This is a genomic window from Chelativorans composti, from assembly GCF_039541695.1.
GTDB lineage: Bacteria > Pseudomonadota > Alphaproteobacteria > Rhizobiales > Rhizobiaceae > Chelativorans > Chelativorans composti.
Window position 1 is genome coordinate 1 of the sequence record NZ_BAABGS010000010.1, and the last position, 57671, is coordinate 57671.

Annotated in this window: 49 protein-coding genes, 1 tRNA gene and 1 pseudogene (1 of these 51 running past the window's edge); 20 read left to right on the plus strand and 31 right to left on the minus strand. The window is 63.9% G+C overall.

What is annotated here, in order from left to right:
- Positions 1-101: 101 nt before the first annotated feature.
- The 4 genes and pseudogenes from ABD906_RS01785 to ABD906_RS01800 all read right to left on the minus strand — a co-directional run.
- Positions 102-382, minus strand: a pseudogene (locus tag ABD906_RS01785) (transposase); the annotation flags it as partial.
- Positions 383-402: 20 nt separating this feature from the next.
- Entirely contained in the window at positions 403-3231 is a 2829-nt protein-coding gene (locus ABD906_RS01790) for an autotransporter family protein (RefSeq protein ID WP_345097893.1), read from the minus strand.
- Between the two features lie 89 nt (positions 3232-3320).
- Positions 3321-3809, minus strand: a complete 489-nt coding sequence (locus tag ABD906_RS01795; RefSeq protein WP_345097895.1) for a hypothetical protein — start codon at positions 3807-3809, stop codon at positions 3321-3323.
- Positions 3810-4066: 257 nt separating this feature from the next.
- Positions 4067-4285: a helix-turn-helix domain-containing protein gene (locus tag ABD906_RS01800; protein ID WP_345097897.1), complete on the minus strand. Its 219-nt coding sequence runs from the start codon at positions 4283-4285 to the stop codon at positions 4067-4069.
- Between the two features lie 19 nt (positions 4286-4304).
- On the opposite strand from ABD906_RS01800, the gene ABD906_RS01805 reads away from it, so the two are divergent.
- Positions 4305-4742: a hypothetical protein gene (locus ABD906_RS01805; RefSeq protein ID WP_345097899.1), complete on the plus strand. Its 438-nt coding sequence runs from the start codon at positions 4305-4307 to the stop codon at positions 4740-4742.
- Between the two features lie 438 nt (positions 4743-5180).
- A complete protein-coding gene (locus ABD906_RS01810; RefSeq protein ID WP_345097900.1) occupies positions 5181-6104 on the plus strand; it encodes a carbohydrate kinase family protein in 924 nt (307 codons plus the stop codon).
- On the opposite strand, the gene cysQ is transcribed toward ABD906_RS01810, so the two are convergent.
- From cysQ to ABD906_RS01830, 4 genes are all read right to left on the minus strand, one after another.
- Positions 6094-6909: a 3'(2'),5'-bisphosphate nucleotidase CysQ gene (gene cysQ / locus ABD906_RS01815; RefSeq protein WP_345097901.1), complete on the minus strand. Its 816-nt coding sequence runs from the start codon at positions 6907-6909 to the stop codon at positions 6094-6096. The two genes, ABD906_RS01810 and cysQ, sit on opposite strands and share 11 nt — an antisense overlap.
- A gap of 40 nt (positions 6910-6949) precedes the next feature.
- Complete coding sequence (cysN, locus tag ABD906_RS01820) at positions 6950-8863, minus strand: sulfate adenylyltransferase subunit CysN (RefSeq protein WP_378188195.1); 1914 nt, start codon at positions 8861-8863, stop codon at positions 6950-6952.
- Positions 8860-9765, minus strand: a complete 906-nt coding sequence (cysD, locus tag ABD906_RS01825; protein WP_345097903.1) for a sulfate adenylyltransferase subunit CysD — start codon at positions 9763-9765, stop codon at positions 8860-8862. Before cysD ends, cysN begins: the two co-directional genes overlap by 4 nt.
- 175 nt (positions 9766-9940) lie before the next feature.
- Complete coding sequence (locus ABD906_RS01830) at positions 9941-11059, minus strand: DegT/DnrJ/EryC1/StrS family aminotransferase (protein WP_345097904.1); 1119 nt, start codon at positions 11057-11059, stop codon at positions 9941-9943.
- Positions 11060-11263: 204 nt separating this feature from the next.
- Between ABD906_RS01830 and ABD906_RS01835 the strand changes: the two genes are divergently transcribed.
- A complete protein-coding gene (locus ABD906_RS01835) occupies positions 11264-12619 on the plus strand; it encodes a phosphomannomutase/phosphoglucomutase (RefSeq protein ID WP_345097905.1) in 1356 nt (451 codons plus the stop codon).
- A 158-nt stretch (positions 12620-12777) separates the two neighbouring features.
- Here the strand turns inward: ABD906_RS01835 and ABD906_RS01840 are convergent, their stop codons facing one another.
- Positions 12778-13923 (minus strand): acyl-CoA dehydrogenase family protein, encoded by a 1146-nt coding sequence (locus ABD906_RS01840; protein WP_345097906.1) that lies wholly within the window; start codon positions 13921-13923, stop codon positions 12778-12780.
- A gap of 163 nt (positions 13924-14086) precedes the next feature.
- On the opposite strand from ABD906_RS01840, the gene ABD906_RS01845 reads away from it, so the two are divergent.
- The 4 genes from ABD906_RS01845 to ABD906_RS01860 all read left to right on the plus strand — a co-directional run bounded on the left by ABD906_RS01845 (position 14087) and on the right by ABD906_RS01860 (position 18982).
- Positions 14087-14695, plus strand: a complete 609-nt coding sequence (locus ABD906_RS01845; RefSeq protein WP_345097907.1) for a TetR/AcrR family transcriptional regulator — start codon at positions 14087-14089, stop codon at positions 14693-14695.
- Positions 14673-15635: an NAD(P)H-dependent flavin oxidoreductase gene (locus ABD906_RS01850; RefSeq protein ID WP_345097908.1), complete on the plus strand. Its 963-nt coding sequence runs from the start codon at positions 14673-14675 to the stop codon at positions 15633-15635. Before ABD906_RS01845 ends, ABD906_RS01850 begins: the two co-directional genes overlap by 23 nt.
- A gap of 126 nt (positions 15636-15761) precedes the next feature.
- Entirely contained in the window at positions 15762-18095 is a 2334-nt protein-coding gene (locus ABD906_RS01855) for a 3-hydroxyacyl-CoA dehydrogenase/enoyl-CoA hydratase family protein (protein ID WP_345097909.1), read from the plus strand.
- A 509-nt stretch (positions 18096-18604) separates the two neighbouring features.
- Positions 18605-18982, plus strand: a complete 378-nt coding sequence (locus ABD906_RS01860) for a RidA family protein (RefSeq protein WP_345097911.1) — start codon at positions 18605-18607, stop codon at positions 18980-18982.
- 219 nt (positions 18983-19201) lie between these two features.
- Here ABD906_RS01860 and ABD906_RS01865 read toward each other — a convergent pair.
- Positions 19202-19276: transfer RNA gene (locus ABD906_RS01865), tRNA-Gln, on the minus strand.
- A gap of 194 nt (positions 19277-19470) precedes the next feature.
- Here ABD906_RS01865 and ABD906_RS01870 point away from each other — a divergent pair.
- Both ABD906_RS01870 and ABD906_RS01875 read left to right on the plus strand, forming a co-directional pair.
- Positions 19471-21396 carry a polysaccharide biosynthesis protein gene (locus ABD906_RS01870; protein WP_345097912.1) on the plus strand — a complete coding sequence of 642 codons (1926 nt, stop codon included), beginning with the start codon at positions 19471-19473 and terminating at the stop codon, positions 21394-21396.
- Positions 21393-22013: a sugar transferase gene (locus ABD906_RS01875; RefSeq protein WP_345097913.1), complete on the plus strand. Its 621-nt coding sequence runs from the start codon at positions 21393-21395 to the stop codon at positions 22011-22013. The genes ABD906_RS01870 and ABD906_RS01875 overlap by 4 nt, the downstream gene beginning before the upstream one ends.
- 96 nt (positions 22014-22109) lie before the next feature.
- Here the strand turns inward: ABD906_RS01875 and galE are convergent, their stop codons facing one another.
- Positions 22110-23099, minus strand: coding sequence for a UDP-glucose 4-epimerase GalE (gene galE, locus ABD906_RS01880; protein ID WP_345097914.1), 990 nt, complete (start codon positions 23097-23099; stop codon positions 22110-22112).
- Between the two features lie 125 nt (positions 23100-23224).
- Complete coding sequence (locus ABD906_RS01885; protein WP_345097915.1) at positions 23225-23830, minus strand: biotin transporter BioY; 606 nt, start codon at positions 23828-23830, stop codon at positions 23225-23227.
- A 249-nt stretch (positions 23831-24079) separates the two neighbouring features.
- Here ABD906_RS01885 and ABD906_RS01890 point away from each other — a divergent pair, with 249 nt between their 5' ends.
- Entirely contained in the window at positions 24080-24943 is an 864-nt protein-coding gene (locus ABD906_RS01890) for an MBL fold metallo-hydrolase (RefSeq protein WP_345098023.1), read from the plus strand.
- 3 nt (positions 24944-24946) lie between these two features.
- On the opposite strand, the gene ABD906_RS01895 is transcribed toward ABD906_RS01890, so the two are convergent.
- Positions 24947-25771 carry a DUF1499 domain-containing protein gene (locus tag ABD906_RS01895; RefSeq protein ID WP_345097917.1) on the minus strand — a complete coding sequence of 275 codons (825 nt, stop codon included), beginning with the start codon at positions 25769-25771 and terminating at the stop codon, positions 24947-24949.
- 247 nt (positions 25772-26018) lie between these two features.
- On the minus strand, positions 26019-28685 hold the full coding sequence (gene ppdK, locus ABD906_RS01900; RefSeq protein WP_345097918.1) for a pyruvate, phosphate dikinase: 2667 nt from the start codon (positions 28683-28685) through the stop codon (positions 26019-26021).
- Positions 28686-28915: 230 nt separating this feature from the next.
- On the opposite strand from ppdK, the gene ABD906_RS01905 reads away from it, so the two are divergent.
- On the plus strand, positions 28916-29257 hold the full coding sequence (locus ABD906_RS01905) for a VOC family protein (protein WP_345097919.1): 342 nt from the start codon (positions 28916-28918) through the stop codon (positions 29255-29257).
- A 410-nt stretch (positions 29258-29667) separates the two neighbouring features.
- Here the strand turns inward: ABD906_RS01905 and ABD906_RS01910 are convergent, their stop codons facing one another.
- The gene (locus tag ABD906_RS01910; protein WP_345097920.1) at positions 29668-30081 is read right to left on the minus strand and encodes a hypothetical protein; all 414 of its coding nucleotides are present in this window, start codon (positions 30079-30081) and stop codon (positions 29668-29670) included.
- A 293-nt stretch (positions 30082-30374) separates the two neighbouring features.
- Between ABD906_RS01910 and ABD906_RS01915 the strand changes: the two genes are divergently transcribed.
- On the plus strand, positions 30375-31610 hold the full coding sequence (locus tag ABD906_RS01915; protein WP_345097921.1) for a mechanosensitive ion channel family protein: 1236 nt from the start codon (positions 30375-30377) through the stop codon (positions 31608-31610).
- Between the two features lie 52 nt (positions 31611-31662).
- Here ABD906_RS01915 and ABD906_RS01920 read toward each other — a convergent pair whose 3' ends face one another.
- From ABD906_RS01920 to ABD906_RS01930, 3 genes are all read right to left on the minus strand, one after another.
- Positions 31663-35121 carry a chromosome segregation SMC family protein gene (locus tag ABD906_RS01920; RefSeq protein WP_345097923.1) on the minus strand — a complete coding sequence of 1153 codons (3459 nt, stop codon included), beginning with the start codon at positions 35119-35121 and terminating at the stop codon, positions 31663-31665.
- Positions 35122-35175: 54 nt separating this feature from the next.
- Positions 35176-35814 carry a DsbA family protein gene (locus tag ABD906_RS01925; RefSeq protein ID WP_345098024.1) on the minus strand — a complete coding sequence of 213 codons (639 nt, stop codon included), beginning with the start codon at positions 35812-35814 and terminating at the stop codon, positions 35176-35178.
- Positions 35815-35960: 146 nt separating this feature from the next.
- Positions 35961-36470, minus strand: a complete 510-nt coding sequence (locus ABD906_RS01930; protein ID WP_345097925.1) for a DUF721 domain-containing protein — start codon at positions 36468-36470, stop codon at positions 35961-35963.
- Between the two features lie 44 nt (positions 36471-36514).
- On the opposite strand from ABD906_RS01930, the gene mutY reads away from it, so the two are divergent.
- On the plus strand, positions 36515-37618 hold the full coding sequence (gene mutY / locus ABD906_RS01935; protein WP_345097926.1) for an A/G-specific adenine glycosylase: 1104 nt from the start codon (positions 36515-36517) through the stop codon (positions 37616-37618).
- A 195-nt stretch (positions 37619-37813) separates the two neighbouring features.
- Here the strand turns inward: mutY and ABD906_RS01940 are convergent, their stop codons facing one another.
- Positions 37814-38947 (minus strand): site-specific DNA-methyltransferase, encoded by a 1134-nt coding sequence (locus ABD906_RS01940; RefSeq protein ID WP_345097927.1) that lies wholly within the window; start codon positions 38945-38947, stop codon positions 37814-37816.
- Positions 38948-39136: 189 nt separating this feature from the next.
- On the opposite strand from ABD906_RS01940, the gene ABD906_RS01945 reads away from it, so the two are divergent.
- On the plus strand, positions 39137-39829 hold the full coding sequence (locus tag ABD906_RS01945; protein ID WP_345097928.1) for an HAD family hydrolase: 693 nt from the start codon (positions 39137-39139) through the stop codon (positions 39827-39829).
- A 165-nt stretch (positions 39830-39994) separates the two neighbouring features.
- On the opposite strand, the gene ABD906_RS01950 is transcribed toward ABD906_RS01945, so the two are convergent.
- A complete protein-coding gene (locus ABD906_RS01950) occupies positions 39995-40531 on the minus strand; it encodes a hypothetical protein (protein WP_345097929.1) in 537 nt (178 codons plus the stop codon).
- Positions 40532-40656: 125 nt separating this feature from the next.
- On the opposite strand from ABD906_RS01950, the gene thrC reads away from it, so the two are divergent.
- The 4 genes from thrC (at position 40657) to ABD906_RS01970 (ending at position 46942) form a co-directional block, all read left to right on the plus strand.
- Positions 40657-42060, plus strand: coding sequence for a threonine synthase (gene thrC / locus ABD906_RS01955; RefSeq protein WP_345097930.1), 1404 nt, complete (start codon positions 40657-40659; stop codon positions 42058-42060).
- Between the two features lie 4 nt (positions 42061-42064).
- Entirely contained in the window at positions 42065-43354 is a 1290-nt protein-coding gene (locus ABD906_RS01960; protein WP_345097931.1) for a M16 family metallopeptidase, read from the plus strand.
- A 92-nt stretch (positions 43355-43446) separates the two neighbouring features.
- On the plus strand, positions 43447-44034 hold the full coding sequence (locus ABD906_RS01965; RefSeq protein ID WP_345097932.1) for a GNAT family N-acetyltransferase: 588 nt from the start codon (positions 43447-43449) through the stop codon (positions 44032-44034).
- A gap of 55 nt (positions 44035-44089) precedes the next feature.
- Positions 44090-46942, plus strand: a complete 2853-nt coding sequence (locus ABD906_RS01970; protein ID WP_345098025.1) for an EAL domain-containing protein — start codon at positions 44090-44092, stop codon at positions 46940-46942.
- 166 nt (positions 46943-47108) lie between these two features.
- Here the strand turns inward: ABD906_RS01970 and ABD906_RS01975 are convergent, their stop codons facing one another.
- Positions 47109-47705 (minus strand): YqgE/AlgH family protein, encoded by a 597-nt coding sequence (locus ABD906_RS01975; protein ID WP_345097933.1) that lies wholly within the window; start codon positions 47703-47705, stop codon positions 47109-47111.
- A 141-nt stretch (positions 47706-47846) separates the two neighbouring features.
- On the opposite strand from ABD906_RS01975, the gene ABD906_RS01980 reads away from it, so the two are divergent.
- Positions 47847-48659: a protein-disulfide reductase DsbD domain-containing protein gene (locus ABD906_RS01980; protein ID WP_345097934.1), complete on the plus strand. Its 813-nt coding sequence runs from the start codon at positions 47847-47849 to the stop codon at positions 48657-48659.
- Between the two features lie 119 nt (positions 48660-48778).
- On the plus strand, positions 48779-49267 hold the full coding sequence (locus ABD906_RS01985; RefSeq protein WP_345097935.1) for a peroxiredoxin: 489 nt from the start codon (positions 48779-48781) through the stop codon (positions 49265-49267).
- A 102-nt stretch (positions 49268-49369) separates the two neighbouring features.
- On the opposite strand, the gene ABD906_RS01990 is transcribed toward ABD906_RS01985, so the two are convergent.
- From ABD906_RS01990 to ctaD, 10 genes are all read right to left on the minus strand, one after another.
- Positions 49370-50188, minus strand: coding sequence for a sulfite exporter TauE/SafE family protein (locus tag ABD906_RS01990; protein ID WP_345097936.1), 819 nt, complete (start codon positions 50186-50188; stop codon positions 49370-49372).
- A gap of 187 nt (positions 50189-50375) precedes the next feature.
- On the minus strand, positions 50376-50813 hold the full coding sequence (rnhA, locus tag ABD906_RS01995; RefSeq protein WP_345097937.1) for a ribonuclease HI: 438 nt from the start codon (positions 50811-50813) through the stop codon (positions 50376-50378).
- A complete protein-coding gene (locus tag ABD906_RS02000; protein ID WP_345097938.1) occupies positions 50810-51778 on the minus strand; it encodes a homoserine kinase in 969 nt (322 codons plus the stop codon). Before ABD906_RS02000 ends, rnhA begins: the two co-directional genes overlap by 4 nt.
- Before the next feature lie 3 nt (positions 51779-51781).
- Complete coding sequence (gene ispH, locus ABD906_RS02005) at positions 51782-52792, minus strand: 4-hydroxy-3-methylbut-2-enyl diphosphate reductase (RefSeq protein WP_345097939.1); 1011 nt, start codon at positions 52790-52792, stop codon at positions 51782-51784.
- 49 nt (positions 52793-52841) lie between these two features.
- Positions 52842-53585 carry an SURF1 family protein gene (locus ABD906_RS02010; protein WP_345097941.1) on the minus strand — a complete coding sequence of 248 codons (744 nt, stop codon included), beginning with the start codon at positions 53583-53585 and terminating at the stop codon, positions 52842-52844.
- Between the two features lie 135 nt (positions 53586-53720).
- A complete protein-coding gene (locus ABD906_RS02015) occupies positions 53721-54602 on the minus strand; it encodes a cytochrome c oxidase subunit 3 (RefSeq protein WP_345097942.1) in 882 nt (293 codons plus the stop codon).
- Positions 54602-55201: a cytochrome c oxidase assembly protein gene (locus ABD906_RS02020; RefSeq protein ID WP_345097944.1), complete on the minus strand. Its 600-nt coding sequence runs from the start codon at positions 55199-55201 to the stop codon at positions 54602-54604. The genes ABD906_RS02015 and ABD906_RS02020 overlap by 1 nt, the downstream gene beginning before the upstream one ends.
- A gap of 4 nt (positions 55202-55205) precedes the next feature.
- The gene (locus ABD906_RS02025) at positions 55206-55367 is read right to left on the minus strand and encodes a hypothetical protein (RefSeq protein ID WP_345097945.1); all 162 of its coding nucleotides are present in this window, start codon (positions 55365-55367) and stop codon (positions 55206-55208) included.
- A gap of 5 nt (positions 55368-55372) precedes the next feature.
- Complete coding sequence (locus tag ABD906_RS02030; RefSeq protein ID WP_345097947.1) at positions 55373-56299, minus strand: heme o synthase; 927 nt, start codon at positions 56297-56299, stop codon at positions 55373-55375.
- Positions 56300-56376: 77 nt separating this feature from the next.
- Positions 56377-57671, minus strand: partial view of a cytochrome c oxidase subunit I gene (gene ctaD, locus ABD906_RS02035; protein WP_345097948.1) — the 3' portion only. It continues 358 nt past the right edge of the window; 1295 of the gene's 1653 nt are visible here — the last part of the coding sequence; its start codon lies beyond the right edge, outside the window; its stop codon occupies positions 56377-56379.

The window sequence follows — 57671 nt, forward strand, 5'->3', positions numbered from 1 at the left end:
CGCGGGCGGCCCTGCAACCCCAACCAGCGATGCCGCCCGCGCTGGCGCCACCACCATCATTGCACTAACAATCAAATTGGACCCGTCCGTGGGGGCCGATCACGGCGCGACTTGTACCGATACGTCTTCGGGTCAAACCGGATCGCCGCACAGGCTCGGCGGATCGATATGGCCCATTCGGCACGCAGCGCGTCGACCAGCGCTCTCTTCCGGCCAGGCCTCAGAGCTTTCGTTTGATGACGTCCTGCAGCATCTCCTTGTCGAGCGTCAGGGCCGCCACGATCTTCTTCAGCCGGGCATTCTCCTGCTCAAGCTCGCGCAGCCGCTTCATCTCCGACGGCATCATGCCGGAATACTTCTTCTTCCAGTTGAAGTAGGTCGCCACAAGACGGCGAGAGACCCTCACCACACGTACTGCAGACCGATGTGTCCGCTCACACTGCGGGACCGGCGATCGCTCAAGCTCTGCTCGTAATCGACTGCAATGAAAGTGCTCAGCTCTTCTCTCACCTGCGCGTTGAAGCCCAGACCCAGCTGAGCCCGTGTGCTGCCGAGGCCGGTTCTCAAATCCACCGCATTCCGGCCGTTCACGGACGAGAACGTGGTTTGCGCATGCGCCCCGAAATCGTGCCAAACATTGGCGCGCCCCCAGAATGCGTACTCCTGCCCATCCGCCCCTTCCCAATTCTTCACCAGGCGAGCGCCGAGGCGGCCATGCCATGCGTCCGAATTGGCATACCGAACACTGCCGTACTGGTCATGCGTGTTGCCCAAGGTTACGGTTTGGTAAATCAGCTGAGCTTGAGGCTCGATATTCCAGCTCTCGCTCAGTTCGAACGAGTAGCCCATCTCCAGGGAAGCAGTAGCGCCCCAGCCATCAGGAGCGATTTCCTCGCCCTCGACTGACCACGCGCGAGCGGCATCGTATCTCGTGACCTGCGCCACGGCGTCGATGTAGGAGCCTGTCTCGCTCACGTGCGTCCAATAGGCGCCAAGGGTATAGCCATTCATGGAGACCTCGCCGGCGGACCCGCCCAATACCGCATCCACGCGGGCCGTTGCGCGGGAGGCCGCAAAGTACACTCCTGCCACGTCATGTGTGCCGTCGTCATCCAGACGGCTGTAGAGATCCTGGCCAATCTGGATACCCCCCAGATCGAAGCCATAGCGAGGACCGTTGTCCTCGAACCACTGAAAGCGACTTAAGCCGCTATCGCCACCACCCCCGACCTTGCCGCTGCTGCCAAAAACCCGGCCCCAGGCGCGTCGATCGTTGTCTTCCTGCCAACTGTAATCCCGGCCTGCGCCTTTCGCAGAAAGCACGACATGGTCCTCGCCGGCCCGGTCATGATAGGTGCCGATCACGTCCAGGCCGAGACGATGCGCCAGCGCCGGCACGGCCATGAACACCGGAACCTCCTTGCGATAATGGGGCACCTCCACGGCCGGCTGCGCACGTGTATCCGGGTCGACGCGCAGGAAACTGCGCAAATACCAGTTGCCGTCGCCAGCGTCCTCGCCCACCCCACCATGGTGTAGCGCATACTCATACGCACCGGACGCTACACGGTTGCCCAAGGCAAAGACGCCTGGAGCCGATGCTGATTTATCGCGGACTTCCACCAGCTCGATGCCATTGCCGCTGGTCAGTTGCCCCATATCCTCGGGATCGTAATCCACCTGGATGCGCGTCGCACCATTCGCGCCCAGCCGCGTCGCATCCACGATCAACATGTCGGCATAGCGGTCAGCGGGATCCGCCGCGCCAGCAGAACGCGCGCCGGCCCTCAGCCACAGCGTGCCACCATCAGAGACGAACATCCCATTGCCGGGGCCAAGCACTAAAGCTCCCGCGCCAGTGATCAGCAACGTGTTGCCGATCTCGGCACCGCGCAGGTCCATCAGGCCCGCATGATTGAACTCGCCTAGGTTGAGCAATTGGCCTTGGACGATGCCGTCGCGAGTCATGTCATACACATCTGCAGGCAAAGCGCGGTTATCCACCCCCGTCGTGGGCAGATAGAACCCGGTCGTGTCAACGGTTCGCGCGCCTTCGGCGGAACTCAGACGCACAGAGGCGCCAGCCTGATTGTCGAACCGACTAGCGGCCGATCCGAAATCCGAAACGGCGACGCGCTTCGTATCGCGCGCGCCATCACCATCCGTATCCGCGAAATGCCGGAACGCAAAGTCACCACCAGTCCGGTTGAGTACGTAGTTCTGCCCCCCAGAGGCAAATTCCATGAATCCGGTGATCACGCCCCGGTTCTCCAGGGTCAAGTTGCCGACCCCGCCCGTATGGCGCCCGGAATCTACAACAGCGCGGTCTGATCCCGCACCGATGCGCCCTTCGTTCCGGAGGCTGGCGGAAACATTGCTGTTCAGAGCTACACCTGCGGCAGAGAAACCGTGGGCGCCCGACCTGCTGGCCGCATCGGACTGCCATCCGCCAAACACCCGACCACTGGAACTGACCATCAAGGATGCCGTGTCATCGTCTGTCGTGATTGCAACGCCGACACCATACGCCCCATCGGACGCCACGCCTCCGTCGATCTGCGCCGCGACACGCGCCCGCCGGGACAAGCCGCCGGACGTAAGGCCGGTGACCTGGACACCTATGGAGTCGGTACCGACAGCCTCTACCTCGACACCTGAAGCCACGGCAGCGCTCAACTGACCGGAACCAGCGCTTTCCACAACGATTCCCCGTGCCCGTTCTCCAGATGCTCGCACGATGCCCCGCTGGACCACGGCGTAGGCAGGGTCGTCATGATCGACATTTGTCGCAGTGATGTTCACGCCGCGCGCGCCATCACCATCGGCAGTGACCTGACCTGCCGACACGACGCCTACCTCGCCCTTGCCGATCGTCACCGCATGTACCGCATACGCGGCAGATCCTTCAGCATGGATACGGCCCGTTGAGGATATCGCGGCGGTTGATCGCGCTTGACTATCGGGATCGTTTACCACCGAAAGCAGCCCGGACACCCCAGTGCCCCTAACGGTCACGGACCCGTCGATTTCTATTTCGGCATGCCCTGTTCCGTCGTTGAGGGCATACACCCCCGAGGCACCGTTGCCATCGACTGAAATGCTCCCGGTGCTCGTTTGAACGACTTTCACGTCGGCGGTGCTCGGCTGCGAGGCACCTGGCCGTGTGAGACCCCAGACGATCACGCCACTACCACCATCCGTCGTGACGTCGATTTCGCCGGACGTGGTCACCAGGACCGATCCCTGCCCCTCGTGGAACGCTCCTATCCCGCCGCTCTCGACCCCGGACGCCGTCAATCGGCTGCCGGCCCGCTGATTGATCAAGATATTGCCCGTGGCACTAGGTCGTCAATCTCGGCGAAGATGGCATGGGTGGAGCTGCCATCGGCGGTGGCCGAAGGGTCGGTCACGTCGATATTCGCGCCGGAGTCAACAGTCAGATTACTCCTGCCCTTGAGCTTGGCTCCCTGGGCATGGGTGCCGGCAACGGAAATTCGAACATTGTCGGCCAGGTCAAGGCGAATCGCGTTCGGCCCGTTCGTCGCCAGGTCCACGCCGTGATTTGCTGTACCGGCCGCACGCAGAATCGTTACCGTGGAATCAAGGGTGAGCCATAAGCCATGGGGTATGAAGGGCTCCAGATAAGAGATACCAGCGGAATATTGCCCGGGATCGCCCGAGCAGATCACTTCAGGCTCGATTCCGGCTGATGGAGGACCGCATTCCTCCGCCGCCCACGCCGACCCCAGACTCGACTGCGCAACTAATCCCGCAGCAATGCCTAACGTTGAAAGTCTGATTCCGCTCATAAGTTCTGCAGGATAGGTTGTTCCTACGCCATTGTTTCTATCTGACAAATACCAGCGATTTCGGCAATGGGCAGGTTTCCTACCCCCCAATCGCTTAATCTCCGCCCCCAAGTACCTTAGAACAGTGATCGTGGCAATCGTATGCAATTAGATTAAGAATCCGGGCCGAAACGTATCATGAGTGTCGTGCGATGCGTCTGACAAGGATCATGAGTGCTGCGGCGTTCGCTCGTTAGGCTGAATTGCTCATGGTGCGCCTAAGCAGGTTTCAGCTCATGCACCTGCATTTCAACGTGCAGGCCCGCAGCGGTTGCTATGTTAACGAGCGAATCCGGCCCAAAGAGATTGATCTTGCCGAGCAGCAGGTCAGAGATGCGCGGCTGGGTGACGCCCAGGCGGCGGGTGGCCTCAGTCTGCGACCATCCCTTGACGCGAATGTGCTGTTCAACAGAGGAACGCCATCGCCCTGCGCACATGTCGCCGCGGGAGATCCTGGTGGACAACGCCGACCTGCGCTTCAGGCCGCTGAAGCGCTCTGCGCTGGAGAACGGATACGTCGCCACCGTCCAAGCGATCATCCGATACGGGATGACCTTCTACGAGTCCCCCAATCCGTTCCACGGAGCGAAGCTGCGGTATCCGGCGACAGCTGCGCCCAGACAGTCGACCGAGCCCCTGAGCTCGGAGCAGAAGAACAGGATCTTCCGGGCTGGCGTTGGAAGCGGGCTGCTGGACGAGGCCCTGCTGCGGCTGCTGGGCGACCTTACTAGGCGCCGGCTCGGGCTCCTCGTTCACGAAAAACTGCTAAAATTGCCGCAGATGATGCAACACTGGGGAGATTTTGTTTGCATCTCGTGTCAGAATGAACTAACCGGCCGCTCCATGCTCCCGGGATGGGCCCGGGAGTCTGCCAGCGGAGGCAGCAACCCATGAACCACGAGTTTCGAATAGCCCGCATAGGCTAGCCCTCCGCCGTCGCCCGGCGGACCGGGCTTCTCCATTTCATGCATCATAAGACTGCCGACACCTGCATGCGCCAGCGCCTGCGGGCGGGCGAACGGCACATCGCATCCAGCACCCGGGGAGAGCGCTCCGGGCGCCGGCCCGCGGCTACAAGCCGCCGGCGCCGGAGGTCTTCATCCCGGCATTCGCGCGGGCGGCCCTGCAACCCCAACCAGCGATGCCGCCCGCGCTGGCGCCACGACCATCATTGCACTAACAATCAAATTGGACCCGTCCGTGGGGGCCGATCAACTTTTCTTCACTGGGGAGCCTGCGCTCGGCCGGTCGCCAGTCTTCCCCTTTCATCGGTCTGGCCCCTCCGATGCCTTCTGCCTAGACTGAGGGCAAACCTGCATCCTGAGGGGAATCATGATCCTTTGCTGCGGAGAAGCCCTGATCGACATGCTGCCGGCAACCGCTGGTGGTGAACCCGTCCTGCGTCCCGTCCCGGGCGGCGCGGCCTTCAACAGTGCCATCGCGCTCGGCCGCCTGGGCGTTCCGGTATCCTTCTTCTCCGGTCTGTCCTCCGATCCCTTCGGTTCGCTCCTGCGGGAAAGGCTCCGCGAGAGCCGCGTCGATCTCTCGCCCGCCGTGATCTCCGGCCGCCCCACCACCCTCGCTTTCGTGGATTTGCGTGACGGTCAGGCCACTTACTTCTTCTACGACGAGAACACCGCCGGCCGGATGCTCTCGGCCGATGATCTGCCTCCGCCGAACGATGCGGTCCGGGCCCTGCTCTCAGGCGGCATCAGCCTGGTGGCCGAGCCCTGCGGAAGCGTCTACGAGACGCTCATGCGGCGAGAGGCGTCCCATCGGGTGATCATGCTTGACCCCAACATCCGCCCCGCCTTCATTCACGATGAAGAACGCCATCGCGCCCGCATCCATCGCCTGTTCGAAATTGCCGACATCGTGAAGATTTCCGACGAGGATCTCGACTGGATCGCACCGGGAGAGCCGCAGGACCGGGCCATCGCCTCTATCCTGTCCGCTGGCGCAAGCCTGGTGCTTCTCACCTCCGGCGCGCGCGGCACCACTGCCTTCTGGAATGGCGGCAGCCTGTCTGTCCCGGCCATCCCCGTCACCGTTGCCGATACCATCGGCGCGGGCGATACCTTCAACGCCGGCTTTCTCGCCGCCCTCCACGAGCGGGGCGAGCTCACCAAGGACCGTGTCCGGAACCTGTCGGAAGAAACCCTTGCGGCAGCCCTTTCCTTCGCGTCGAAGGCGGCCGCCGTCACCGTCTCGCGGCACGGAGCCAACCCGCCCTGGCGCCACGAACTCACGCCGTGAAACCTGCTCCCTCGGCTACGAAGGAAGGATTGAGAAAACCGCTGTCCTCCCGCGGACCATAGACGAGCGGATTGCCCGCCACGTCCCGCGTCATCCCGCCCGCCGCGCGCAGGATCGCGTCTCCCGCCGCCGTGTCCCACTGCATGGTCGGCCCGAACCTGGGATAGAGATCCGCTTCTCCGCGGGCGATCAGGCAGAACTTCAGCGATGAGCCTATCGAGGTCACCCGTGCGCCCGGAAAGCGGGCGATATAGGCGTCCGTCTCCGGTGTCCGGTGCGAGAGGCTTGCGAGGATCACCGGCGGCTCGTCCGCCCTTCGGGCCCGCGCCTGGATGCGCTTCCGCCCCGCGATGTCGCGCCCCTTCACCTCGACCTCGAACGCACCATCCGCCCCGCCGCGGAAGAGCAGGTTGCGCGCCGGCGCATAAATGACGCCCAGCACCGGTGCTCCTCCCCGAACAAGCGCGATGTTGACCGTGAAATCCGGCCGCCGGTTCACGAATTCCCGCGTTCCGTCCAGCGGGTCGATGAGCAGGAAGGCGTCGCCGCAGGCGGGAATCACTCCGCGCGACACGCTTTCCTCAGCCACGCAGGGAAGGGCCAGCCCCTGAGCCCGCAGGCCGTCCAGGATCACCGCCTCGGCATCCCTGTCGGCGGCCGTCACGGGAGAGTCGTCAGCCTTGTGCTCGACCGAAAAGCCCTGCTCGTAGTGGCGCATGATCACGTGCCCGGCCTCGATCGCGAGCCTCTCGAACAGCGGGAGCAGGTCTCCGTCCAATCCCTTGAGCTGCCTGTCGTCTCCCATCCCGCTCTCCATGGGAAAACGGACAAGCGCTTTCCCGCAATCAGCAATAACCGTGTTCTCTCAACCAGTTTTCGAGTTCCGCGACAAGGTCTTCCGGCGTGCGTCCCATCGTCTTCAGATGAACATCCGGCGTCTCCGGCGCCTCATATGGCGCATCGATCCCCGTGAAATTCCTGATCTCCGCCTTTAGCGCCCGCGCATAGAGCCCCTTCGGGTCCCGCGCGATGCACTCCTCGAGCGGCGTGTCCACGAAGATCTCGACGAACTCGTCCGTGTCCGCGAGCTGCCGCGCCATCGCCCGCTCCGCACGGTAGGGTGAGATCAGCGACACCAGCACAATGAGCCCGGCATCCGCCATCAGCTTGGCCACCTCCGCCACGCGCCGGATGTTCTCGATCCGGTCCTCAGGGCTGAAGCCGAGGTCGCGGTTGAGCCCGTGCCGCACATTGTCGCCGTCGAGGATGTAGGTGTGCTGCCCGCTCGCATGCAGCTTGCGTTCGAGCAGATTGGCGATGGTCGACTTGCCGGATCCGGACAGACCTGTGAACCACAGGATCACCGGCTTCTGCTGCTTCTGCTCGGCCCGCGCCGCCTTGTTCACGTCAAGCTTCTGCCACTGGATATTCGCCGCCCGCCGGAGCGGCTTCAGGAACATGCCCGCGCCCACGGTCGCATTCGTCATCCGGTCGACCAGGATGAACGAGCCGGTCGCCTTGTTATCAGCGAACGCATCGAAGGTGATTGGCGCCTGCAACGAGAACTCGCACGCCCCCACCTCGTTCATCTCCAGCGCCTTCGCCTCCACCGGCTGATAGGTGTTGATATCAATTCGATGATCGAGCCGGGTTACCTTGGCGCTCACCTGGTCCGTCTCGGTCCTGAGCAGGAAGATGCGCCCCTCCGCCAGCGGCTCCTCGTGAAACCAGATCACCTGAGCGGTGAGCTGATCGGCCACATGTGGCTTGCGCTCGGGCGAGGAAAGGATCGTTCCCCGCGAGACATCCACCTCGCGGTCGAGCACCAGCGTTACCGCCTGTCCGCGCGTCGCTTCTTCGAGATTCCCGTCACAAGTAACGATCCGGCTCACCCGCGCCGCTGCCCTTGGGTTCGGAATCAGCACCTCGTCTCCCACCCGGACGCTGCCCGCTGCAATCGTTCCGGCGAACCCGCGGAAGTCCGCATTCGGCCGGTTCACATACTGCACCGGAAAGCGGAACGGCTGGCTTCGCGCAGGCTCCTCGATCTCCACCGACTCAAGATGTTCTATGAGCGTCGGCCCCCCATACCAATCCATGCTCGCCGACCGCTTGATGACGTTGTCGCCGAATTTCGCCGACATCGGAATGGCCTGGATGGTGGCAAACCCCAGCCCCTCAGCGAAAGCTTCGTAAGCCTCGCGGATACCCTCAAACACGTTCTGATCGAAATCCACGAGATCGATCTTGTTGACCGCCAGCACGATGTGCCGGATGCCGAGAAGCGAGGCAATGATCGTGTGCCGCCGTGTCTGTTGCAGAAGCCCAGCCTTCGCGTTCACCAGCACCACCGCGAGGTCCGCCGTCGAAGCTCCGGTCGCCATGTTGCGGGTGTACTGCGCGTGCCCGGGCGTGTCCGCCACGATGAACTTGCGCCTTGCCGTCGAGAAGAACCGGTAGGCCACGTCGATCGTGATTCCCTGCTCCCGCTCGGCTTCCAGCCCGTCCACCAGTAGCGCCAGGTCCAGCTCCCTCCCGTTCGTGCCATGCCGGAGAGAGTCGTGATGCAGCGCCGCCAGCTGGTCCTCGAACACCAGCTTCGTGTCATAGAGCAACCGCCCGATAAGCGTCGACTTCCCGTCATCCACCGACCCGCAGGTGATGAACCTGAGCAGGCTCTTGTTCTGCTGCTGGGCGATGTAGGCGCGGACGTCGGTGACCTGGGGCCTCTCTAGTACCTCGGCGGCAGCGTGCATCAGAAGTACCCTTCCCTCTTCTTCTTTTCCATGGAACCGGCTTCGTCGTGGTCGATCAGGCGGCCCTGCCGCTCGGAGGAGCGGGCGATCAGCGTCTCCGCCACCACTTCCTCCAGCGTGTCGGCCTCGGATTCGATGGCCGCCGTGAGCGGGTAGCAGCCGAGCGTGCGGAAGCGCACCATCCGCTCCTCCACCACCTCGCCGGGCTGTATCGGCATGCGCTCGTCATCCACCATGATCCATTGCCCGCCCCGGTTCACGACCGGCCGGCGCGTCGCCAGGTACAGCGATGGAATGGGAATGTTCTCGAGCAGGATGTACTGCCAGATGTCGAGCTCGGTCCAGTTGGAGAGAGGAAAGACACGGATCGACTCTCCCGGCTGCACCCGCGTGTTGTAGATCTTCCACATCTCCGGGCGCTGGTTCTTCGGATCCCACGCGTGGGCTGCGTTGCGGAACGAGAAGATCCGTTCCTTCGCCCGGGACTTTTCCTCGTCTCGCCTGGCGCCCCCGAAGGCAGCGTCGAACCCGTACTTCTCCATCGCCTGCCGGAGCGCCAGCGTCTTCATCACATGCGTGTGGATGCCGGCGCCATGGGTAAACGGACTGATCCCCTGCCGCACACCCTCCTCGTTCACGTGCACCAACAGGTCGAACCCGAGCTCCCGCGCCATGCGGTCGCGGAACGCGATCATCTCGCGGAATTTCCAGGTGGTGTCGACGTGCAGGATCGGGAACGGCGGCTTGGCCGGATAGAAGGCCTTCATTGCCAGATGCAGCAGCACCGACGAATCCTTGCCGATCGAATACAGCATGACGGGCCTGGCGAAATTCGCCGCCACTTCCCGCATGATATGAATCGATTCCGCCTCCAGGCGCTGGAGGTGAGAATGGGCTGAGCGCATGTGAAGGAACTTCCCAGACCAGAGTGCTTATGTGGGAAGTAAACATGCGAAACGGGCTCCTCTTCAAGGAGCCCTGAACCAAGTATAAGCTCGGATTCGCCTTGGTTTTTCGCCGGGGGAGAAGAACGGGAAAAGTTCTTCCCCGCGCCGGCAAGACGTCCGTATGTCCGGCGTCTCAGCCCTTCAGCGCCTCGCGGATCGCGTTCGCGATGCGCTCCTGGTCCTCGGCCTTCAGATAGGGGTGCATCGGCAGGCAGAGAATGCGTTCGGGCAGCGTTTCGGAGACCGGCAGTCCGGAGGAAACGCGCGGGAACGCAGCGTAGGCCTTCTGCAGGTGCAGCGCCTTCTCGTAGTAGATGACGGAAGGAATGCCCTCCTGCTGCAGGCGCGAGCGCACCTGGTCGCGGTTCTTCGTCTCGATCGCATACTGCGCCCAGGCCGAGCGCACGTTCTCCGGCAGCACCGGCACCTTCACCATGTCGCCGAGCAGCTCGTTGTAGCGCTTGGCGACCTCGGCGCGCATCTCCATCTCTTCCGGCAGGATCTCGAGCTTGGCGAGCAGGATCGCCGCCTGCATCGTGTCTAGGCGCGAGTTCATGCCGATGCGCACGTTGTCGTACTGGCTGGCACCCTTGCCGTGGAAGGCGACCGAGCGCAACACGTCGGCAAGCTCGGCGTCATTCGTAAACATCGCACCGCCGTCGCCATAGCAGCCGAGCGGCTTGGCGGGATAGAAGCTGGTCGCCGCCACGTTCCCGAACGCGCCGCACATGGTATTGTCTCGGCGGCCGCCGATCGACTGCGCCGCATCCTCGATCACCAGCAGCCCCTCGCGCACGGCAATCGCGCTGATTTCGTCGAAACGCGCCGGCTGACCGAAGAGGTCCACGGGGATGATCGCCTTGGGCGTCAGCTGTCCGTCCCGGCGCACGTCGGCGATCGCCGTCTCCAGGCTTGTCACATCCATGTTGTAGGTGTCCGGATCGACATCCACGAACACCGGCGTGGCGCCCACCAGCGCCACCACTTCAGCGGTCGCGGCAAACGTGAAGCTTGGAACGAACACGGCGTCGCCCCGCCCGATCTCGTTCGCCATCAAGGGAATCTGAAGCGCATCCGTACCGTTGGCGCACGCAACCACGTGCTTCACGCCCACGTATTCCGCCAGCTTCTGCTCGAACTCCGCGACTTCCGGGCCAAGGATGTATCGTCCCTCGTTCAGGACCTTGGCCAACGCCTTTTCGAGTCGATCCTGAATGCGGGCGCGCTGCGCGCCAAGGTCAATGAACTGCATGCTGGTACCCTTTACAGCGTCAACGTGCGCTGAATATGCCCGCGCGGATTGTTTAGCAACAGAAAGCAGCGTTCACTCTGTCGCAGGCACTGTTACAACCAGTGAACAGGTTGCGTTCCTTCGCCAAAGCTGCAACTTTCTTTTGACACATTACATCTATGGCCTGACATCTATGGCCTGCCTCGCAACAAAGGAGAGTGTTGTATGGCCGCTCCATTCAAGGCGTATGATGTGCGCGGACAAATCCCGCGCGAGCTCAATGTTCCGTTTGCCTATCGTTTTGCACAGGCGACCAAAGAAACTCTCAACCCTCGCTCCGTGGTCATCGGCCACGACATGCGCCTCGACAGCCCGTCGCTCGCCCATGCACTGATTCAGGGATTCCTCGACAGCGGCGTGGACGTCATTCCCGTCGGCCGCTGCGGCACCGAGGAAGTCTACTTCCACACCGCCGACAGCGGCGCCGACGCGGGCCTGATGGTCACTGCCAGCCACAATCCCGCCGACTACAACGGCATCAAGATGGTTCTGAAGGGCGCGGCCGCCGCCACGCCGGACAACGCATTCAACGCCATCGAGGCCGCTCTCAACAGCGGCAACACGTTCACCGTCGCAGCGAGCTATGCCGGACGCGGCACGCTCCTCGACGAAGCCGACCGGTCCCGCTACATCGACCGCCTTCTCAATGAGGTCGCCGGCCTTCCCTTGAAGCCGCTCAAGATCGTCTGCCATGCCGGCAATGGCTGCGCCGGCCCGATTATCGACCTCCTTGAGAAGCATCTGCCCTTCACCTTCATCAAGGTCGACCACGAGCCCGACCCGCGCCTGCCCAACGGCATCCCGAACCCGCTCCTTCCCGAGAGGCGCGAGAAGGCAAGCCGCGCGGTGGTCGAGCACGGTGCCGATCTTGCCATCGCCTGGGACGGCGACTTCGACCGCTGCTTCCTCTACGACCACAAGGGCCGCTTCGTGGAGGGCTACTACCTCGTCGGCATGATCGCCAAGCGCATGCTGGAGAAGGAGCCCGGCAGCACCATCCTCTACGATCCGCGGCTCACCTGGAACACCATCGACATCGTCGAGAGCCTGGGCGGACGGGCTCTTCCCTGCCGTACCGGCCACGCCTATTTCAAGCAGATGATGCGCGAGGAGAACGCCATCTACGGTGGCGAGATGAGCGCTCACCACTACTTCCGCGACTTCAGCTACTGCGACTCAGGTATGCTCGCCTGGCTCGACGTTGTGGCGGAACTGTCCGCCAGCGGCGAGCGCCTGGCCGACGTGCTGGAGGCCCGCATTGCGGCCTTCCCCTGTTCCGGCGAGATCAACTTCAAGGTCGACGATGCCAAGGCAGTGCTCGACCGTGTCGCCAGTCATTTCGAGAAATTCAATCCAAAGCTGGAGACGATCGACGGCCTCGGCATGGACTTCGGCGACTGGCGCTTCAACCTGCGCTCGTCCAACACCGAGCCGCTGCTTCGCCTGAACGTCGAGACCCGCGCCGATCAGCGGCTCCTCGCTGCGCGTGTCGAAGAAATCTCGAACCTGATCCGCGGCTGAGCCTGTCGCAGTGGGCTTCTCTTCGCAGTTGCCGCTGTGGCGAAGAGAAGCCGACAACCCGGATCTATCTCCCTCACCAGGCTCAGAGCGACGGCCCTGGAGACCGCAAGGCTTCGACGCCCAGCGGTTTCCTTGCCGGTCCCTGTGGTGAGTTTGCTCTAGCTCACCCCGCGTTCGGCCAGCCCCCGCGCGATCACCAGCCGCTGAATGTCGCTCGTTCCCTCGTAGATCTGGCACACCCGCACGTCGCGGTAGATTCGCTCCACGGGATAGTCCTTCATGTAGCCATAGCCGCCGTGGACCTGGATGGCGTCGGAGCACACCCGCTCCGCCATCTCCGAGGCGAACAGCTTCGCCATGGAGGCTGCCTGCAACGCGGGCTGCCCCACCTCCTTGAGGCTCGCCGCATGCAGCACCAGCTGCCGCGCCGCCTCCACCTGCGTTGCCATGTCGGCGAGCCGGAACGCGACCGCCTGATGCTCCATCAGCTTCACCCCGAAGGCCTCCCGTTCCTGCGCATAGGCCAAAGCCGCCTCCAGCGCCGCGCGCGCCATGCCCACGCATTGCGCCGCAATGCCGATCCGCCCGCCCTCCAGGTTGGCTAGCGCGATGCGGTATCCCTCACCCTCCTCGCCGAGGCGGTTTTCCTCCGGCACCTCCAGGTCCTCGAAAGCAAGCTGCGCGGTATCCGAGAGACTCTGCCCCAGCTTGTCCTCGATCCGCACCACCCGATAGCCGGGAGAATCCGTCGGCACGATGAAGGCGCTGATTCCCCTCTTGCCGGCGGACGGGTCCGTTACCGCGAACACGATCGCCACATCGGCATTCTGGCCATTCGTGATGAATTGCTTCGAGCCGCTAATGACGTACCGGTCGCCCTTCCGGACGGCCCGCGTCTTCAGCGCCGAGGCATCAGATCCCGCCTGCGGCTCCGTCAGGCAGAACGCGCCGAGCCACTCGCCCGATGCCAGCGGCTTCAGAAAGCGCTCCTTCTGTTCCTCCGTCCCGAACTTCAGGATGGGCATGCAGCCCACCGAGTTGTGGACACTCATGATGGTCGAAACGGCGCCATCGCCCGCCGCGATTTCCTCGATTGCCAGGGCATAGGAGACGTAGTCGGTGCCCGCCCCGTTGTATTGCGGCGGCACCAGCATGCCCATCAGGCCAAGCTCCCCCATCTCACGAAGCTGCTCGCGCGGGAAATGCTTCGTCTTGTCCCACTCCGCCGCAAACGGCTTCAACCGTTCCTCCGCGAAGCGGCGAGCCATGTCCAGCACCATGTTCTGGTCTTCGCTCAGGATCATCGTCGTCTCCTCCACATCGACGGCGCCGACGTTGCGGTTATTTACTCACGAGTATATAACCTACGCAATGGAATAAAGAGTTCGTCCCGAGGTCCTGCCGACCATGACTGAACGCCCGACCCGTTCCCCCTGGCCCTCGCGCCGGGACCGTGAAACGGAACGCATGGACAAGCGTGAAGCCCTGCTTCAGGCAGCGGTCCGCTCGTTCAATGAAAAGGGCTTCCATGCCACCTCCCTCGACGACGTCGCGGCCTCCATGAACGTCACCAAGCCCACCATCTACTACTATCTGGGCAACAAGGACGAGATTCTTTTTGAATGCGTCCGGCGCGGCCTCGTCAGCATCCGCGAGATCATCCGCTCCGTCGAGGAAACCGGCGGCACTGGTTACGAGCGCTTCCGCGCCCTGCTCCTGGGCTATGCCCGCATCATGACCGAGGATTTCGGCATGTGCATCACCCGCACAGCCGACCACGAGCTTTCGCCGGAAAGCCGTGCCCGGTTCCGTGCCCTCAAGCGCGAGATCGATGCCACCATCCGCCGCGTCGTGGAGGAAGGCATCGCCGATGGTTCCATCGTCCCGGGCGATCCCCGGATCATGACTTTCGTCGCCACCGGCGCGCTAAACTGGATCGCGCGCTGGTATGACCCTTCGGGACCGATGTCCGCGGAGGAAGTGGCGCAATCCTGTGTTGAAACCATTCTTCGGGGCTTCAGACCCGGCACGATTGCAATGGAGGGGACCAAGAATGCCGATACCGGCAGCATTTGAAGGCAGGCTGAAGCTGCCCGCCATCGTGGCGCCCATGTTCCTCACGTCCGGCACGGACCTCGTGGTGGAAGCGTGCCGCTCCGGCCTGGCAGCCGCCTTTCCTGCGCTCAACCAGCGTACCACGGAAGGCTTCGTCGCCTGGATGGAGGAGATCCGGGAACGGCTTGACGGGTTTCCTGGCGCAGCCCCCTTCGGCGTCAACATCATCGTCCACCGCACCAACCCGCGCCTCGATGCGGATCTGGAAATGGTGGTCAAGCACAGGGTGCCCTTCGTCATCACCTCCCTCGGGGCAGTCAGCGATGTCGTGGATGCCGTTCATTCCTACGGCGGGCTCGTCTTCCATGACGTCATCAACCGGCGGCACGCCGAGAAGGCCGCCGAGGCCGGCGTCGACGGCATAATCGCCGTCTCGGCCGGCGCGGGTGGTCATGGCGGCACTATGAGTCCCTTCGCCCTGGTCGAGGAAATCCGCTCCTTCTTCACCGGCACGATCATCCTTTCCGGCTCCATTTCCAACGGCCGCCACGTGGCCGCCGCCGAAGCCATGGGCGCCGACCTCGCTTATATAGGCACCCGCTTCATCGCCACGAAGGAATCGCTGGCAAGCGACGAGTACAAGGCCATGCTCGTCCGGTCGAAGGCAGCCGACATCGTCTACACCCCCGCGATTTCCGGAGTTCCCGCGAATTTTCTGCGACCCAGCATCGTCGCGGCCGGTCTAGATCCGGATAACCTGCCCGCACACCGCAGGCTGGACATGAACAACGAGGTCAAGGCGTGGAAGAACATCTGGTCGGCAGGCCAGGGCGTGGGCGCGATCGACGAGGTGCTGCCAGTGGCCGAACTCTGCGCGCGCCTGATCCATGAATATCGTCAGGAGCTCGATCGGGTGGCCCGCCGGGCTGTCGGTCTGCGCCATCCGGCAAGCGCCGGATGAACCGTTCGGTCGTCGGCGCAACGCGCCGAGGCAAGGCATCGCAGCTTCAGCTGCGGGAGGACAGGCCCTGCGCCGGAAACCCGGCGCAATGGCAGGAAGAGAATTTGCAACAGGTTTGGAGGCGGCATGAACACGTCAGAAAGTCAGTTCCGCGCGGTCGGCGTGGAGAAGTCAGGCATCCGCTGTGCGGCGGTCATCGGCGCAGGCTCCATGGGCTCCGGCATCGCGGCCCAGTTCGCGAATGCGGGCGTGCCCGTGATCCTTCTGGACATTCCCGGAGATGCCTCGGCCCGCAACGCGGCAGCCGAGGGCGGCATTGCCCGACAGCTGAAGGTCGGCGGCTTCATGCACCCCGACGCCGCCAGGCTCGTCCGGGCCGGCAACACGGAAGACGACCTCCATCTCCTTGCCGAGGCCGACTGGATCGTCGAGGCAATCATCGAGAAGCTGGACGCCAAGCGTGATCTCTACCGCCGCATCGCCGCAGTCCGCAAACCGGACGCCGTGGTGTCGTCCAACACCTCCACCATCCCGCTTGCCCAGTTGGTTGAAGGTTTCGACGCCGGCTTCGTCGCGCACTTCATGATCACCCACTTTTTCAACCCGCCACGCGTCATGCGGCTTCTGGAGCTCGTCACCGCTCCGGCCAACGCCCCCGAGACGGTCGCCCGCATTCGCAACGCCTGCGAGACGGTGCTTGGCAAGACGGTCGTGGATTGCCGAGACACGCCCGGCTTCATTGCCAACCGCATCGGCTGCTACTGGCTCGCCGCTGGCGCGATCGAGGCCCGCAGGCTCGGTCTCACCATCGAGGAAGCCGATGCGGTCAACACCGCCCTCGGCATTCCGCGCACCGGCGTCTTCGGCCTCCTGGACCTCGTCGGCGTCGATCTCATTCCGCCGATCTGGGGCAGTCTCATGGACACCCTCCCGGCCTCCGACGCCATCCATCGCTACGACCTGCCAGGCGACAACACGGTCAAAAAGCTCCTTGCCGAGGGCCGCTTTGGCCGCAAGTCCGGCAGTGGCTACTACCGGATGAACCCGGACAAGAGCCGGGACGCAACCGACCTGGAGACCGGCGAGTTCCGCGCCGAAATCCCCTTCGCCCCGTCGAGCCTGCCGGGCGGCGGCAAGAACCTGGCCCAGCTGCTTGACACCGATGACAAGTTCGGCCGCTACGCCTGGGCCACTTTCCGGGAAACCCTGGTCTATTCCGCCACACACGCGCCCGAGATCGCCGGCGACGTGGAGTCCATCGACAAGGGCATGGAGCTTGGATACGCGTGGCGACAGGGCCCCTTCCGCCTTGCCGACAGCTACGGTGCGGCCCGCGTCGCCGAACGCCTGGCCGCCGAAGGAATCGAGGTTCCCGCGCTCGTCGCCGCAGCGGCTGCGCAGGGTGGCTTCTATGTCGACGGCAAACCGCTTCAGAGCACCGGCGATCGCGCCACCGTCTCCGCGTTCCCGGTCTCCATGCTCGCCGCCGTCAAGGCGAAGTCGAAGCCCATGCACGGCAACGATGCGGCTTCCGTCTGGGACCTCGGCGACGGCGTCGCCTGCCTCGAGGTCCACACCAAGATGAACAGCCTCGCCCCCGCCGTTTTCGACGTGCTCGATTGGGCCATCGACGAAGGGCCGAAGCACTTCCGGGCCCTCGTGATCGGCAATGATGATCCTCGCGCCTTCTCTGCTGGCGCGGACCTGAGCTTCTTCGCCAGGATGACCGACGAGGGCCAGTGGCAGGCGATCGAGGACTATCTCGTCCGCGGCCAGAACCTTTATTTGCGTCTGAAATACAGCCCCTTCCCGGTGGTGGCGGCCGCGCACGGCTTCGCTCTCGGCGGCGGCTGCGAGCTGATGCTCCACGCAAATGCCATCGTTGCCCACGCGGAGCTCCAGGCGGGCCTGCCCGAGGTGAAGGTGGGTCTCGTCCCCGGCTGGGGCGGCTGCACGCAGTTGCTGCTGCGGGCCCAGGGCTCGGGCAAGGACGCCTTGGCCAGCACGCGCATGGCCTTCGACACGATCTTTGCCGGCACGCCCAGCCGCTCGGCCCTGGACGCCCGCGCGAATGGCATCCTGCCGGATGGCAGCCGCATCGTCATGAACCGTAGCCACCTGATCGGCGCCGCCAAGGATCTCGCCCTTGAGATGCTGGCCGGCTACGCAGCGCCGGAGCGCGCCCGCATTGCGGTCCCGGGCAGCGCCGGCCACCAGGAGATCATGGCTTTTGTGGAAGGGGAGCGCGCAGCAGGCCGGCTGACCGACACGGACGTCCGCATCGCCTCCGCCCTGCTGACGGTGCTGACGGGCGGCGAGAATGTCGATCCTCGAAAGCCGGTCACGGAAGAGGACATCATGGCGCTGGAACGCAAGGCACTGCTTGACCTAATCCGCACGCCGGAAACCCGCGCCCGCATCGACCATATGCTGAAGACCGGCGAGCCGCTGAAAAACTAGAGCGGAGCGGCTCCCCAAAGGGGGCGGGTCTTTAGCCTGCCCCCCTGAAAACCGGATGGCCGGAGCAGTCCGCAGTTTCACGGAATTTATGGGCTGCTCCAACCGGCCTCTCTCTTCCGCAGGCATGTCAAATAATGGCGGCGTCCCGCCACCTGCCTGCGGGACCATAAGGAGGAAGTGCCTCATCGGGCAGCTCGCGCTCAGTGCGGGAAGGCGAAAGCACAAAAAGACAGGCCAGGTCCGGACTGTCGCCTCAGACCTGGCCCCTCCCCCTCTAGTAACCGTTTTGCCTGGCTCACGGAAAAGTTGAGGTGAATTTCAACCGAACTCGCCGGCAAAAATCAAGTCCCTAATCATACCGCCGACTCGCATCTTCCTTGCGCGACAGACAACCCGTAACCCTCACGGTGCGGCGCAGTCCGCACCGTTATGCGCTTGACGTCTTGCAACTTGCCGCAGCAATTGCGAGAACGTGGCAACCTTGTTGGCAGAAACGAAAGGGTTGATCCATGACTCCCATTCAGACCCCGAACGCTCCGGCTGCTATCGGCCCCTATTCGCAGGCGATCCGCCATGGTGACCTCCTCTTCGTCTCCGGCCAGATTCCGATCGACCCGGCCACCGGCGAGTTCAATTCGGACGACGCGGCCGAGCAGATCCGCCAGTGCCTGAAGAACATTGCGGCGATCGCGGAAGCCGCCGGCACCAGCCTGAAGAACACCATCAAGACGACGATCCTGACCACCGAACTGTCGCGCTTCGCAGACATCAACGCGGCTTACGGCGAGTTCTTCTCGGCGCCCTATCCGGCCCGCGCCACCTTCGAGGTCTCGACTCTTCCGCGCGGCGCCAAGGTTGAGGTGGAGGCCATCATCGCCATCGCCTGACCGCGATCTCTGGCTATGCGCTCGAAAGCCTTCCCGTCAGGGGAGGCTTTTTCTTTGCCGTGGCGGAAAGTCTGCATCTGCAACACGGCTTCGATACCGGAGCAAGCAACGTCTTGAACGACTTGCCGCCGCCCCTACGCCTTTCGGTGGAATGGCGCGAATCGTGAAGCCTCCCGATACTGGGCGAACTGACGATCTGGTTGGAAAGGGTGAGGTCTGTGGCTGGGGCGCCTGGATTCGAACCAGGGAATGGCGGTACCAAAAACCGCTGCCTTACCGCTTGGCTACGCCCCAAGAGCGTTGTCGAGCGACCATATAACGACAGGCACGGCGCAACGCAACGTGTAACCATCACAGCTTCTCACAACATCCGATTATTTTTTGTGAAGTTGGACTTCGGCGATACTCGCTTGAAGTCTCGAAGTAGTGCTCTACAACCGTGAAGGGGGGCCTCGCGAAAGAGCGCGCAACGTTTCTAGGATGGCCCCATGACAGACGTTCGCAAATGGCTTCAGACGCGGTCGCGGCGCATGAAGAAGCTCATTTTGCTGACTGGGGACGCGCTCATCCTCATGCTGGTCATCTGGGCGGGGTTCTGCTTCCGCTTTGACCGGTTCTACATCCCAAACTTTGAACAGACGCTGTTTATCCTGGCCGGACCGGCGATCGCGCTACCCGTCTTCGCCTCGCTGGGCGTCTACAGGACGATTCTGCGTTACTTCGGCGCCTATTCGATCTGGACCCTTCTGAAGGCCGTCACCGTTTCCACCATGGTCTGGGTGAGCCTTGTCTACATCACCCTTTCCTTCGGACCCGGCGGCATTCCGCGCACCATCGCCGTGGTCTACTGGCTCGGCAGCTTTGCCGCGCTCGTCGCCACCCGTTTTCTCGCCCGGCGCATCCTCGAGGAACCGCACCCCCTCACCCAGAATGCCAAGCGCGTCCTGATCTATGGCTCCGGCGAACATGCCGTCGAACTGGCAAACGCCCTGCACGCCACTTCCGAGTTCCAGGTCGTTGCCTTCGTGAGCGATGATCCGAGCCTCGAGAACATGGACGTTCTGGGCATCCGCATCTATCCGATGGAGCAGCTACAGGATCTGGTCCAGCAGCTCGGCGTCGAGGAAGTCATCATCGCCTCGCCCTCCGCCAGCGTCCGGGCCCAGCGCGATCTTGTCGCTAAAGTCGGCCGCCTGCCGGTCAAGATACGCGTCCTGCCACCGCTTGCCGACCTTGCCGCAGGCAAGTTCCTGGTCAGCTACATCCGCGACATCGACATCGACGACCTGCTCGGCCGCCCGCCGGTCCCCGCCATTCCGGACCTGCTGCGCGAGCCTGTCCAGGGCCGTGTACTGATGATCACCGGCGCGGCCGGTTCCATCGGCTCCGCCCTATGCCGGCAGGTTGCCCAGCTCAAGCCCGCGAAGCTTGTCCTGCTCGATTTCAACGAGCTCGGCCTCTACCAGATTGAACGCGAACTGCGCCCCTACGGCGATTTCGAGCTCGTACCGGTCCTGGGATCAATCTGCGAGCCCGAGCTCCTGCGGTCCGTCATCGCGACCCACCGCGTCGACACGATCCTCCACTGCGCGGCCTATAAGCACGTTCCGATGGTGGAGGCCAACCTTGTCGAGGGCGCGCGCAACAACGTGCTCGGCTCCTTCCACCTCGCGCGGCAGGCCTGCGAGGGTAACGTCGAACGGTTCATCCTCATATCGTCCGACAAAGCAGTTCGCCCTACCAGCGTCATGGGCGCGACCAAACGCTGGGCAGAACTGATCACCCGTTATTATGGCGATCTCGCCACCCGGGCCGATCCGAACCGCGTCTTCTCCTGCGTGCGCTTCGGCAATGTCATCGGCTCAAGCGGCTCGGTCGTGCCCCTGTTCAAGGAGCAGATCGCCCGGGGCGGCCCGATCACGCTGACTGACGAGGGGATGACCCGGTATTTCATGTCGATCCGCGAGGCGGCCGAACTCATCATCCAGGCGAGCGCCCTCTCCCGCAGCGGTGACATCCTTGTGCTCGACATGAGCGAACCGGTGCGCATCCGCGACCTTGCGGAAGACATGATCATGCTGGCTGGCCTGACCGTGCGCGACGAGAGAAACCCGGACGGCGACATCGAAATCGTCACCATAGGCCCGCATCCCGCCGAGAAACTCGCCGAGGAACTCTTCTACAATCCGAACTCGATCGAGCGGACGCGTCACCCGAAGATCCTTCGCTCCTCCCCCGCGCACATGCCTGCGGACGACGTTCCCGTCATGATCCAGCATCTGCAGGATGCCATCGACCGCTATGACGCGGACGCGATCCGCACAATCCTGTTCCAGCTTCTGGAGCGCCGCGATCTGCCCCGCCTCATGGAGACTGTCGCCTGGGGTCAGGCGAAGGAGCGTTTCTCGGCATGATCAGGTCGCGGCAAGAGGTTCTGCAGTCCGGACGAACCGCGCGGCACGCAGACGTCAATCGCTGCTCCAAGCGGCTCTTCGACCTTGCCCTGGCCCTGCCTGCTATGATTGTCGCACTGCCGGTGATCGCGGTCGCGGCTCTTCTGGTCCGGGCCACATCTCCCGGCCCGGCCATATTCGCCCAGACACGCGTTGGGAGGAACGGAACCGGTTTCCGCTGCTACAAAATCCGCACCATGCACACTGGTACCCCATCCGTGCCGACCCACGAGGCAAAGGCCTCCTACGTCACCGGCGTCGGCCGCGTGCTCCGGCAAACCAAGCTTGACGAGCTGCCCCAGCTCTGGAACGTCATACGGGGGGACATGTCGTTGGTTGGCCCCCGCCCCTGCCTGCCTGGTCAGGACGATCTGATCCGACACCGCGAGAGGCTCGGGGTACTGTCCTTGCGCCCCGGGATCACCGGCCTCGCCCAGGTGCGCGGAATCGACATGTCCGACCCGCGCCGCTGCGCCGAGGCCGATGCGGAATACCTCGCCCGCTGGTCGCCATGGCTCGACCTTACGCTGCTGCTCCGCACGCTCCGCCGATCTTTACCCCCTCCCTCCTCACGCTGAACTTGTCGAAGCGTGAGCGCATCGAAGCATAAGCCTGTCCGGGCAGGCGCCTGCCGGAATGGAGCAGAGGTTAACCGGGAAGCCGGGCGAAGAACCTCACACCCTGTTGCGCAGCTTCAGCTGCTTTTCCCACTCGAGCGCATGGGAAATGATAAGTTCCAGGTCATTGTAGCGCGGCACCCAGCCGAGCTCCGCCTTGCAGAGGTCGGGCCTTGCCACGATCGACACCGGATCCCCCGGCCTGCGCCCGCTCATCACTACCTCGAAATCGATGCCCGAAACCCGCTTCACCGCGTCGATCACCTCCAGGACCGTCAACCCCCGGCCGTAGCCGCAGTTGGCGACCATGCTCTCGCCGCCGTCGCGCAATCGCTGCAGCGCCAGATAGTGGGCATTCACCAGGTCGGAGACATGGATGAAGTCACGCTCGCAGGTGCCGTCCCGTGTCGGATAGTCGGTGCCATAGACCTCCATGAACGGGCGCTTGCCGGTCGCCGTCTCGCAGGCAACCTTGATGAGATGCGTCGCCCCCTTGGTGGACTGCCCCGTCCGCATCTTCGGATCGGCGCCCGAGACGTTGAAATAGCGCAGCGCCGTGTAGCGGAAATCATGCGCGGCAGCCGTGTCACGCAGCATGATTTCCGTCATCAGCTTGGATGATCCATAGGGAGATTCCGGCCGAAGCTGCGCGTTCTCACTCACCGGACATTCCTCCGGGGTTCCGTAGACCGCCGCCGTTGACGAGAAGATGAAGTGCTTCACGCCCTTGCGCACGGCGCTCTCGATCAGCGCCCGCGACTTCACCGTGTTGTTGAGATAGTAGCCCAGCGGGTCGGCAACCGATTCCGGCACGATGATCGAGCCCGCGAAGTGGATGATCGAATCGACCCCCTTCTCCTCGATGATCCTCTCCACCAGATCCTGATCGCCGATATCACCGACGATGAGCTCGGCCGCGTCCGGTACCGCCCAGTCGAAGCCCGTCGAAAGCCGGTCGATCACCACGACCTCCTCGCCGTGGTCGAGCAGCTCCCAGACCATGTGGCTGCCGATGTACCCCGCCCCACCGGTAACAAGCACTGTCATCTGTCATTCTCCGTAACAGGATCAGCCCGCGCTTTCTATACTCCACTGCGCACCGATCAGAAATGACAAAGGCCATGGTCCCCGCGGACCATGGCCTTCACTTCCGATAATGGTTAAATGCGTTTTCAGCGCGCCAGCCGCTTGACCGCCGCAATTGCGGACCAGCCGGCAGGGACCAGGCAGGCAGCCAGCGCTGCCTTGATGAGATCCGGCACGACGAACGGCGCGACACCGAAGGCCCATGCGTTCTCGAAGCCGATCAGCACGCCGAGCCAGCTCGCGCCCATGGCCAGCAGCACGGCGTCAGCCATCACCATGGCGGCGAAGAGCTTCACGACATTCTGGCTCCAGCCGCGATCCGCAGCCCAGCCGACGATCGCCATCATGACGACGAAGCCGGCGAGGTAACCACCCGTCGGCCCGGCCATGTAGGCAAGCCCGATGCCCTTCTCGGGCGTGCTCTGGAAGACCGGATAACCCATCGCGCCCTGCAGCAGATAGAGCCCGATCGTCGCCAGTCCCAGGCGCAGCCCGAGAGTCGAGGCGAGCAGCATCACCACCATGGTCTGGAGCGAGATGTCGACCGGGCCGATCACCACTTTCGTCTTGGCGGACAGGACCAGCGCCATCGAGCCGGCAATGACGACCGCCGCCTGTGCAAGGAAGCGGGCCGCGCCCGATTGTGGCAGCGCCTGTGCGATAAGGGACTTGGAAAGAACCGCCTGCGACATGGAACCTCCGCGTGGACAAGTGTTTGGTTCAGGTAAGCCTCGTTCTATAAGACGATCGTGCTGGTGCGGCAATATCGCCGCCTTCCATTTGCTGTGTGCCGGCGAGCAAAAACGATGCTGCCATCGTCGGATCCGGGCATGCCGCTGCCACGAATTTGTTTCACAACACTGCCAAAATAGGCTACGCGACCGCCGAGCACAGGGGAGAAGAACGTGGAATTCGACCGGACCTTCGAGCCGCATTATGGCATGCCCGTCGAGATCATGCCCGGCGTGAGCCGCATGACCGTCAACAATCCGAGCCCGTTCACGTTCCACGGCACAAACACCTATCTCGTCGGGAAAGGAGCCGTCGCAATCATTGATCCCGGCCCGGAAGACGATGCCCACCTCGCAGCGTTGCTTGGGGCGATCGGCTCCCGTCCGGTCACCCACATCATTGTCACCCACACGCACAGGGACCACTCGCCACTGACCCGCCGGCTCGCGGAAATCACCGGCGCGCCGTTGCTCGGCTTCGGTCCGCACCGTCCCTCGCGCCATCCGGCCGCGCATGAACTGGCCCAGCTCGACGCAGCGGGCGACACCGATTTCGTCCCCGATGTAACCCTGTCCGATAACGACCTGATCGAGGGCGACGGCTGGGCCCTCCGCGCCATCCATACGCCCGGTCACGCTTCGAACCACTGCGCTTTCGCGCTCGAAGGCACCGGCGTCACCTTCTCCGGCGATCACGTGATGGCCTGGTCCACCACTGTCGTCGCTCCGCCCGATGGTTCCATGGCTGACTACATGGCCTCGCTGGACAAGCTGCTCGAACGCGATGACCGCCTGCTTCTTCCAGGTCACGGCGGTCCCGTCACGAAGCCGGTCGCCTTCCTGCGCGGCCTCCGCGCGCATCGCAAGATGCGGGAGCGCGCAATCCTCGAGCGCCTTGCCATGGGCGACCGCACAATTCCGCAGATCGTTGCCACCCTCTACCGCGACACCGATCCGCGCCTCCACGGCGCTGCCGCTTGCTCCGTCTTCGCGCACATGGAAGACCTGCTTCAGCGCAATCTGGTGATCTGCCACGGCCAGCCGTCCATCAACGCGGAATACGAGCTGGCATAGTCCTCAGCCGCCAGCCATCTCCGTCAGCGCCTCGTCGAGATCGCGAAGGAAGGACTGGATCTCCATCGCATTGAACCCCAGGTCGTGGGAGCCGTAGCGGGAGACTACGCGCATGTCCACGAAGGTTGCGTTGTCGCGCTCCTCCACGCGGATCGCCGCGTCGAAAGGCAGCCCGAGAATCGGCGCTGTCGCCGCAGCTTCCACCACCGTCCTGCCCTCTCCGTCCGCGGCTTCCTCCGGGATGACCTCCCCCGTCTCATCGCTGGAGCCCAGCCGCTCCCAGCCCTTTTGATCCAGGACGGCCATAAGGGCCGCCATAACCTGCTCACGTGGCTGTTCGTAGCGCCGCCCGGCAAGCTCCGGATAGGCTTCCATGTGCTCAAGCCCGGCGGCCTGGCTCAGCGGGCCAATCGGATTCATGGGGGGCTGCCGGAGGGCCGGCGCAAGAGCAAACTCCGGCGGAGTAACGACATCCGTCATCACATCCGTCAACGCCGGCCGGGTGACATACAGCACCCCGGCGATACCATAGGGCGCAAGCACCAGCACCGAGATCAAGAGCCCCCAGAATGCGGACCAGAAGCCGGTAAACCCGTACTCCCACATCCGCCAGAAGGCGAGGATGGCTGTCAGCAGCCCCAGCGTCGCCAGCCCGCCCGCCAGCACCACCGTCCAGAAGAACGGTATCGTCTCGATGAAGCCGAAGCGGTGCAGCGCCACCGCTGTGATGAGCAGGACAAGAGAAAACCACGCAATCCGGCCCGCCCACTTGGCGGCGGCAGAAGGCTTGCGCTCGATCCTCGCGGCACGAATGGCGAAACTGACCATCACTTCCGACCCGTTACGGAACCTCACAAGTAGCGTTTTTTGCTCCCGCCGTCATCACGGACCTCATCGGGCCTACCGCGATCCCCTCCTTCATGCCGCGCTTGTCGAAGTATGAGCCTGTCGAGGCATAAGCTGTCTAGCCGCGAGCCTGTCGAAGCATTCCAGCTTCCTGTGTCTGAAGTCACCTCGTCAAAGAAAACGCCGGCTCTGGAGCCGGCGTTTCCAAACCGTAGTTGCCTCCGCGCGCTCAGCCCATGTTCCGGCAGGCGGCCTGGGCAGCGGCAAGACGCGCGATCGGTACGCGGAACGGCGAGCAGGACACGTAGTCCAGGCCCACCCTCTCGCAGAAGGCGATCGAGGCCGGGTCGCCGCCATGCTCGCCGCAGATGCCGAGCTTGATGCCCGAGCGGGTCGCCCGCCCGTTCTCTGCCGCGATCTTCACCAGCGCGCCGACGCCATCCACGTCGAGTGAGATGAACGGATCCTGCTCGATGATGCCCTTCTTGCGGTAAGTCTCGAGGAACGCGCCCGCGTCATCGCGCGAGATGCCGAAGGTCGTCTGCGTGAGATCGTTGGTTCCGAACGAGAAGAACTCTGCTTCCCTGGCGATGCTGTCTGCTGTCAGCGCCGCCCGGGGCAGCTCGATCATCGTGCCGACCAGATAGTCGAGCTTGGCGCCGGAAGCCTCCAGCACCTGTTTCGCCACGTCGTCGATGATCTTCTTGACGAAGGAGAGCTCCGACACGATGCCGACGAGCGGCACCATGATCTCCGGCACCACCGGCTGGCCCGTGCGCTTGGCTGCTTCCACTGCCGCCTCGAAGATCGCCCGCGCCTGCATCTCGGCGATTTCCGGATAGGACACGGCGAGACGGCAACCACGATTGCCGAGCATCGGGTTGAACTCGTGCAGCTCCTCCGTCCGCTCCTTCAGCCGCTTCGGATTCACGTCCATCGATTTGGCGACCTCGGCGATCTCCTCGTCCGTCTTGGGCAGGAACTCGTGCAGCGGCGGGTCGAGCAGCCGGATCGTCACCGGCAGGCCGGCCATGATCTCGAACAGCTCGATGAAGTCGGCGCGCTGCATCGGCAGCAGCTTGGCGAGCGCCGCGCGGCGCTGTTCCTCGGTGTCCGACAGAATCATCTCGCGCATGGCGAGAATACGCTCGTCATTGAAGAACATGTGCTCGGTACGGCAGAGGCCGATGCCCTCCGCACCGAACTTGCGGGCCGTCCGCGCGTCGAGCGGCGTCTCGGCATTGGCGCGCACCTTCATGCGGCGGATCTGATCAGCCCACTCCATGATCGTGGAGAAATCGCCCGAAAGCGCCGGCTCCTGCATCGGTACCGCACCGGCAAGCACCTGGCCGGTGCCGCCATCGATGGTGATGATGTCGCCCTTTCGGAAGGTGCGGCCCAGCGCCACCATCGTGCCTTCCCTGTAGTCGACGCGCAGCGAGCCCGCGCCGGAGACGCAGGGCTTGCCCATGCCGCGGGCCACCACCGCCGCGTGACTGGTCATGCCGCCGCGCGTCGTGAGAATGCCTTCCGCGGCGTGCATGCCGTGGATGTCCTCAGGACTGGTCTCCACGCGCACGAGGATCGTCTTCACGCCGTGCGCCTTGAGCTCCTCCGCCTCGTCCGGCGAGAACACGATCTGACCGGTAGCCGCACCCGGCGAGGCCGGCAGGCCGGTGGCGATGATGTCACGCGGCGCGTTCGGGTCGAGCGTCGGATGCAGCAGCTGGTCAAGCGAAGCGGGTTCGATGCGGCAGACGGCCTCCTCGCGCGTGATCAGGCCCTCATTGGCCATGTCCACGGCGATCTTGAGCGCCGCGCGCGTCGTGCGCTTGCCCGAGCGGGTCTGCAGCATCCACAGCTTGCCGCGCTCGATGGTGAACTCCAGGTCCTGCATGTCGCGGTAATGCGCCTCAAGCTTCTTCGCCACCTCCACGAAGGTCGCGAAAGCCTCCGGCATCGCCTTCTCGAGCGAGGGCTTGTCGGAGCCGCTCTCCAGCCGAGCCTTCTCTGTCAACGGCTGCGGCGTGCGGATACCCGCCACCACGTCTTCGCCCTGCGCGTTGATGAGGAATTCGCCGTAGAGCGCCTTCTCGCCGGTGGACGGGTTGCGCGTGAAGGCCACGCCCGTGGCCGAGGTCTCGCCCATGTTGCCGAACACCATCGCCTGGACGTTGACGGCCGTGCCCCAGCTTGCGGGAATGTCGTGCAGGCGGCGGTAGGTCACCGCGCGCGGGTTCATCCAGCTGTTGAACACGGCGCCGATCGCGCCCCACAGCTGCTCGCGCGGGTCCTGAGGGAACGGCCTGCCGATCTCGCTCTCCACCTTCTCCTTGTAGAGCCCGACCACCTCGCGCCACTGATCCGCGGTGAATTCGGTATCGAGGTCGTATCCGTGGCGGGCCTTCTCGTCGCTCAGGATTTCCTCGAATTCGTCGTGATCGATGCCCAGCACGACGTTGCCGTACATCTGGATGAAGCGGCGGTAGCTGTCCCAGGCAAAGCGCTGGTCGCCGGAATCCTTCGCCAGCGCCTCGACCGTCTCATCGTTGAGACCGAGGTTGAGGACGGTGTCCATCATGCCCGGCATGGAGGCGCGGGCACCCGAGCGCACCGAAACCAGCAGCAGCTTCTCGGGGTCGCCGAAGCGCCGGCCGGCAATTCTGCCCATCTCCTCGAGTGCCGCTTCCACCTGCTGATCGAGGTCGGTCGGATAGGTTCTGTCGTTGGAATAGTAGTAGGTGCATACCTCAGTGGTGATTGTGAACCCTGGCGGCACCGGCAGCCCGAGGCTGCACATCTCGGCGAGGTTTGCCCCTTTGCCGCCCAGAAGGTTTCTGTCGGAAGCCCTGCCTTCGGCCCGGCCATCTCCAAAGCTGTAAACCCACTTGGTCATGCTCTAACCCCGACTGATCATCCCGTCGCGCCTCATCCGCGACACCGGTATCGGATTATGGCCAACGGCTGCGTCTGGCAATAGACGCTCATCAATTGCCTCGATTTAATATCGATTAGACCGGATGCGCTTCCGGATACCCGCAACGGGCGAAATGCGCATGCGTTCCACCATTGAACGGTGGCAGCGACTGTGTTAGAGAACAAAGTAAGAACATTGGGAGTAACGGAATGCGGCAGACTGGCAAGCTCGACTATATCGAACTGCCCGCGCGCGGCGGGTCGCTGGATCGGGTGAAGGCGTTCTATGCGAATGCCTTCGGCTGGAGCTTCACGGATTACGGCGCCAGCTATTCCGCCTTCAACGAAGGGATCGACGGTGGCTTCAACGGCGAGGACGAAACGACTGCGATCCTTCCGATTCTCTACTCCGCCAACCTGGAACGCACACTGCAGGATGTCGAGGCTGCGGGCGGGGAAATAGTCCGGCCCATCTACAGCTTCCCCGTTGGGCGCCGCTTTCATTTCCGCGACCCGGCGGGCAACGAGCTCGCCGTCTGGAGCGACCGCTAGCGCGGCTGGCCCGGGGGGACTTGCAACCGGACGTCGTCCGGATCCGTGAAAACGCAATTGGTCTGGCAGGCCATGGGGATGGTAGCGACCAGCCTCCCTTCGCCTCCTCCGGCTTGTCCAGGGGGGCAAAAAAGGACGGTGGTTTCCCGAATTTGCACCCCGGACCTTCGAAGGGTGAGCCCGTCCAACGATAGTCGTCGAAGAGCAGGCATCTGAAAGGCTGAAGGCCACCGTATGCTCTCCCCCTCCCCCTTCATGGAAAAGGCCGCCCGGCAGCTTCGCCGGACGGCCTTCCTGATCTGTCTCGTTCTGCCGGCGCGGGGTCCTGACCGCACACCAGGCCGTGCTGCTTGTCCGCAACGGCGTCCCGCCACGCGTCAGCTCACGCCGGGCTGCGCTTTCGCGACTTATTACGCGTCGGCCCCGACTGGCGGAAGCTTCGCCATCACGCGCCGCAGGGCGCCTGCAGCGATCGCGACCTCGGGGTTCACCTGAAGCGCCATCCTGTAGTGAAGGCGGAAGTCTGCATCGGCATCCTTGCCGTCCCCGATGAGCTGCGCGACCTCGCGCCCATAGGCTGCAAGATCCGCCCCGGACCTGATCTCGCCTTCCTTGGCCGCCTCGTCCAGCCGCACGATGAGCCGCGAAAGCTTGGCCATCCATGCGAAGCGCGGATCGTTGATTACCGCGAAGAGGAACGTGTAGGGGTTCTTCAGCGCCGGATCGTCTCCCGCGGCGGAGTGGATGAGAGCGCGGTGGAAATCCCTGAGCCGCAGGGAAAGCTCGTCCGCGACGGCATGAACATTTGTGGCAATGCTGGTCATCGCCCGCTCCTTTCCGGGAGAAACTCCCAATTCGCTTTTCGGAGAACTACGGCTGAAGAATGCCTTCAGCTCCAGACCTGGCCCCGAAAGGACCAGAGGCCTCATATGGGACTCTGGCCAAGGGGTTGCAAGCGCGGCCAGCGCCCGAGACCTGTCCGCGTACAGCTCGCCCCGCCCGCCAGCCAGTGTCCGGCACATTTCAGAAAGATCACTTCAGGCCGGGGAACGGTATTTTGACTTTGCGGCCACCTGGGGTAGGCATAGCTCCATGCTTCCACCGAACCGGACGGGTCATGGCTGACTACATCGCATTCGTTGAACGATATCCATCCCTGCAGACGGGTCTTGCCCTCGCGGCCCTGATACTGACCGCGCTGGCCGTCAATTTCGCTGTCAGGGCGCTCCTGCTGCGCGGGTTCAACCAGCTTCTGTCCCTGACCAGCTTTGGCCGCGATCCGGAACTCGTCCGGCACCGGGTGGTTGACCGGCTCGCGCACGCCACCCCCGCGATCGTGATTGCCGGCGGTGTCCCGCTCGTTCCCGGCCTGCCCGACGCTGCCGTGGCGGTTATCACCAACGTCGCCAACGCCTTCATCATCATCACCGTGGCTCTGGCCATGGGCGGCGCGCTCAATATTGTCGACACGCTCTACCGCCGCCGCCCCGAGGCGCGCCTTCGGCCCATCAAGGGGTACCTCCAGGTCGCCAAGATCGCGATCTACGTGGTTACCGCCATCATGGTCATCTCGATCCTGGTGGACCGGTCGCCGGTTATCCTTCTCTCCAGCCTGGGTGCTATGGCCGCGGTCCTGATCCTCGTCTTCCAGGACACGCTCCTGTCCTTCGTGGCAAGCATCCAGATCTCGTCGACCGACATGGTGCGCGTGGGTGACTGGATCACGGTTCCCGGGCAGGACGCAGACGGCGACGTGATCGAGATCGCCCTGCACACCGTGAAGGTGCAGAACTTCGACAAGACCGTCACCACCATCCCCATCCGCAAGCTGGTGACCGAGCCCTTCAAGAACTGGCGCGCGATGCAGGAATCGGGCGGCCGCCGCATCAAGCGCAGCCTGCTCATCGACCAGTCCAGCATCCGTTTCCTCTCACCCGAAGAGCTGGAACGGCTTTCCTCCTTCCTTCTGCTCAAGGACTACCTTGGCAACAAGGCAAGGGAAATCGCCGAATGGAACGCGTCGCTAGGGGAACACGCCGCCGTGCCGGCCAACACGCGCCGGGCCACGAACATCGGCACCTTCCGCGCCTATGTACAGTCATACCTGCGCGCCCACCCTGGCGTTCACAAAGGCATGACCATCATGGTGCGTCAGATGGCGCCCGAGCCGCACGGCCTTCCCCTCGAGATCTATTGCTTCACGAACACCGTGGTCTGGGTGGAATACGAGGCAATCCAGTCAGACATCTTCGACCACCTACTGGCGATCCTTCCGGAATTCGGCCTGCGCGTCTTCCAGGATCCGAGCGGTTTCGACATGCGTGAATTCATCCGCGCCTTGCGCGCCGGCTGAAACCGGCTCCTGACAGGCAAGGCGCCACAGCCGGCGCTGACCGGGCAGCCCCTCAGCTCGCCTCGGCCAGCAGCTCTGCCGCCTGGAGATCGACCGACACCAGCTGGCTCACGCCCTGTTCGGCCATGGTCACGCCGAACAGGCGGTTCATCCGCGCCATCGTAATCGGGTTGTGCGTGATCACGACGAATCGCGTCTCCGTCGAGCGCGCCATCTCATCGAGCAGGTTGCAGAACCGCTCCACGTTGTGATCGTCGAGCGGCGCGTCCACCTCGTCCAGCACGCAGATCGGCGCCGGATTGGTGAGGAACACGGCGAAAATCAGCGCCATCGCCGTCAGCGCCTGCTCGCCGCCCGAAAGCAGCGTCATCGTCTGCGGCTTCTTGCCGGGCGGACGGGCCAGAATCTCCAGCCCCGCATCCAGCGGATCGTCTGATTCCACCAGCTGCAGCTCGGCGGTGCCGCCGCTGAAGAGATGCGTGAACAGCCGCTGGAAATGGCCATTGACCTGCTCGAACGCGGCGAGCAGCCGCTCGCGTCCCTCGCGGTTGAGGCTCTGGATCGCCTGCCTGAGCTTGCGGATCGCCTCGATCACATCCTCGCGCTCCGCCACGATCAGGTCGTAGCGTTCGGAAAGCTCACGCTGCTCCTCTTCCGCGCGCAGGTTCACTGCGCCGAGCCGTTCGCGCTCTGCCTTCAGACGCTCCAGCCGCCGTTCCACCTCCGCAATGTCCGGCAGCTTGTCGTCCGGGCCGAGGCCCGTGTGCTGAAACACCAGATGCGGCGCGATGTTCATCGCCTGCTGGATGCGCGCTTCAATCTCCACCCGACGCTCTTCCGCCGCCACCTGCCGTTCTTCCGCGCGCGCCCGTTCCTCGCGCGCTGCCGACAGGGACTGGATCGCCTCCGTCGCGCGCCGGTCAAGCTCCGCCTGCGCGTTCTCCGCCTCCTGCAGCGCGTCGGACGCCTCCTTCAGGCGCTCCTCCGCCGTGGCGATCTCGCTGATGAGACTCCGCACCCGGTAGTCGAGATCGTCGGGAGCCTCCGCCAGCGCCTCAAGCTCCTCAATCACTTCCTCGCGGCGCTCGGTGAGCGCATGGATCTGCCGGTCAGCGTTCTCGCGCCGGAAGATCCAGCTCTGCCGCTCCTGCGCAATCGCCGCGAGCCGGCGCTGCCGCGCTTCCGCCTCGCGCTTGCGCCCCTCATGGGCCGCGCGCACTTCCGCAAGCTTGCTGCGGGCGATGGCGACCTCGGAGGCCGCGCGGTCGAGCTTCGCCTGCAGTTCGGAAGGATCCGGCGCCTCCTCGAGAACCGCCCTCGCCTCTTCAAGCGCCTCGAGAGCCTCCTGATGTTCCTCCGACAGGCGGTTCACCGATGCTTCCAGCACCGCCTTGCGGCTTGCGAGTTCGCCGGACGCGCGTTCCGCCGCCGCCAGCGCATCCCGCGCTCCGGCGACCACGCGCTGCGCCTCGCGCACGGCCTCGCGCGCCTGCCGCTCCCGCTCCACCTGTTCGCGAACTCTGTTCTCGGCCAGCGCCAGCGCCTCTTCCGCTGCTGCCACCCGATCCTGCGCCTCGACAGCCTGCGCTTCCAGCTCCGCGAGCCGGTTCTTCTGCGCAAGCCGCATGGCCGCTGCCGTCGGCGCGTCGGCGCTCGCGCGATAGCCATCCCAGCGCCACAGCGCGCCATCGCGTGACACAAGGCACTGGCCGGTCTTCAGCTGCGCCTGCAGCCGTTCTCCGTCCTGCGGCTCGACTATGCCGATCTGCGCCAGCCGGCGCTTGAGTTGCTCCGGCGCCTTCACGACGGACGCGAGCGGCGTCACCCCATCCGGCAATGCCGGATCATCCCCGTGGGGAGGAACCGTTCCCCAGTGTACGGGCGCTGCCGGATCGGTCGGCACGTCGATGTCTTCGCCAAGCGCGGCGCCCAGCGCCGTCTCGAACCCGCGTTCCACCTGCACCTGTTCGAGAACCGCCGGAAAATCCTCGTTGATCCCTGCGCTCAGGATCTTGGCGAGCGTCGAAGCTTCCGTCTCGATCCGCTGCAGCTCCGCCTTCGCCTCGGCGAGCGGCGCGCGCGCATCCGTTTCAGCGGCACGTGCCGCGCTCACGGCCTCCTCGGCCTCGGCAACCGCCTCCTCGGCCATTTCGAGAGCGGCTATGGCCGTATCGAGCTCTTCCTGCTTGGCAGCCGGGTCGGGCAGCGCCGAAATGCGGGCGACGATCTCCGCAAGCTCCCGGTTGACCGCGGCAAGCTGCTGGTTCAGCCGCTCGCAGCGTTCGGAACGCTCGCGCAGCGTCCGCTCTGCCTGGGCACGCGCCGCTGCGGCTTCCGCCCGTTCGGCAGTCAGAGAAGCAAGCAGCGCCTCGCGCTCCTCGAGCTCTCCGGCCATCGTTTCGAGCGCGGCAAGGGCCTCCTCCTCGCCTTCCGCCGCCTGCTCCTCCATCTCGCGCAGCAGCGCCTCTTCCTCATCGAGACGTGTGAGTGTGTCGGCATTGTCGCGCGCCATCTGCTGCTCGCGCGCGATATCGGCGTCAAGCTGCGCCACCCGCTTCTGAAGGTCCGCCGTCCGCTCGCGGATGCGCTTCGCCTCTTCCTGAAGCTGCGTGTGGGCGATCGTCAGCCGCTGCAGCGCCGCGGCAGCCTCGACCTGCGCATTGCGCAGCGAGGGCAGCCTGTGGCTGCCGAGCGCCTGGGCCTTCGCGGCCTCCATCTGCTCGGCAGCCTTCAACGCCACCTGACTGGTCGCCTGCGCCAGCGCGCTCTTGGCTTCCGCCTCCTGCTCCTTGGCCTGTGTCCAGGCCAGGTGCAGGCGGATGGCCTCGGCCTTGCGGATCTCGTCGGAAAGGTTCCTGAACCGGGTCGCCTGCCGCGCCTGCCGCTTCAGGCTTTCGATCTGCGTGGCAAGCTCGCCCACCACGTCGTCAAGGCGTTCGAGGTTCTGGTCGGCCGCGCGCAGCCGCATCTCGGCCTCGTGCCTTCGGGAATGCAGGCCCGAAATGCCTGCCGCCTCTTCGAGCAGCGCACGCCGCGCCTGCGGCTTGGCCTGGATCAGCTCGCCGATGCGCCCCTGTCCCACCATGGAGGGCGACCGGGCGCCGGTCGACTGGTCCGCGAACAGAAGCTGGACGTCGCGCGCCCGCGCTTCCTTGCCGTTGATACGATAGATCGATCCCGCCTCGCGCTCGATGCGGCGCGAGACCTGCAGCTCGTCGGCATCGTTGAAGGCCGGCGGCGCGGAGCGGTCTGAATTGTCGAGGAAAAGCGTGACTTCGGCGGTGTTGCGGGCGGGCCGGGTGGCCGAACCCGAAAAGATCACGTCGTCCATCCCCGAGGCGCGCATGTTCTTGTATGAGCTTTCGCCCATCACCCAGCGCAGTGCCTCGACGAGATTGGACTTGCCGCAACCGTTCGGGCCAACGACGCCGGTGAGTCCGGGCTCGATCACGAACTCACTCGGCTCGACGAAGGACTTGAAACCGACCAGCCGCAGCTTGGTGAACTTCATGCGGCCCTACCCTGGCGCGCACGATGTCCCAGGCAGCGGAAAGAGCTGCCGAACTTAGAGAAGGGGATCGATAATCGCCGACATTTGCTCAATCGACATCGCTCCCGAATACTTCTTTCCGTTGATGAAGAACGTCGGCGTGGCGGTTACGCCCAGCTCCGCGCCTTTTGCACGCACGGCCCTTACATCATCGAGAAGCTTCTGGTCCGTCAAGCACGCCTCAAAGCTCTCCTGTGTAAAACCGGCAAGTTTGGCAATATTAAGCAACGCCGTGCGTGCATCTTGCACTGCCGCCCAGTTCATCTGCTGTTTGAACAGGACATCGACCATCGGATAGTACTTGTTGTCCGAGCAGCGGGCGAGCATGAAACCCGCCTCGGCGCGCGGATCGAGGGGGAACTCACGCAGAATGAACTTCACCTTGCCGGTCTTGATGTACTTGTCATCGAGCGCCGGGAAGGTGTGCTCGTGGAAGCTTGCGCAATGCGGGCAGGTCATCGAGGCGTATTCCACGATCGTCACTGGCGCGTTCGCATCGCCAATTACCTGATCGGGCAGCGCGCCCGGCTCCATCAGCTTCGCCTCATCCACGCTGCCGCTGGCGGCGAGAGCGTTGACCGCAGCAGTCGTCTGTGCGTTTGCCTCGTCGCTACCGCTTGCTGCGAGAAGCGCCACAGCAGGAATGGCAGCCATGGAGGCAAGGATCCTTCTGCGATTGACGTAAATGCTGCGAATCACGGGCGTGCTCCTGAATCGTCTGTTGGTTCCACAACCTGAAATTGGATTATCAGATATGACAGTTGCAGGTGAGTGCCAAATTTCAATTTGCTTCACTGCGTTCACGAATCCGCGAGCGGCTTCCTGCGGCCGATCACGCTTGCCCCAAGCCTGAGAAGGCTCTGGCGGAGCCCCTCGTCCTCGATGCCCTCGGTCAGCCGCTCAAGGCGTTCCTTTTCAGCCCCATTGATCGGTCTCGGCGGCACCGGCCTTTCCCGCCCCAGGTCTGTGAGCTGCTTCTGCACGATCTTGATGCGCCCGATCGCCGCGAAACCGAAATAGGAATTGATTCGCGCGATGATCTCGCTCGTTTCGTGTTGCACCCTGAGCGCCGCCGCACCCGAGCAGGCGATGACGAGCGCGGCCGGCTCGAACGGATCGAGGTCGCTTGCCCGGCGCTGCCAGAGGATCTTCAGGGGCCGCGTACTTTCCGCGAGCCTCTCGCCGACGATTTCCGTCCACGACTGGACCACCTCGATCGAGATGCCCGCGCGCTTGCGCATCACGGGATCGAGCAGATCGCTGGCGAGATCGCTCACCGCAATCGCATTGTTCCCTCTCGTTGTGTCCATGACTCACCTTGCCGCCTGTATTTGCCTGAAGCATAAGAGCGCCGATGGCAACTGCAACCGGCACCAACACCCCTGCTCCTGCGATTCTGACCTGCTCACTGCTGGAGTGGTACGACCGTCACCACCGCAGCCTCCCCTGGCGCGTGCCTCCGGCGGTCATCGCCGCCGGTGAACGCCCCGATCCCTACCGCGTGTGGCTCTCCGAAATCATGCTCCAGCAAACCACCGTGGGGGCAGTAAAATCTTATTTTGACGCATTTACGTCGCGTTGGCCAACGGTCGTTGACCTGGCTGCCGCCGATCTCGACGACGTCATGAAGGCTTGGGCGGGCCTTGGCTACTACTCCCGCGCCCGCAACCTTAAGAAATGCGCCGACCTCGTCGCCCATGAGCTCGACGGCCGCTTCCCGGAAACTGAAGAGGGCCTGCGCAGCCTCCCCGGCATTGGCGACTACACCAGCGCCGCCATAGCGGCCATCGCCTTCAACCGCCCCGCGGTCGTGGTCGACGGCAATGTCGAGCGCGTCATGACCCGCCTGCACGCGATGGAAACCCCGCTTCCCGCGGCGAAACCAGCCATCAGGGCCGCGGTCCGCGAGATGCTCCCGGAGGACCGTCCCGGCGACTTCGCCCAGGCCATGATGGACCTCGGCGCCACCATCTGCACGCCGAAGAACCCCGCCTGCGGCCTGTGCCCGCTCCAGGTCGGCTGCCTTGCCTTCCGCGAGGGCAAGCAGGAGCGCTATCCCCTGAAGCAGGCAAAGCCTGAGAAGCCTGTCCGCGTCGGTGCGGCCTTTGTCGCCGAGCGCCCGGACGGCGCCGTTCTGCTGCGCAAGCGTCCGATGAAGGGCCTTCTTGCCGGAATGGCCGAGGTTCCGACCACGGACTGGACCGCCCGCCAGGACGGCATCAGCAGCCGCGATGGCGCTCCCTTCCCCGCCGACTGGAAGCCGCGCGGCGCCATCACCCACGTCTTCACCCATTTCGAGCTTCGCCTGTCCGTGTTCCACGCTCTGGCCGACATCGAAGCTCCCGAGGGGCACTGGTGGTCTGATCCCGCGTCGCTCTCCGGCGAAGCCCTGCCCACAGTGATGCGCAAGGCGGTCGCCGCCGCGCTTCCCCACCGGCGCCTGACCAGGCGCCGCTGACGCCCTCGCAGAAGCATCGCCATCCCGCAAGAAGCCCTATTAAGAAGCCCTCGTGCTGAGCTTGTCGAAACACGGGGTTTCCTGCACCAGCCAGCCATAAGCAAAGGCGCGCGAGCCTTCCCTCCCGCGCGCCCCATGTCCTGTTGGCACCTTAGCACCGCCCTTCAGGCGGCATCCCCCATCGATCGGATCGTTTTATGCTCCAACCAGCTTGAGCGTGCGGCGCGCCTCCTGGCGCAGTTCGTCGATCGGCTTGAGCGCCCCGCCCACCTCGATGTGCCAGAAGGTCCAGCCATTGCAGGCTTCGAGCCCCTGGATGCGGGCGCCTATGCGGTGGATGGAACCGGCCTCGTCGCCGATGGCGATCGTACCGTCGGCGCGTACATAGGCGGCCCAGCGCTTGTGCCGGTCGTAGAGGCAGGTGCCCGGCTGCACCAGTCCCGCCTCGATCAGGCTCGAGAAGGCGACGCGCGGCTCTGCCCGCTTGCCGGTCATCAGCATCAGGCTGGCGTCGTCCAGCGGTTCCACCTGCGCGATGCGCTCCTGCGCCGCCTCGATATACTCCTGCTCGCGCTCGATGCCGACGAAATGACGGCCAAGCCGCTTCGCCACAGCGCCGGTCGTTCCGGACCCGAAGAACGGATCGAGGATGACGTCGCCCGGTTTTGTCGACGAGAGGATCACGCGCGCCAGCAGCGCCTCCGGCTTCTGCGTCGGATGCAGCTTCTCGCCCTTGGTGTTCTTGAGCCGCTCCTTGCCCGTGCAGATCGGGAACAGCCAGTCCGACCGCATCTGCACATCGTCGTTGGCAGCCTTCATGGCCTCATAGTTGAACGTGTACCCCTTCGCGTTTTTGTCGCGCGAGGCCCAGATCATGGTCTCATGCGCGTTCTGGAACCGTCGGCCGCGGAAATTCGGCATCGGGTTCGTCTTGCGCCAGATGATATCGTTGAGCAGCCAGAAGCCCAGGTCCTGCATGATCGCGCCGACCCGGAAAATGTTGTGGTAGGAGCCGATCACCCAGATCGTGCCATTGGGCTTCAGCACGCGCCGGCAGGCGAGCAGCCACGCACGGGTGAAAGCGTCATAGGCGGCGAAATCCTCGAACTGGTCCCACTCGTCGTCCACGGCGTCCACCAGCGACTGGTCGGGCCGGTGCAGCGCACCGTTGAGCTGCAGATTGTACGGGGGATCGGCGAAGATCACGTCGACGGACTTGTCCGGCAAACGATTGAGCGCCGCAACGCAATCGCCCTTGATGATCGTATCCAGCCATTCTTCTTTAGCGGGATCTGCGGAAAGAACTTCAAGACGACGCACCGCGGACATGAACACCTCACGCGAACTCCTTAACTCGCTGTTATGGTTACCGAGTTCGGTAAACAAACAGTAAGGAGAGCACTCGCGAGCGAAACTTTGTGCTTCCGGCCGTGACGCGGGTTGTCATGGCGGTGCGGCAGATCTACATGGCCGCACAGAGAAGCCCTACCTCAATTGTCATGCTGATCCGGAGTCCAAATGCCAGCCATTGACCTCATCATCTTCGATTGCGACGGCGTCCTCGTGGACTCCGAAATCGTTGCGGCGCGCGTTGAATCGGAACTCCTCCGCAAGGCGGGCCACGACATCTCCCCCGAGGAGCTCACCGAGCGTTATTCGGGTCTGACCTTCAAGGATATCCTGCTTACCATCGAACGCGAGGCGCAGGTTCTCTTCCAGGCAACCCTGATCGACAAGGTCGAGACCATGATCGACGAGCGCCTCGCTCGCGAAGTCAAAGCCATCGAAGGCGTCGCCCAGGTCCTCGCCACGCTGAAATACAGGAAGTGCATCTGTTCCAACTCGACGCGCCATCGCATCGAGGCTTCGCTCAAGCGTGCAGGCCTCATCCACCTGTTCGCGCCGTCGGAAATCTTCTCGTCCGTGGATACGCCCGGCCTGCGGCCCAAGCCCGCTCCCGACGTCTTCCTCCACGCGGCCAAGGAGATGGGTGCCGATCCTAAGAACACCATCGTCATCGAAGACTCGATGCACGGCATTGCCGGCGCTCGCGCTGCGGGCATGCGGGTCATCGGCTTTACCGGCGCCTCGCACACCCATCCCCGGCACGCCGACATGCTGATGGAGGCCGGCGCCGAGACGACCGTCAGCCGCATGTCCGATCTCAAGCCGACCATCGAGGCGCTCGCGGAATGGTCCGCCGACATATGACGTGACGCGGCCAGAGCAAGCGGGAACGGCTCCCCCGGGGACGAGCAGGCAGTCCGGGACGCGCGGGCTGCCCGGCGTTTCAGTGAAAACCGACCAACAATAAACCCGGCGAGGTGCGCCTGCCGGGTTTCTTCGGTTCTACACGGTCGTAAGCGCGGCGCGCGATCAGTTCCGCGTGCCGCCCTCGAAGCCGATGGAGACCTGTACGCTGCGGTCGATCCCGCCGGGGATCACCACATTCGGATCACTGAGGAAGAACTGCGTCGCCCCCGCCACATCGCTCACGTTCACCTGGTGGCGGATGACCTGCGAGTAAAGGACCTGATCCCCGCGCGTCGCGATCACACGGATGGGCAGCGTATAGGTTCCGGGCCGTCCCTTGGGGCCCGGCACGAGGCGGCCGGCAGCCACAACGTTGATCACGCCGCTACCCTGGTTGTACTGGCAAGCGCGCGTCGTGTCGGAGATCACAGCCTGGAAGATAAGGCGGTTCGGATCGCCGTCTCCGCCGCGCTCATACTGCCTCATGTAGACGGTTTCTTCACGCAGCGTTGGGCGCGGACAGTAGGCGCGCAGCTCGCTTTCCCGGATCTGTCCCGGCTCGAGCGAGGTTTGCGTGCTGGTTGTTGCACCCTGCTGGCACCCTGCGACCATCGCCGCCGCAAGAATTGCAAATGCTGCCGCCCCGACCTTAACAGACATGACACCTCTCACGAACTGATGCTTTTCTAATACATCGTTGGTGTTCTATATCAACCGCGCAGAACGAACTTGGCTGGCAATCGCGCACGCCAGCATTCAACTGTTGGAAATGGAGTCTTAGCGGCATGCAGTTTGTCAGCACCCGCGGGGAAGCGCCTGTCTTGGGTTTTTCGGACGTCATGCTCCAGGGCCTTGCCCGCGATGGCGGACTGTATGTTCCGGCCGAGTGGCCCCGGTTTTCCCCAGAAGAAATTCGCGCCCTGCGCGGACTTTCCTATCCTGAGGCCGCCTTTGTCGTGATGCGGCCATTCGTCGGCGGCGAGATTTCCGATGAGGATCTGAAGTCGATCATCGATGAAAGCTACGGTACGTTCCGCCACACCGCCACCTGCCCGCTCGTCCAGACCGGCCCGGCCGAATTCGTCCTCGAGCTGTTCCATGGCCCTACCCTCGCCTTCAAGGATGTGGCCATGCAGTTCCTTGCCCGCGTGATGGATCATGTCCTTGAGAAGCGCGGCGAGCGCGTCACCATCGCCGGAGCCACCTCGGGCGATACCGGCGGCGCCGCCATCGAGGCCTTCGCCGGCGCCAAGCGCGCCGATGTCTTCATCCTGTTCCCGCACGGCCGCGTCTCTCCGGTCCAGCAGCGCCAGATGACCACCTCGAAGGCCGACAACGTCCACGCTATCGCCATCGAGGGCAATTTCGACGACTGCCAGGGCCTCGTGAAGGCCATGTTCAACGACCACGGCTTCCGCGACCGCATCGGTCTGTCGGGCGTCAACTCCATCAACTGGGCCCGTATCATGGCCCAGACCGTGTACTATTTCACCGCCGCCGTTTCGTTGGGCGCGCCGGACCGCTCCGTTTCCTTCGCGGTTCCCACCGGCAATTTCGGAGACATTTTTGCGGGTTATGTGGCCAAGCGCATGGGCCTGCCCATCGACCGGCTCATCATTGCCACCAACTCCAACGACATCCTCGCCCGCACCCTTGCCACCGGCAGCTATGAGACGCGCGAGGTGGTCCCCACCATGTCGCCATCCATGGACATTCAGGTATCCTCGAACTTCGAGCGCCTGCTCTTCGAGGCCGCCGGCCGCGACGCCGCCGAGGTCCGCGCCTGCATGGAAAGCCTGAAGCAGTCCGGCAGCTTCACCGTCCCTGCCGCCGCGCTTGAGCGCATCCGCGCCGAGTTCGATGCCGGCCGCGCCAGCGAGGAAGAAACGGCCCAGACCATCCGCGAAACGCTGGAAAACAGCGGCTATCTCGCCGATCCCCACACGGCCACCGCGCTCAAGGTTGCGCGGGAAAAGGCCATTCCCGGCGAGACCATGATCGTCCTTTCGACGGCCCATCCGGCCAAGTTCCCGCAGGCGGTGAAGGATGCCTGTGGCGTCACCCCTGCCCTGCCGGTCTGGCTGGAAGGCATCATGTCTGCGCAGGAACGTTTCACGGTCCTTCCATCGGACCTGAAAATGGTGGAAGATCACATAATCCGCCGCGCGAGGGCGGTGTCTAGGGAGTGACTATATGAGCGTACAGGTAAGCCGTCTTAGCAACGGCTTGACGGTTGCGACGGAAACGCTGCCGCATCTGGAATCCGTGTCCCTCGGCGTCTGGGTCAAGTCGGGCTCGCGCCACGAGACGGAAGAAGAGCATGGCATTGCGCATCTCCTCGAACACATGGCGTTCAAGGGGACGGGCCGGCGCAGCGCGCTCGACATCGCCACGGAGATCGAGGACGTCGGCGGAGAAATCAACGCGGCGACGAGCGTGGAGACCACGGCCTTCTACGCTCGCGTCCTGAAGGAACACGTTCCGCTCGCCGTCGACATCCTGTCGGACATCCTGACCGATTCGAAGTTCGATCTCGAGGAACTGGAACGCGAACAGCACGTCATCCTCCAGGAGATTGGCGCAGCGCTCGACACACCCGACGACGCCGTTTTCGACCGCTTCACCGAAACGGCCTTCCGCCACCAGGCGATCGGCCGCTCCATCCTCGGCACGCCGGAGACGGTCCAGTCCTTCACCTCCGAACAGCTCCACGATTTCATGCGCCGCCAGTACGGCGCGGACCGCATGGTCGTCGTCGCCGCCGGCGGTGTCGAACACGACGAGTTCGTCCGCGAGGTCGAGAAGCGCTTTGGGGACTTCCGTCCCCGCGCCGAGCAGACGGCCAAGCCCCAGGTCGCCCACTATGTTGGCGGCGATTACCGCGAGATGCGCGACCTGCGCGACGCACAGATTATCCTGGGCTTCGAGGGCCGCGCCTATCACGCCCGCGACTTCTATGCCTCGCAGGTTCTCTCCATGATCCTCGGCGGCGGCATGTCCTCCCGCCTGTTCCAGGAAGTGCGTGAGAAGCGCGGCCTCTGCTATTCGATCTATACCTTCCACTGGGGTTTCTCCGACACGGGCATCTTCGGCATCCATGCCGCCACCGGCGACACGGGAACCGAGGAGCTCATGCCGGTTATCATCGAGGAGCTGATCCGCGCCGGCGAGAGCATCGAGCAGGCCGAGCTGGATCGCGCCCGCGCCCAGTTCCGCGCCTCGCTTCTCATGTCCCGCGAGAGCCCGTCGAGCCGCGCTTCCCAGATCGCCCGCCAGCTCCTCCTCTACGGCCGTCCGATCGGCACGGAGGAACTGATGGACCGGCTGGCCGGTCTGACGGTCGAGCGTCTGACGGACCTGTCCGCGCGCCTCTTCTCATCGCGCCCCACCATCACTGCCATCGGTCCGGTTGGCAGGCTCATGCCACTTAACACCATAAGGGACGCGCTCTCACATCACCGTCCGCGCAGCATTGCGATCTGACGGCGGTCTGATGCAATATGGCGCGAATATCCGTTACCATGTTGAAGAGGCAGTCGTGCCCGCGTTGGACAGAGAGGTGGTTGTGATCTGACATGTTCGGCAGCGCCCTCTTCCGCCGCGACTACCCGGCGCTGGAAGGCGCAAAGGTCTTCCTGCGCATGCCTGCTGCGGAAGACTACGCCGCCTGGGCAGAACTCCGTGAGGAAAGCCGGGCATTCCTCACCCCCTGGGAACCCGTCTGGTCCCATGACGAGCTGTCGCGTCGCGCCTATCGCCAGCGCCTGCGACAGTACCAGATTGCCTACGAGCAGGGGCACGCGGTTTCCTTCTTCCTCTTCTGCAAGGATGAGGGCAACCTGTTGGGAGGCATCACCCTCAGCAACATTCGGCGGGGCGCCGCCCAGACTGCGACCATCGGCTACTGGATGGGCGAACGCTACGCCGGCAAGGGTGCCATGTTCGACGCCCTGCAGTGCGTTATCCCGTATGCTTTTGATACGCTGCGGTTGCACCGGCTCGAAGCCGCCTGTATTCCAAGCAATCAGCGTTCCGTCCGCTTACTTGAAAAAGCCGGATTTCAGCGCGAAGGGCTCTTGCGTTCCTACCTGTGCATCAATGGTTCGTGGCAAGACCACTACCTGTATGCTCGGATCGTCGGAGACACCCCAATTGGTAGATAGGCGAGGCTGATTCTTGGTGCCTTGGTTCAAAGTCGTTGATAGTCTTTGCCGTTTTCTGGCCGCGGTTGTCGTTGTTCTTCTCTCGGTCGGACAGACATGGGCTCTGGAGCCTATCAAGATCACGAGGGAAGACGTCGCCCTCGACCTGTCAAAGGCCGTCGAGATCTATCGGGGACAGGGAGATGCCTTCCAGGTTTCCACCGCCCCGGGCGCCGACAACATCGTGCGCCGCATCGAGGTGCAGGCGAAGGATCGCCGCTCCACCGGTGACTGGGCCGTGTTCGCCCTTGCCAACACCACCGACACGCAGCTCGACCGCCTGATCGTTGCGCCGCATTTCCGCCTCGTGGGCTCCGGCCTGATCTGGCCCGACCTGGGCTCCCAGCGTATCGCCTCCATCACTCCCAGCGAAGGCTTTGCGCTCGACCGCCAGCCAAGCAACGACGCCGACGAGTTTCTCGTCACGTTGAATCCGAACACCGTCGTCACCTTCGTTGCGGAACTTTCGTCCCACAATCTGCCGCAGATCTATCTGTGGGAACCTTCCGCCTATAAGGACACGGTCAACTCCTACACGCTCTTCCGCGGCATCGTGATCGGCATCGCCGGCCTTCTGGCGCTGTTCCTCACCATCCTGTTCGTGATCCGCGGCACCTCGATGTTTCCGGCGACGGCCGCCCTCGCCTGGGCGGTTCTCGCCTACATTTCCGTCGATTTCCATTTCCTCGACCGCTTGATCCGCATTTCGCCCGCCGACGAGCAGCTCTGGCGCGCGGGCGCGGAAGTTGCCCTTGCCGCCTCGCTGGTGGTTTTCCTGTTCGCCTATCTCAACCTCAACCGCTGGCATGAGCACTTCAGCTACGGTCTGTTCGCCTGGATCGTCGGCCTCGCCATCATCGCCGGCGTGGCATGGTTCGACCCGCCCGTCGCGGCGGGCATCGCCCGCCTCTCCTTCGGCGCCACCGCCCTCATTGGCCTTGGCCTGATCATCTATCTCGCCCTGCATGGATACGACCGCGCCATCATGCTTATCCCGAGCTGGTTGATGGTGCTCGTCTGGGTCGTCGGCGCCTGGCTCGCCGTCACCGGGCGGCTCGACAACGACATGGTCCAGCCCGCCATCAACGGCGGCCTGATCCTGATCATCCTGCTCATCGGCTTCACCGTCATGCAGCATGCCTTCACCGGCAGCTCCATGTTCCAGGGCCTGTTCAGCGACATGGAGCGCCAGGCACTCGCCGTCGCGGGCTCGGGCGACATCGTTTGGGACTGGGACGTGATGCGCGACCGCGTCGTCACCAAGCCCGACATCAGCCGCGAACTGGGCCTTCCGGCGGGCAGCCTTCACGGCCCCGCCCGCACCTGGCTCCCGCTGCTTCACGCCGACGACCGCGACACGTTCCGCTCCGCCCTCGACACCATTCTCGAGCATCGTCGCGGCCGGATCTCGCAGTCCTTCCGCCTGCGCGGCGCCGACGGTCACTACCACTGGCTCTCCCTGCGCGCCCGCCCCGTCGTGGGTGCCGATGGCGAGGTGATCCGCTGCGTCGGCACCATGATCGACGTCACCGAGCAGAAGAAGGCCGAGGAGCGGCTTCTGCATGACGCCGTCAACGACAATCTGACGGGCCTTCCCAACCGCGAGCTATTCATCAGCATTCTGGAAACCACGCTCGCCATGGCCGGCAACCAGAGTAAGATCCGGCCCACGGTGATGATGATCGACATCGACCGCTTCAAGCTGGTCAATGACGAGCTCGGCATCTCCGCGGGCGACACGATCCTTCTCACGATTGCCCGCCGCCTTCACCGCCTGATGAAGCCTGGCGACACGCTCTCGCGCCTGGGCGGCGACCAGTTTGCCATCATTCTCCTGTCCGAAACGGCGCCGTCCCGCGTTGCCGCCGTTGCCGACGCGGTGCGCAAGACGATCCGCGCGCCCATCACCTTCGCCCGCAAGGAAATCATCCTCACCCCGTCCATCGGCCTGGTCTCCTGGACGGCGGGAATGACCTCCGCCGAGGACATGCTCAAGGATGCGGAGCTTGCGATGTTCCAGTCGAAACGCTTCGGCGGCGATCGCATCGAGCCCTTCCGTCCGGCCTTCCGTACAAGCGGCACCGACCGCCTGCAGATCGAGTCGGATCTGCGCCGCGCCGTCGAGCGCAAGGAACTGCGCCTCGTCTATCAGCCCATCGTGCGGTTGGAGGACAACACGATCGCTGGCTTTGAAGCTCTGCTGCGCTGGGAGCATCCTCGCCGCGGCATCATCCAGCCCGGCGAATTCATCCCGATCGCGGAGAGTTCCGGCCTGATCGTCCTGCTTGGCCAGTTCGCCATTCAGCAGGCGGCCGAAGACCTCTACAACTGGCAGAAGCAGCTGGGTGACATCCCGCTCTTCGTCTCGGTCAATGTCTCGAGCCGCCAGCTCATCCGTCGCGACCTGGTGGGCGATGTCCGCTCGGCCATCACGCGCGCCGGCATCAAGCCGCGCTGCTTCCGCCTTGAACTGACCGAGTCCCTCATTATGGACAATCCGGAGCAGTCGGCGCACATGCTCAACAAGCTGCGCCAGCTCGGCATCGGTCTTTCGCTGGACGACTTTGGCACGGGCTACTCGTCGCTTTCCTATCTGACCCGCTTCCCGTTCGACACGATCAAGATCGACAAGAGCTTCCTGAACGACCAGAGCAGCAAGGGCTCGGTCCTGCTCAAGTCCATGATTACCATGGCGCACGACCTCGGACTCGCCGTCGTGGCGGAAGGTGTGACGGGGGAGGAAGAGGTCGCCAAGCTCCGCGCTACCGGCTGCGAGTTTGCCCAGAGCTTCTACTTCGGCACGCCCGAGGACGCCGAAACCTCCCTGCGCCTGCTGATGGAGCAATATCCGCTGAAATCGGTGTCGTGAGCGGGCAGGAGATGGCCGTGCGAAGCCGTCCCCGGCAGCCATCGGGCGCGGATCAGTGTGCAGAGAAAGCCCCTGCCTGTCCAAGGCGCCGCGGCCGGCGCAGACGCATCGGGTTCCTGCGCGCCGGTTCAGGCGCGCTTGCAATCATCCCCTTGCGGATACCGCCCTATGCGTGTCCGGACGCGCTGCTGAGGCGTGAGAGATCGACGCCCATGGAGGCCATCACCCGGTCGTAGAGCGTGTCGATCCGGTCGGTGAACAGGAGCTCCGGCGTTGCCGGGCACGCCAGCCAACCGTTTTCGGCGATCTCCGCCTCGAGCTGTCCCGCCGCCCAGCCCGCATAGCCGAGCGCCATCAGCGCCTTGGCGGGTCCGCGTCCCGATGAGATGTCGCGCAGGATGTCGAACGTCGCTGTCAGGCAGACGTCATCCGCCACGCGCAGCGACGTCTCCACATGGTAATCGCCCGTATGGAGCACGAAACCGCGGCTCTGCTCCACCGGACCGCCGTGCAGCACGGGAAGTTTCAGCGCCTTCTCCGGCAGCTTGATCGCATCCTCGCGCGCCACAATTCCAAGATCGACGAGGATGTCGGAAAACCGCAGCTGCTGCGTACGGTTCACGATCAGCCCCATGCTGCCCTCTTCGGTGTGGGCGCACAGATAGACAACCGTACGCGCAAAACGCTCGTCTTCCATGCCCGGCATGGCGAGAAGGAAGTGGTTCTGGAGCGACTGCGTGATCGCCATGGTTCTGCCTGTCATCTGCATCATTTCAAAACTAACGGGTTTCGGATAGGCGGGGAAGGGTCTTGCCGCTGCCCGGCGTCACAAGTCCGACAGAGTCTCTCGGCAAGATTATGAATAATATGGACCATCGTGCGATCCTCACGCTAAAAAGGACCTATGATTTCGAGACTCGCGTTCCTGCTGACCGGCCTTCTCTCGCTTTCCGTCCCCGCGCTCGCCGCATCCAGCGAAACCATCGTCACGCCCGGAGGATCGGTGAAGCTCGTCACTTCCGGCGTTTCCGACAGTGACGGCCGCTTGCGCGGCGCCCTGCAGATCGCCCTGGAGCCCGGCTGGAAGACCTACTGGCGCGATCCCGGTCCCACGGGCATTCCGCCGCGCATCGAGCTGCTCGGCCAGGAGGTGAAGGGCGTGGAGATCCTTTTTCCGGCGCCGCGAAGCTTTGCCGATCCCTATGGCGACTGGGCAGGCTACGACCGCAGCGTTACGCTTCCCGTAATCTTTCACACACCGAAGCCGGGGACGGCCCCACTGATCGAGTCCGAGGTGATGCTCGGAATATGCAAGGCCATCTGCATTCCGGTCGAGGCACCGCTGGTCTTCGATGCCAGTGCCGGCGCCGAAGACATTCAGGACGCCCTCACCGTCCAGGCGGCGTTCGCTGACCTTCCGTCGGAACCGCGCTCCGATTTTCGCCTGTCTGTTGCCGAGAAGCGTGGGAACGAGCTCCTTCTCCGGGTGAACCTTCCGGACCCTGAAATACCAGCCCAGCTGTTCATCACCGCGCTCGATGGCCAGATGACCCTTCCCTCGCTGACGGAGCGCGATGCGACCGCAGCCACCTTTGCCTCCCAAGTTCTCATCGCCCCAAGACATGGCGCGCACCTCCATTACACGCTGGTCCAGGGCGACGAGGCTGTGGCAGGCACGGTTCCGTTTCCGGTTCAGGTGGCCTCCGGTGCCGACTGAGCGCCGCCGTGCCAATCATCCGTCTGACGGTCGCTTTGCTATTTCCCTTTGCCGTCGAAGCCTCTAGTTTGCCGTCCTGAGAGGTCACTCCGACAACACGTGGAGAGGAGATACACGCAATGACGATAGCGATTGGCGACCGCATCCCGGACGTCACCATCAAGAAGGTCACCGCCGAGGGCGCGGAGGAGATTTCCACCGCCAGCTATTTCGCCGGCCGCAGGGTCGTGCTGTTCGGCGTGCCGGGAGCCTTCACCCCGACCTGCACGAACAGCCATCTCCCCGGCTTCGTGGAAAACTATGACGCCTTCGTCGCCCGCGGCATCGACAGCATCGCTGTCATGGCAGTCAACGACGCCTTTGTCATGGGCGCCTGGGCAAAGTTCACCGGCGCCCAGGACAAGCTCGATTTCCTCGCCGACGGCAACGCGGACTTCGCCCGCGCCCTCGGCCTGGAGATCGACCTCTCCAAGGGCGGCCTCGGCACCCGAGTCAAGCGCTTCTCCATGCTCGTCGAGGACGGCGTCGTCCGCCAGCTCAACATCGAGGAGATTCCGAGCAACGCCGAGGCAAGCGGCGCCGCGCGCCTGCTGCAGCAGCTCGGCTGATCTACGCGCGGACAATCTCCAACTGAACGTCAAAGGGCGGCGGATCATCATCCGCCGCCTTTTCTTGCGCGCGCAAAGAGTAAGCGCCCCTCCCGGGTCTCCTCAGGCCGTCAGCGCGTAGGCGAAGCGAACTGCCACCAGTAGCAGGAATACGCCGAAGGAAATCTCCAGCGCCCGCCGCGACAGCGCGTGCGCCGCCCGCACGCCGAGCCGCGCGGTCAGCAGCGACGTCGGCACGAGCAGCACGAACCCAAGGAGCGAGATGTATCCTACCGCGTCGGGTGGCAGGCCCGGCTTGCCCCAGCCCGCCAGAATGTAGCCGATCGTTCCGGGAATGGAGATGAGCACACCCATGCCGGCGGAAGTCGCTACCGCGTTATGGATCGGTACCCCGTGCAGCGTAAACGCCATGGTGGCCATCGCGCCGCCACCGACTCCCATCAGGGACGAAAGAAACCCGATGACGGTCCCGTAGATGCGCTGGACGGCGGGCCCCGGCATATGATCGCTGATGCGCCAGTTCTTGCCGCCCGCTAGCAACCTTATGCCAAGGATCGTCGCCACGAAGGCAAACACCAGCTGGAACACCCACGGATTGGCATAACGCGCGATGACGGACCCGGTTGTCACACCGATCAGCAGCGGAATGGCCCAGATCTTCAGCACGTTCATGTCCAGCGCGCCGCGCAGATAATGCCCGCGCGCGGACTGGAGCGACGTGGGGATGATGACGGCGAGCGATGTGCCCACCGCCATCGGCATTGCCACGGCCTCGTCTATGTTCAGGAAAAGGAATGTCTGGAAGAGAACCGGTACAGAGATGGCTCCGCCGCCGATTCCGAACAGTCCGGCAAGAAAACCGACGACCGCGCCAGCGGCAACGATGCCCGCCGCCAGCATGATCAATGTGTCAAATTCCATCCGTCCTCCGCAATGAAAGAACCCAGCACAAAATTTCGGGCCCTCCGCCCGCCTCCCGAGCGGTTCCGGGAAAAGTGGAATGCGGCTTTCCCTCCCGGACCGCGAAACTACAATGGCTGGACCGGTAGAGAGTTGTCCTGAAACTCCGAACCACTCCAAAAAGAAGTCAGCAGCGCCGAACCTCCGTCTACTTCTTGTACGGCGCCATGCCTGCGCGCGCGAGCGCATCAGCCCGCTCGTTCTCCGGGTGCCCCGCGTGTCCCTTCACCCAGTGCCAGTGGATCTTGTGCCGCCGGGTGGCCTCGTCGAGCGCCTGCCACAGCTCGGCATTCTTCACCGGCTTGTTGGCCGACGTCTTCCAGCCGTTACGCTTCCAGGCGTGGATCCAGCCCGAGATGCCCTCGCGCACGTAGTTGCTGTCCGTGTAGAGGTCGATCTCGCACGGTTCCTTGAGCGCATTGAGCGCCTCCGTCGCCGCCTTCAGCTCCATGCGGTTGTTGGTGGTCTCCGGCTCCCCGCCCTTGAGCTCCTTCTCCACGCCCTTGTAGCGCAGGATGGCGCCCCAGCCGCCCGGCCCTGGATTGCCTGAACAGGCACCGTCCGTGAAGATCTCGACGCGCTTCACCCTATTCCCACCCCGTACTCGTTGGCGGACCGGATCTGCCGGTGGAACCGCATGCGCCTGAGATATTCCAGCGGATCGCGCTTCTTCACCAGCGGCCCGTCGGGAATGGTGAGCCAGTCATAGAGCCGCGTCAGCATGAAGCGCACCGCCGAGCCGCGCGCGAGCAACGGCAGCGCCTCGAGTTCCGCAGGCCCCAGCGGCCGCACGCTCTGGTAGCCTGCCAGCAGCGCCGCTCCCTTCGTCAGGTTGAACGAAATGTCCTTCTCGAAGCACCAGGCATTGAGGCAGGTCGCGATGTCGTAGGCCAGCAGGTCGTTGCAGGCGAAGTAGAAATCGATCAGCCCCGAGAGCTTCCCGTTCAGGAAGAACACGTTGTCCGGGAAAAGGTCCGCATGGATCACGCCGGACGGCAGATCCGTCGGCCACTGGCCGACGATCTCATCGAGGTCCCTGCTCGTCTCCTCAGCAAGCCCGACCATCACCTGGTCTGCCCGGTCCCTGCATGCGCTCCAGAGCTTGAGCCAGCCTTCCGGCGCAAGCGCGTTGGGGCGAGTCAGCGTGAAGTCGGCGGCGGCCAGGTGCATTTCGGCCAGCGCCTTGCCCACCTGCCGGCAGTGCGCGGCCGTGGGGCTGCGCATCCAGTTGCCCTCCAGAAAGGTGATGAGCGCCGCCGGCCGGCCGGCGAGATGGCCGATCAATTCCCCGTCCTTCCTCTGCACCGGCAGCGGACAGGAAATGCCCTTGCGCGAAAGGTGCTGCATGAGGCCGAGGAAGAACGGCAGATCCGCCTTTTCCACCCGACGCTCGTAGAGCGTCAGGATATAGGCGCCCTGCGTCGTGTGCAGCAGGTAGTTCGAGTTCTCGGTGCCCTCGGCGATGCCCTTGTAGGAGAGCAGATTGCCCACGGAATACTCGCCGAGAAAAGCGACGAGCTCTTCCTCGGAAATGTCGGTGTAGACGGCCATGTCTCAGAGAGTCCCGTTTACGAAGGCCATGTCTTCGGTCGTCAGCGGCACGTCGCGCAGCTCGCGGTTGACCGGGAAGGTCTCGTCCTCGACCGCGGTAATCGCAAGATCCAGCGTCACGTCATAACGTTGCCGGAAAGCCTCAATGATCTCCGCCACGATGATTTCCGGCGCGGAAGCTCCCGCCGATAGCCCCATGACCGAGATGTCCCGGATCTCGTCCCAGGGAATCTCCGCCGCCCGCTGGACAAGCAGCCCGCGCTTGGTTCCGGCCTTTTCGGCCACTTCCACCAGCCGCCGCGAATTGGAAGAGTTCGGCGCGCCGACGATCAGGAACAGGTCCGTGCCGGGGGCGGCTGCCTTTACCGCCTCCTGCCTGTTGGTGGTCGCATAGCAGATGGATTCGGCTGCAGGCGCCTGGATGTCGGGGAAGCGCTGCTTCAGCGCCTCGATGATTCCCGCCGTGTCGTCCACCGACAGCGTCGTCTGCGTCACGAAGCCGAGCGGTTGGCCGGCCGGAGGCTCAAAGCGCAGGGCGTCCTCGACCGTCTCCACCAGCGAGACCGAGCCCTCGTCGAGCTGCCCCATCGTTCCGATGACCTCCGGATGGCCCGCGTGGCCGATCAGGATCACGTGCCTGCCCAGCCGCTGGTGCCGCATTGCCTGCTTATGCACCTTGGAGACCAGCGGGCACGTCGCATCGAGATAGAAGAGGTTGCGGGCCTGCGCGTCCGCGGGCACCGACTTCGGCACGCCATGGGCCGAGAACACCACCGGACAATGGCGGTGCTCCTCGGGGATCTCGTCCAGTTCCTCCACGAAGATCGCGCCCCGCTCCTGCAGCCCTTCCACCACGTAGCGGTTGTGCACAATTTCGTGCCGCACGTAGACCGGCGGCCCGTATTTCTTGAGCGCGAGCACCACGATCTGAATGGCGCGGTCGACCCCGGCGCAGAAGCCTCGCGGCCTGCACAGCCGTATGGTCAGTTCTTGTTTTTCACCAGTCGTGGTCATTCAAGGAGCACTCCGCGAGGCCAACACGTGGGCGAGAATCGCCCGGCGGTCAAGGTCTGGTCCGCCACTGGCGGTACAGCCATGCAGCGAGCACCGCAATGAGCGCAAACGCAAGACCGTACCAGGTCACGGCATATTCCAGATGCCTGTTCGGGAAGTCGATACGTGTTACACCGCCTACTGGCAATCCGCCCGGATTGGGTTGGTTGTCGGCATCGACAAAGAACGGATAGACCTTGTCAGCCGGCAGGCCCGCCGTGCGGGCCATGGTGGGGATGTCACGCCAGTAGAAGATGTTCTGAGCGACATCGTTATCCGGGACGAGAAACGACGGCTTCTCCGTTTCCGGCAGCCTCGCGATGCCCCCGATGGTGACGATTCCCTGCACCTGCCCCTCTTGGCGCGTGGCAGGATCTTTCCGGTCGAACGGAACGAACCCGCGATTGACGAGGATGTAACGTCCGTTGCCGAGATCCACCGGCGTATGCACGAAATACCCTGACCTGCCCTCCCAGGTGGCGAAATAGTGCCGCTCGCCCTCGTGGATGAACGAGCCGGAGAGCGTTACCGGCCGGTACTCGATGTCCTGACCGTCCGCATACATGCCCGCGATCGTTTGCAGCGGCACGGGCTTCTCGGCCATGCGCTCGTGGATGCGCTGGATGAGGCCTTCCTTCCAGTGCAGCCGGTGGACCTGCCAGGTCCCCAGCGTCAGCAGCAGAATGAGCACCGGAATGCTCAGGATGACGAGAAGGGGTGTCCCGCGAGCGCGCGGTTTGCTGTCAGTACTCAAGATCCTTGCCCGCTCTTGCCGCCTTACAAAACAGATGGGGGCAGCATATGCCGCCCCCATTTGTTTATTTCAAGGCTTGTCCCGATGGTTCCCGAAACACCGGAACCGGCTTCCCCGGGAACCGCCCCGCTCGCATTAGTGGGCGTAGGTCGCGCCCCAGGAGCCCCAAACGTAGATGAAGACAAAGAGGAACAGCCACACCACGTCCACGAAGTGCCAGTACCAGGCGGCCGCTTCGAGGCCGAAGTGCTTCTGCGGCGTGAAGTCACCACCGATCGCGCGCAGCAGGCACACCAGCAGGAAAATGGTGCCGACCAGCACGTGGAAGCCATGGAAGCCGGTCGCCATGAAGAACGTGGCACCGTAGATCGAGCCGCTGAAGCCGAACGGAGCGTGGATGTACTCATAGGCCTGCACGCCGGTAAACAGCACGCCGAGCGCCACCGTCACCGCGAGACCTGCGATCAGCCCCCTGCGGTCACCGTTGAGCAGCGCGTGATGACCCCAGGTCAGCGTCGTGCCGGACAGCAGCAGGATGATCGTGTTGTAAAGCGGCAGATGGAACGGGTCGATGACCTCGATGCCTGCCGGCGGCCATTCGCCACCCGTGAACTCGGCGCGCGCCACCTGCACGGCCTCGCCCGGGAACAGCGAAGCGTCAAAGAACGCCCAGAACCATGCCACGAAGAACATCAGCTCCGAGGCGATGAACATCATCATGCCGTAGCGCATGTGCAGCGTCACGACGCGGGTGTGATGGCCCTCGTGGCCCTCCTTGATCGTGTCGCTCCACCAGGCGTACATGACGTAGAGCGTCAGCACCGTGCCGATGGCGAAGATCCAGTACTTCGCATTGGCGAGGTCCAGCCCCAGCACCTCGAAGGAGTCGCTGTTGAGCGCGCGCATCCACGCGACGCCGCCCAGAGCCATCAGGAATGCTCCCAAGCCCCCCAGTGCAGGCCACGGGCTAGGATCGATGATGTGATAGTCGTGATTCTTGGTATGCGTGCTAGCCATTATCCCCCGATCCTCTCTTTGGCTGCCTGGGCCGGCGCTTCAGCGGTGGCCTTGGTCAGCGGGTGGAAAGTGTAGGAAAGCGTGATTGTCTTGATGTTCTTCAGCTCCGGAACATTGACGATTTCCGGATCGACGAAAAACTGCACGGGCATTTCAATGGACTGGCCGGGTTCGAGATCCTGCTCTGTAAAGCAGAAGCACTGCACCTTGTTGAAGTATGCGCCGGCCAGCTCCGGCTGGACGTTGAAGCTCGCCGTCCCCGCCGTATTGGTGTCCGCGATGTTGGTTGCGATGTAGTGGGCTTCGGTGGTCTCGCCGATGCGGAGCTCCACCTGCCTCTGTTTCGGCCGGAACTGCCAGGGCAGCCCCGGAGCGACATTTGCGTCGAAGCGCACGGTAATCGTGCGGTCCAGGATAACGTCCGAGTACTGGTCGGTCCGCTTCGGCGTCCCGCCATAGCCGGTGACACGGCAGAACAGGTCATAGAACGGAACCGCCGCGAACGACAGTCCGACCATGCCGCAGAACACTCCGGCGCAGATGACTGCCACCCGCCGGTTCTTGCGTGCCGTATCGGTGTCTTTGAGATGCTCGGTCATGGCCTCACAGCGGTCTGTTGAACACAGCAGGACCCAGGCGGAAGATGCTGCCGAAATAGACCAGCAGCACGAACGCAAGCAGCACCAGGGCCAGCGCGATATTTCGGTTGCGCCGTGCCTTGAGCTGGGCTTCCGTCGGCTTGATGAGGTCTTTCTTGTCGATCATTCCGCTCAGGCTCCCAACCGGCCGGCAATGGCCTCAACCAGCAGTGCCGCGAAGATCGCGAACAGGTACAGGACAGAGAAGCCGAACAGGGCCTTGGCGGGCTTCATCTTCGGATCGTCCACCGTCAGCACGCGCCAGGCGTACCAGACGAAGCCGATGCCGAGGGCGGCCGCCGCCGCGCCGTAGAACAGCGACGCGAAGCCGAGCACCGTCGGCAGCACGCCGCTGATCGCGACGAGGATCGAATAGGCGAAGATCTGCTTCTTGGTCGAAGCCTCGCCCGCGACGTTCGGCATCATCGGCACGCCGGCCCGCTCATAGTCTCCCGACTTGAACAGTGCGAGAGCCCAGAAGTGGGGCGGCGTCCAGAGGAAGATGATCAGGAAGAGCACCAGGCTCTCCACCGACACGACTCCGCTTGTCGCGGCCCAGCCCACGACCGGAGGCAATGCCCCTGCCGCGCCGCCGATCACGATGTTCTGCGGCGTCGAGCGCTTCAGCCACATCGTGTAGATGACGGCGTAGAAGAAGATCGTGAACGCCAGCAGCGCGGCTGCCAGCCAGTTGGCCATCAGGCCCAGCGTCATCACCGAGAATGCCGAGAGGACGAGGCCGAAGGCCAGCGCCTCGTTCGGCGTGACGCGCCCCTGTGGCACCGGCCGCTTCGACGTGCGGCTCATCACCGCGTCGATGTCGGCGTCGTACCACATGTTGAGCGCCCCGGCCGCACCCGCGCCCACGGCGATCGAAAGCGTCGCCACGAACGCCAGGAAAGGATGCAGCGCGCCGGGCGCCAGCATCTGTCCGACGAAGGCCGTGAAGATCACGAGCGACATGACCCGCGGCTTGAGCAGCGTGACGAAGTCGCCAGCCGTCGCCTCAGACAGGCTCGCCGGGTCGTTCAACACTCGCTCTTCATGCACCACTGACATATCGCGCTCTTCTTTTCGTCCTGTCCGCGGCCCGGACCGCGCCGGGCCGCCTGTCTGCGATCGAGCTTACCGCGCAATTACTTGATGCGCGGCAGCTGCTCCCACTGGTGGAACGGCGGCGGCGAAGACAGCTGCCATTCCAGAGTGGTTGCACCCTCGCCCCACGGGTTGGCGCCTGCGATGCGCTTCTTCGCGAAGGCCTCGATCACGCCGAAGAGGAACACCACCACGGCGATGCCGGCGATGTAGGAACCGTACGAAGAGACGCGGTTCCAGTCGGCGAAGGCATCCGGGTAGTCGACGTAACGGCGCGGCATGCCGGCCAGACCCAGGAAGTGCTGCGGGAAGAAGATGAGGTTCACGCCGATGAACGTCAGCCAGAAGTGCAGCTTGGCGATCGTCTCGTTGTACATGTAGCCGGACATCTTCGGGAACCAGTAGTACCAGCCCGCGAAGATGGCGAACACGGCACCCATCGACAGCACGTAGTGGAAGTGCGCCACCACGTAATAGGTGTCATGCAGCGAGCGGTCGAGGCCAGCGTTGGCGAGCTGCACGCCCGTCACGCCGCCGATCGTGAACAGGAACACGAAAGCGATGGCCCAGAGCATCGGCACGCGGAAGGAGATCGATCCGCCCCACATCGTGGCGATCCACGAGAAGATCTTGATGCCCGTCGGGATGGCGATGACCATCGTAGCGAACACGAAGTAACGCTGCGAGTCGAGCGAGATGCCGGACGTGTACATGTGGTGGGCCCACACGACGAAGCCGATGCCACCGATCGCGACCATGGCGTAGGCCATGCCGAGGTAGCCGAAGATCGGCTTCTTCGAGAAGGTCGAGATGATGTGGCTGATGATGCCGAAGGCCGGCAGGATCATGATGTACACTTCGGGGTGACCGAAGAACCAGAACAGGTGCTGGTAGAGCAGCGGATCACCGCCACCGTCCGGCGCGAAGAACGTCGTGCCGAAGTTGCGGTCGGTCAGCAGCATCGTGATGGCGCCAGCCAGAACCGGCAGCGAAAGCAGCAGCAGGAACGCGGTCACCAGCACGGCCCATGCGAAAAGCGGCATCTTGTGCATGGTCATGCCGGGAGCGCGCATGTTGAAGATGGTCGTGATGAAGTTGATCGCGCCAAGGATCGACGACGCACCGGAGAGGTGGAGCGAGAAGATGGCGAGGTCAACTGCCGGTCCAGGCATGCCGATCGTCGACAGCGGCGGGTAGACCGTCCAGCCGGTGCCGGCGCCGTAGCTGCCCGGGGCGCCCGGAACGAAGAGCGAGATGAGCAGGAGCAGCAGCGAGGGCGGCAGCAGCCAGAACGAGATGTTGTTCATGCGCGGGAACGCCATGTCCGGCGCACCGA

What these genes read in the sequence shown, in the direction of transcription:
- ABD906_RS01795 (WP_345097895.1), bottom strand. Translation starts at nt 3,809, where the DNA reads ATGAGCGGAATCAGACTTTCAACGTTAGGCATTGCTGCGGGATTAGTT.
- ABD906_RS01800 (WP_345097897.1), bottom strand. Translation starts at nt 4,285, where the DNA reads ATGTGCGCAGGGCGATGGCGTTCCTCTGTTGAACAGCACATTCGCGTC.
- ABD906_RS01810 (WP_345097900.1), top strand. Translation starts at nt 5,181, where the DNA reads ATGATCCTTTGCTGCGGAGAAGCCCTGATCGACATGCTGCCGGCAACC.
- cysQ (WP_345097901.1), bottom strand. Translation starts at nt 6,909, where the DNA reads ATGGGAGACGACAGGCAGCTCAAGGGATTGGACGGAGACCTGCTCCCG.
- cysD (WP_345097903.1), bottom strand. Translation starts at nt 9,765, where the DNA reads ATGCGCTCAGCCCATTCTCACCTCCAGCGCCTGGAGGCGGAATCGATT.
- ABD906_RS01830 (WP_345097904.1), bottom strand. Translation starts at nt 11,059, where the DNA reads ATGCAGTTCATTGACCTTGGCGCGCAGCGCGCCCGCATTCAGGATCGA.
- ABD906_RS01835 (WP_345097905.1), top strand. Translation starts at nt 11,264, where the DNA reads ATGGCCGCTCCATTCAAGGCGTATGATGTGCGCGGACAAATCCCGCGC.
- ABD906_RS01840 (WP_345097906.1), bottom strand. Translation starts at nt 13,923, where the DNA reads ATGATCCTGAGCGAAGACCAGAACATGGTGCTGGACATGGCTCGCCGC.
- ABD906_RS01845 (WP_345097907.1), top strand. Translation starts at nt 14,087, where the DNA reads ATGGACAAGCGTGAAGCCCTGCTTCAGGCAGCGGTCCGCTCGTTCAAT.
- ABD906_RS01850 (WP_345097908.1), top strand. Translation starts at nt 14,673, where the DNA reads ATGCCGATACCGGCAGCATTTGAAGGCAGGCTGAAGCTGCCCGCCATC.
- ABD906_RS01855 (WP_345097909.1), top strand. Translation starts at nt 15,762, where the DNA reads ATGAACACGTCAGAAAGTCAGTTCCGCGCGGTCGGCGTGGAGAAGTCA.
- ABD906_RS01860 (WP_345097911.1), top strand. Translation starts at nt 18,605, where the DNA reads ATGACTCCCATTCAGACCCCGAACGCTCCGGCTGCTATCGGCCCCTAT.
- ABD906_RS01870 (WP_345097912.1), top strand. Translation starts at nt 19,471, where the DNA reads ATGACAGACGTTCGCAAATGGCTTCAGACGCGGTCGCGGCGCATGAAG.
- ABD906_RS01875 (WP_345097913.1), top strand. Translation starts at nt 21,393, where the DNA reads ATGATCAGGTCGCGGCAAGAGGTTCTGCAGTCCGGACGAACCGCGCGG.
- galE (WP_345097914.1), bottom strand. Translation starts at nt 23,099, where the DNA reads ATGACAGTGCTTGTTACCGGTGGGGCGGGGTACATCGGCAGCCACATG.
- ABD906_RS01885 (WP_345097915.1), bottom strand. Translation starts at nt 23,830, where the DNA reads ATGTCGCAGGCGGTTCTTTCCAAGTCCCTTATCGCACAGGCGCTGCCA.
- ABD906_RS01890 (WP_345098023.1), top strand. Translation starts at nt 24,080, where the DNA reads ATGCCCGTCGAGATCATGCCCGGCGTGAGCCGCATGACCGTCAACAAT.
- ABD906_RS01895 (WP_345097917.1), bottom strand. Translation starts at nt 25,771, where the DNA reads ATGGTCAGTTTCGCCATTCGTGCCGCGAGGATCGAGCGCAAGCCTTCT.
- ppdK (WP_345097918.1), bottom strand. Translation starts at nt 28,685, where the DNA reads ATGACCAAGTGGGTTTACAGCTTTGGAGATGGCCGGGCCGAAGGCAGG.
- ABD906_RS01905 (WP_345097919.1), top strand. Translation starts at nt 28,916, where the DNA reads ATGCGGCAGACTGGCAAGCTCGACTATATCGAACTGCCCGCGCGCGGC.
- ABD906_RS01910 (WP_345097920.1), bottom strand. Translation starts at nt 30,081, where the DNA reads ATGACCAGCATTGCCACAAATGTTCATGCCGTCGCGGACGAGCTTTCC.
- ABD906_RS01915 (WP_345097921.1), top strand. Translation starts at nt 30,375, where the DNA reads ATGGCTGACTACATCGCATTCGTTGAACGATATCCATCCCTGCAGACG.
- ABD906_RS01920 (WP_345097923.1), bottom strand. Translation starts at nt 35,121, where the DNA reads ATGAAGTTCACCAAGCTGCGGCTGGTCGGTTTCAAGTCCTTCGTCGAG.
- ABD906_RS01925 (WP_345098024.1), bottom strand. Translation starts at nt 35,814, where the DNA reads ATGGCTGCCATTCCTGCTGTGGCGCTTCTCGCAGCAAGCGGTAGCGAC.
- ABD906_RS01930 (WP_345097925.1), bottom strand. Translation starts at nt 36,470, where the DNA reads ATGGACACAACGAGAGGGAACAATGCGATTGCGGTGAGCGATCTCGCC.
- mutY (WP_345097926.1), top strand. Translation starts at nt 36,515, where the DNA reads ATGGCAACTGCAACCGGCACCAACACCCCTGCTCCTGCGATTCTGACC.
- ABD906_RS01940 (WP_345097927.1), bottom strand. Translation starts at nt 38,947, where the DNA reads ATGTCCGCGGTGCGTCGTCTTGAAGTTCTTTCCGCAGATCCCGCTAAA.
- ABD906_RS01945 (WP_345097928.1), top strand. Translation starts at nt 39,137, where the DNA reads ATGCCAGCCATTGACCTCATCATCTTCGATTGCGACGGCGTCCTCGTG.
- ABD906_RS01950 (WP_345097929.1), bottom strand. Translation starts at nt 40,531, where the DNA reads ATGTCTGTTAAGGTCGGGGCGGCAGCATTTGCAATTCTTGCGGCGGCG.
- thrC (WP_345097930.1), top strand. Translation starts at nt 40,657, where the DNA reads ATGCAGTTTGTCAGCACCCGCGGGGAAGCGCCTGTCTTGGGTTTTTCG.
- ABD906_RS01960 (WP_345097931.1), top strand. Translation starts at nt 42,065, where the DNA reads ATGAGCGTACAGGTAAGCCGTCTTAGCAACGGCTTGACGGTTGCGACG.
- ABD906_RS01965 (WP_345097932.1), top strand. Translation starts at nt 43,447, where the DNA reads ATGTTCGGCAGCGCCCTCTTCCGCCGCGACTACCCGGCGCTGGAAGGC.
- ABD906_RS01975 (WP_345097933.1), bottom strand. Translation starts at nt 47,705, where the DNA reads ATGACAGGCAGAACCATGGCGATCACGCAGTCGCTCCAGAACCACTTC.
- ABD906_RS01980 (WP_345097934.1), top strand. Translation starts at nt 47,847, where the DNA reads ATGATTTCGAGACTCGCGTTCCTGCTGACCGGCCTTCTCTCGCTTTCC.
- ABD906_RS01985 (WP_345097935.1), top strand. Translation starts at nt 48,779, where the DNA reads ATGACGATAGCGATTGGCGACCGCATCCCGGACGTCACCATCAAGAAG.
- ABD906_RS01990 (WP_345097936.1), bottom strand. Translation starts at nt 50,188, where the DNA reads ATGGAATTTGACACATTGATCATGCTGGCGGCGGGCATCGTTGCCGCT.
- ABD906_RS02000 (WP_345097938.1), bottom strand. Translation starts at nt 51,778, where the DNA reads ATGGCCGTCTACACCGACATTTCCGAGGAAGAGCTCGTCGCTTTTCTC.
- ispH (WP_345097939.1), bottom strand. Translation starts at nt 52,792, where the DNA reads ATGACCACGACTGGTGAAAAACAAGAACTGACCATACGGCTGTGCAGG.
- ABD906_RS02015 (WP_345097942.1), bottom strand. Translation starts at nt 54,602, where the DNA reads ATGGCTAGCACGCATACCAAGAATCACGACTATCACATCATCGATCCT.
- ABD906_RS02020 (WP_345097944.1), bottom strand. Translation starts at nt 55,201, where the DNA reads ATGACCGAGCATCTCAAAGACACCGATACGGCACGCAAGAACCGGCGG.
- ABD906_RS02025 (WP_345097945.1), bottom strand. Translation starts at nt 55,367, where the DNA reads ATGATCGACAAGAAAGACCTCATCAAGCCGACGGAAGCCCAGCTCAAG.
- ABD906_RS02030 (WP_345097947.1), bottom strand. Translation starts at nt 56,299, where the DNA reads ATGTCAGTGGTGCATGAAGAGCGAGTGTTGAACGACCCGGCGAGCCTG.